This window comes from Streptomyces sp. NPDC040410 (assembly GCF_055595715.1).
In genome coordinates this window covers 1-56856 of sequence record NZ_JBVIVK010000026.1, presented here as the reverse complement: position 1 = coordinate 56856, position 56856 = coordinate 1, and the positions used below count along the sequence as shown (strand labels likewise).

Genomic DNA, 56856 nt, shown 5'->3' with positions numbered 1-56856 from the left:
CACCGGACGGACGGTTTCTTCAACCAGAGCTGAGGCAGGGCCGCTCGCCGGCCCTGCCTCCCGCGGGGTTGACTCGGATCACCGGAAGGCGTCGAGTCCGGTGAGCGCCTTGCCCAGCACGAGCTGGTGCATCTCGACGGTGCCCTCGTAGGTGAGCACCGACTCGAGGTTCGTCGCGTGCCGCATCACGGGGTATTCGAGCGAGATCCCGTTGGCACCGAGGATGGTCCGGGCCGTACGGCAGATGTCGATGGCCTCTCGTACGTTGTTGAGCTTGCCGAAGCTGACCTGCTCGGGACGCAGGCGGCCGGCGTCCATGCGGCGCCCCAGGTGGTGAGCGAGCAGGATCCCCTTGTGCAGTTCGAGGGCCATGTCGGCGAGTTTGGCCTGGGTGAGCTGGAAGCCGCCGATGGGCCGCCCGAACTGCTCCCGTGACTTCGCGTAGTCGACGGCGGCCTCGAAACAGGAACGCGCCGCCCCCATGGCTCCCCAGACGATGCCGTAGCGGGCGTGGGTGAGACAGCTGAGCGGGCCCTTGAGCCCGACGACGCCGGGCAGTACGGCATCGGCGGGCAGCCTGACGTCGTCGAGGACGAGCTCGCTGGTGACGGAGGCGCGCAGCGACCACTTGTGCTTGATCTCGGGCGCGGAGAACCCGGCGCTGTCGGTGGGCACCACGAACCCGCGGATCCCGTCGTCGCTCTGCGCCCAGACGACGGCCACGCCGGCGACGGACCCGTTGGTGATCCACATCTTGCGCCCGTTGAGGACCCAGTCGCCCCCGTCGCGCTTGGCGTACGTGCGCATGGCGGCGGGGTCGGAGCCGTGGTCGGGCTCGGTCAGCCCGAAGCATCCGATGACGTCACCGGTGGCCATGCGCGGCAGCCAGTGCTGTTTCTGCTCTGCGGAGCCGAACCGGTGGATGGCGTACATGGCGAGGGAGCCCTGCACGGAGACGAGGGAGCGGATCCCGGAGTCGGCGGCCTCGAGTTCCAGGCACGCAAGCCCGTACTGCACGGCGCTGGCTCCGGCGCACCCGTAGCCGCTGAGCGACATCCCGAGCGCACCGACGGCACCCAGCTCTCGGGCGAGTTCGCGAATGCCGGGCAGCTCGCCCTTCTCGTACCAGTCGGCGACGTAGGGCAGCACACGGTCCGCGGCCCAGGCCCGCACGGTGCCACGGATCGCGAGATCCTCCGGTTCCAGCAGCTCGTCGATGCCGAGCGGGTCGGCGGGGTCGAACGGGGGCAGTTTCGATGACGCGGACATGAAAACCCTCCGACACACGGAAAACTAGCACCGCTAGTTACGATTTCGAGCCGACGTTACCGCAGCCGTCAACAGCGCCGCACTCCCACAGGAAACGCCCACCCGTCAGCGCACCGCAAACGGCTGGTGCGTGGGTGGGAGAAACCGTCAAGCGGAGACGCGGGACTCCGCGACCTTCCTGGGCGCAGGAAGCTCCACCTCCGCCGAAGGCGCCTCGCACTGCATGAACCGCGGCAACCGCAGCGCCATCACCGCCCCCAGCAGCAACAACCCCGCGCTCACCAGCAGGGTCACATGCAGGCCGTGCACAAAACTGTCCCGCGCCGCCCGCCGCAGGGCCACCCCCGCCGACCCCCCGAGCCCTCCGGCAACCTCGTACGCCTCGCCCAGCGAGTGCCCCGCCGCCGTCGACGCCGACGCCGGAACCCCTGGCACGGACGTCAGCCCGGGCGCGTACGCCGCGTTCATCACACTCCCGAGGAGCGCGATCCCGATGCCCGCCCCCAGCTGGTACGAGGTCTCCCCGACCGCCGCCGCCCCGCCCGCCTGCTCCGGCGGAGCCTCGCTCAGCATCGACTCGTACGCGCCGAACAGCGTGGTCTCCAGCCCGAAGCCCAGCAGCACGAACCCGAACAGCAGCAGCCCGGCGTTGTCCTCGCCGCCCATCGCCGTGAGCAGCACGACCGCCGCCGCCGTCAGACAGAACCCGAAGGACACCATCCGCCGAGGCCCGAACCGCCGCAGCATCCGTGCCCCGGCCAGCCCCGACGCCATCGCCGCGACCGTCAGGGGCAGCAGCCGCAGCCCCGTCTCCAGCGGCGACAGCCCGAGCACGAGCTGCAGATACTGCGCCGCGATCAGCTCGAGCCCGACCAGCGCCAGCATCGCCAGCACTATGCATCCGACGGAGGTGCTGAACGCCGGCCGCGCGAACATCCGCAGGTCCACCAGCGGATGCGTACGACGCCGCTGCCGCCGTACGAAGAAGACCAGCAGCACCGCACCCACCACGAGCGGCACCATCGTGAAGCCGCCCGGCTCCCCGCCTCCGAGCCGCTTCACGCCCAGCACCACGCCGAACAGCCCGGCCGCCGCCAGCAGCGCGCCGACCACGTCCCAGGGGCCGTCGCCCCTGCCCCGCGACTCGGGCAGCAGCAGCCGCCCCACGGGCAGGCTGATCAGCATCAGCGGGATGTTGATCAGGAACACCGAGCCCCACCAGAAGTGCTCGAGCAGGAAACCGCCGAGCAGGGGTCCCACCGCCGCGCCCACCGCGGCCACCGCGCTCCAGATACCGATGGCGAGCGCCCGCTCACGCCGGTCCGGGAAGACCTGGCGGAGGATCGACAGCGTCGCCGGCATGATCATCGCGCCGCCGACGCCGAGCAGCGCCCGCGCCAGGATCAGCACGTGGGCGTCGTCGGCGAGGGCCGCCATCCCCGATGCGACGCCGAACAGGGCGTATCCGAGGAGCAGGACCCGTCTGCGGCCGACCCGGTCGCCGAGCGTGCCGAAGAGGATCAGCAGCGAGGCGCAGACGAGCGGATAGATGTCGACGATCCAGAGCAGTTCTATCGCGCCGGGCTTGAGGTCCTCGGTGACGGCGGGCACCGCCACGTGCAGCACGGTCGCGTCGAGGGCGACGAGAAGAAGGCTGGCACAGAGCACCACGAGGACGACCCAGCGGTTGGCACCGGCCCCGGCCGCCCGACGGCGCAGCGCAACGGCCGTGGTCGTCCCGGACATGTACGTACCTCCCAGATTTTCCCTCGCGTTCGGCGGGCTCACGGGTGGGGACTCCCCGTGACTCGGCCGGAGAGGAGCGGTGGTCTCCGGCCCGCGCAGCGATGGCGAGTGACACGCCAGGTTACGCGAGTTCGTGGCGCTGCCCAGTGTCAGACCTCTCAGAGGTGGACCCAGCCCGTGTGACGTGCGCCACTCCCCCTCCCCTGTGGGCACGCCCCCGGCGGGCCGCCCGGTTCCCTACGCCGTCGATAATCGAGCGCGTGACCGATCTTGAGACGCGCGCGGCTTCGCCCGGCGCCACGGCCCTGCGCCGCGCGGCACCGGCCCTCCTCGGGTACGCGGCCGTACGCGCCCTCGGCCTGCTCGCCCTGGCCCTGTGGAGCACGGCGCGCGACAAGAGCCCGTACACCCTGCTGACGGCCCGTTGGGACGCGCTCTGGTACACCCGGGTCGCCGAACTCGGCTACGGCTACGAGGTGCGCCTGCCGAACGGCGACGTGCACTCGAACCTGGCCTTCTTCCCGCTGCTGCCCTGGCTGGAGCGGCTGCTGGCGGCCGTGACCCCGCTGTCGTACGCCGACGCGGGCTTCGTCGTCGCGCTGCTCGCCTCGCTCGCCGCGGCCTGGGGGATCTTCGCGGTCGCGGACCACGTGTACGGGAGCCGGGCGGGGGTCTGCGCCGTGCTGCTGTGGGCCGTCCTGCCCGTCGGGATCGTGCAGTCGATGGCGTACAGCGAGTCGCTGTTCACCGCGCTCGCCGCCTGGTCGCTGTACGCGGTCCTGACCGGACGCTGGCTGACGGCGGGCACGCTGGCCCTGCTCGCGGGCCTGACCCGCCCGGTGGGGCTCGCCGTCGTCGCGGCGGTGTGGACCGCCGGCATTGCCTCGTTCGTGCGGGAGCGAGGCAAGGCGCGAGCGGACGGCGCGCAGAACGCACCGCGCGCCCCTGCAGGCGGCGCCCGGCGCGCCCTCGGTCTGCTCCTCGCGCCCCTGGGCGCCGCCGCGTACGTCCTGTGGGTCGGCCACCGCACCGGCAAGGGCCCGCTCGGCTACCTCGATGTCCAGGCGGGCTGGCGCAACGGATTCGACGGCGGCTACGCGTTCGCCCGCTTCGTCGCCGACAGGTTCGCGTCGTTTCCGTCGGCCCTGGCGGGCGTGGGGCTGATCGTCGGGGTCGGTCTGGTGGTCTGGCTGTATGCCGTCTGCGTACGGCAGCGCCAGCCGCTCCCGCTCCTGGTGTACGCGGGTGTCGTCACCGCGCTCGCCCTGTGCGCGTCGAGCTACTTCGGCTCGAAGCCGCGCCTGCTGCTGCCCGCCTTTCCGCTGCTGCTGCCCCTCGCACTGGGCCTCGCCCGGCTGCGTACGCCCAGGTCGGCACTGGTGGTGGGCACCGTCGCCGTCGTCTCGGCCGTGTACGGGGCGTTCTGGCTGAACGGCTCCGGTCCCCCGTGATCGACTCCGGGCCGTGCGTGAGCGCCCGGAGAATTCCGCCCCATGATTCGGTGAACGAATTATTAAGCCCCATAAAACCTCGACGCAGGATGATCAAAGGAATTGAAGGGTCCCCCCGGCGGGGATTGCGGAATCCGTGGGAATAGGCCTCTCTCTGAGAGGAATCCCACATCACATCGTCATCACAAAGCCGCGCAATCGCCCGGGAGCCGAGCTCACTCGCTGTAACGTCGATTGGGTGCGTACCGATTGCAACCTCACCCGTCTGGACCGGGTGTTCGCCCGGCTGGACCGTGAGCCGGAGCGACCGGCCCACATCGATGTGCCGAAGATGAGCCGGCACCGGGTCGTGCTGCTGTCCGCGACCCTGGCCTTCTACCTGGCGATCGTGTGGGCCGTGTTGATCACCTCGTGGCTGGTCCGCCTCGACTGGCAGGTCATGTTCTTCCGGCCGTACCAACAGTGGTCGGAGATCCACTGGTTCGTCGACTACTACGTCGTCCTCGGCCAGCGCGGCCCGACCGCGGTGATGATCGCGGCCTGGCTGGGCTGGCGTTCCTGGCGGCAGCACACCCTGCGCCCGCTGCTGGCCCTCGCGACGTCGCTGCTGCTGCTGAACATCACCGTCGGCGCCGCCAAGCTCGGCATGGGCCGTCTGGGACCGCACTACGCGACCGCCATCGGCTCCAACGAGATGGGCCTGGGCGGCGATATATTTCCCAGCGGCCACACCGCCAACGCCGTTGTGACCTGGGGCATCCTGGCCTATCTGGCCTCCACTCCAAGAGCCCGCCGCTGGCTGTCCGCGGTGTCCGCGGTGACCTCGCTCGGCGTCGGGATGGCCACCGTCTACCTCGGTACGCACTGGCTGAGCGACGTCATCCTCGGCTGGGTCGCCGGCCTGCTGATCCTGCTCGCGCTCCCGTGGTTCGAGCCACTGATCGCCCGCGCCGAGACCGGCATCTTCGACCTGCGCGACCGCCGGCGCGCCCGCCGCGCCGGCCCGGCACCGGCCCTCCCCGTCGAGGCGCCCGTACTCGTCACGCCGACCGCGACGCCTCAGGAAGACACCGCGACGCCCGAGCCGGTCGCCATGGCCCACTCACCACGGATGCCCGTCCACCGGACCCCGGCACCGCACGCGGCCCGGTCGGAGCGCACCCCGGTCACCCCGGTCGGCAGCCGCCGCCCGCCGCACCCGGAACGTGTCACGCGCGGCACGACGGCCCGCCCCCTGACGGGCGGCTGACACACCACCAGGCGGCGAGGCCGACACGCACGACGCCCTCCCCGCAACGACGACGGCCCCGGTTCCTCATCGAGGAGCCGGGGCCGTCGTCCGTCCTGCGGTCAGCCCTTCCAGGCCCGTGCCACGCGGCCGTCCTTCACCTCGAAGTTCAGCCGCCCCGCCCGGTACTCCATGGTGATGATCGCGCCCGGCGGCAGCGAGCGCACCGTCGACCACCCACGCTCTCGGGCGAGCCGCTCGGCACGGTCGGCGTCTAGGCCGAGATACGTCTCCGGGCTGTCGTGGGGTTCGGCCGGCGGTTTCGGAATCGGTGCCATGCGGCCACGCTAGGGCCTGCCCCGCGGCCGGGGAACCCCGGGCCCGCCGCCGCGTCACTCTTCCCCCTCCTGTCACGCTTCTGTCACAGGATCACGACACGCGTTCCACTCGAACCGAGTCACACGTTCGGGCGGTTCCGTAGCCCTTCCGCAGGTATTCGAACCGAATTCCCGCGTGTCGCGACGGCTTCCCGAATAGCCCGGCGGAAAGTTCCGGGAGAACCCGGCCCGGCCCCCTTTTTTTCCTCCGATTCCGCGCCGGCCCGTTTAGGCCGACACACCAGAGGAAACACACGGTTCCAGCACAAAACACCCGTACGCCCCCTGTTGGAGCGCGCGGTGGCGTGAGCATCATGGCGTGAGCTCGCGGGCAGGCGCGGCGCGGGCTCGAGCGGACCCGGGACGCGAACGAGCGAAGGGGCGAGCGAGCGATGGGGACCCAGACCGTGCGGGCGACGGCACAGCCCTTGCGCACCAAGCGGCACGGCCGGCTGGTCGTCGACTGGCTGACCACCACCGACCACAAGAAGATCGGTCACCTCTACCTGATCACGTCGTTCGCTTTCTTCCTGATCGGCGGTGTGATGGCGCTGCTGATGCGCGCCGAGCTCGCCCGCCCCGGACTGCAGATCATCGACAACCAGCAGTTCAACCAGTTGTTCACGCTGCACGGCACGATCATGCTGCTGCTCTTCGCGACCCCGAGCTTCGCCGGCTTCGCCAACGAACTGATGCCCCTGCAGATCGGCGCCCCCGACGTCGCCTTCCCCCGGCTGAACATGCTGTCGTACTGGCTGTTCCTCTTCGGCGGCCTGATCGTGCTCGGCTCGCTCCTGGTGCCGTCCGGACCCGCCGCCTTCGGCTGGTTCGCCTATGCGCCGCTCAACAGCGCGGAACGTTCGCCCGGTGTCGGCCCCGATCTGTGGATCATGGGGCTCGCGCTGGCCGGCTTCGGCACGATCCTCGGTGCGGTCAACTTCATCACCACCATCATCGGCATGCGAGCGCCCGGCATGACGATGTTCCGGATGCCGATCTTCGTGTGGAACACGCTGTTCACATCGATCCTGATCCTGATGGCGTTCCCGGTGCTCGCGGCGGCCCTGCTGGTCCTGGAGGCGGACCGGCGGTTCGGCTCGCAGGTCTTCGACGCGGCCAACGGCGGGGCGCTGCTGTGGCAGCACCTGTTCTGGTTCTTCGGGCATCCCGAGGTCTACATCATCGCGCTGCCGTTCTTCGGCATCATCACGGAGATCATCCCGGTCTTCAGCCGCAAGCCGATCTTCGGCTATCTCACCCTGGTCGCCGCGACCATGGCGATCACCGGCCTGTCGGTGGTCGTGTGGGCGCACCACATGTTCGCCACCGGCGCGGTCCTGCTGCCGTTCTTCTCCTTCATGAGCTTCCTGATCGCGGTGCCGACGGGGGTGAAGTTCTTCAACTGGACCGGGACCATGCTCAAGGGCTCGCTGTCGTTCGAGACGCCGATGCTGTGGGCGGTCGGCTTCCTGGTGTCGTTCCTGTTCGGCGGCCTGACCGGGGTGATCCTGGCCTCGCCGCCGATGGACTTCCACGTCACGGACTCGTATTTCGTCGTGGCGCACTTCCACTACGTCGTCTTCGGCACCGTCGTCTTCGCGACCTTCGCCGGCTTCTACTTCTGGTGGCCGAAGTTCACCGGGAAGATGCTCGACGAACGGCTCGGCAAGATCCAGTTCTGGACGCTGTTCGTCGGCTTCCACACCACGTTCCTGGTGCAGCACTGGCTGGGGGCGGAGGGCATGCCGCGCCGGTACGCCGACTATCTCGCCGCGGACGGCTTCACCGCGCTCAACACCATCTCCACGATCGGCGCGTTCCTGCTCGGCATCTCCACGCTGCCGTTCCTCTACAACGTCTGGAAGACCGCCAAGTACGGCAAGAAGGTCGAGGTCGACGACCCCTGGGGCTTCGGCCGCTCACTGGAGTGGGCGACCTCGTGCCCGCCGCCGCGGCACAACTTCACCGCGCTGCCGCGGATCCGTTCCGAGGCCCCGGCCTTCGACCTGCACCATCCGGAGTACGCGGCGCAGATTCCCCAGCCCGAGCCAAAGAGCGAGCAAGCCGGTCCCGAGCGGTCCTGATCGCCTCGGTCAGCTCGGCCGGCTCCAGCACCTCGAACTCGAAGCCCATCATCATCACGTGGATCACCATCACGTCGAGGCTCGCGGCCCCGGTGCGCAGGACACAGGCGTCCGGCCCGTCGGTCTCCAGCGTCCCGGCCGAGGGCGAGATCCGCTCGGCGGCCTCCTCCAGGGGCACCAGCAGCCGGATGACGGCGTGCGAGGGGTACGCGCGCGTGGAGACCCCTTTGGAGACGTACGCGGCGAGGTCGTCGGCGGGCGGCGTGCGCGGGACGAAGCGCGGGCCGTGCGGCGGCTTCGGCCTGATGCGGTCCACGCGGAACGTACGCCAGTCGGCGCGGTCGAGGTCCCACGCGACCAGGTACCAGCGGCGCTCGGTGCACACCAGGCGGTGCGGTTCGACGGTGCGGCGGGTGGGGGCGCCACCGTGGTCGTGGTACTCGAAGCGCAGCCGCTCCGCGTCCCGGCACAGGCTGGCGAGCTCGGTCAGCACGGCCGGGTCGACGGCGGAGGGCCGGGGGCCGCGCAGCATCGGCACGGTGAAGGCGTTGAGGGTGCCCACCCGGCGGCGCAGCCGGTCGGGCAGGACCTGCTCCAGCTTGGCGAGGGCCCGTACGGAGCTCTCGCCGATGCCCTCGATGCCCTGCCCGGCAGCAGTGCGCAGCCCGACGGCCACGGCCACCGCCTCGTCGTCGTCCAGGAGGAGCGGGGGCAGCTCGGCGCCCGCGCCCAGCTGGTAGCCGCCGCCGGTGCCGGGGCTGGCGTTGACGGGGTAGCCCAGCTCGCGCAGCCGGTCCACGTCCCGGCGCACCGTGCGCGGGGTGACGCCGAGGCGTTCGGCCAGGTCGGCACCGGACCATTCGCGGTGGGCCTGGAGCAGCGAGAGCAGACGCAGCAGTCGTGCCGAGGTCTCCAACATGGGTCCGAGTCTGCCAGCGATCGCGGACAGCTGCTGTCCGCATGGTCGGAGTCGACCTGCGCGTCTTGTCGCCTGTCACGGCTGGTACGGCAGCTGCGGCACGTCGAAACACGTGGTGTTCATGTCTCCTTGGGACACCCAGCCCCTGCCGTCCTCCCAGCGGGCCACCGAAAGACAGGTCCTGCGGGTCTTCGGCGGCTCGGCCAGCCGCTCGAACGCGACCGGCAGCAGCAGCCCGCCCGCGGTGTAGTCCTCGCTGCGGTTCATGTGGTCGTCCACGCACGCGCGCGTGATGCCCGGTTCCGCGCAGGCCTTCGCCGCGTCCGTGAACCACCTCGCCGCCGCCCAGCCCTCCAGCTGCCACTGGGAGTGCGTCTTCAGTCCCTTGGTGGCGTCCCGGAACTCCCGTACGGCCTGGTGGTCCGTGTCCTCGTAGTCGCGGCTGGATCCGGTAGCCCAGAGCGCGTTGCGGCAGCGCGGGGAGTCCTTGTAGTCCTCGGGGACGGTGGACGTCCAGTTCTGCACGTTCGTGACCTTGGCGATGATCTTGGCCCCGACCTCGTCCATCGCCTTGCACAGCCGAGCGTTGCCGTGGGTGTCCAGGGCGTCGAAGACCAGGTCCGTGCCCTGCTGCTTCAGGTCGGCCGCGACGGCGCTGAAGTTGGGCAGCGCGAAGTCGACCTGCTCGGTGACGACCTCGTACCCCTCGGCCTTCAGGCCCCGCTCGACGAGCCGGGCGTAGGCGGCGGACGCCGCCTGGTTGTACGAGACGACGGCGGCCGTACGGGCGCCGTGCTCGCGCTTGAAGTAGCGGTAGACCTCCGTGCCGCCGTACAGCGTGCCGTCCCAGCCGGGTGTGCCGTCGCGGGGCGCGAGGCTGCCGTAGATGCCGTACAGGTGCGGGTACGTGTCGTAGGCGGCCCCGATGGGCTGCCCGCCGATGTCGGGCACGCGCGCGCGGGAGACACGGGAGGCACCCGCGTAGTCCAGGGCCGTGGTGGCGACCAGGGCGACGACCCGGTCCTCGTCGATCAGCCGGTGCACGCAGGTGTTGTTGCCGACGCCGCTGCCGCCGTCGTCGCACAGGCGCACCTCGACCCGGCGGCCGTCGATGCCCCCGCGCGCGTTGAGCCGGTCGAAGTAGGCCTGGGCGCCGTCGCGCGGGCCGGTGAAGGTGTTGCCGCCGACGGGGCTGGTGGCGCTGGTGATGATGCCGACGCGGAGGGGCGCACCGCTGCTCGGCGCGGGTGTGGCCGTGCGGCCCCCGTGCTCGAAGTCGCTCTCGGGCAGACGACTGCCGCAGGCCGTGCCCAGGAGGAGCAACAGCGCTGCGGTGGCGGTCTCAGCAGCCCGGCGCGGGCGACTGCGACCCATCGCCGCTCAGCTGGACCAGCGCGCACAGCGTGTTGACGGAGACCTTCCAGATGCCCGCCTGCTCGACCGCTGCTCCGGAGGCGTTCGGCAGGGCGGTGGCTCCGTTCAGGAGGAGCGTGTACGTCACGGTCGCCTCGGTCGGCTTGGTGAACTCGACCTTGATGACCTTCGCCTGTACCTGCCCGCCCCTCTTGTCACCGCTGAAGGCCTGGAGTACGGGGCCCATCTGCTCGCCGTTCTCCAGGACGGCCTGCTTGTCCTTCGTGGAGGTCTTCGGATCGAAGAACTTCTGCCAGTTCTGCCTGATCTCCCGCTCGGCCGCCGCCGGGTCGGCCGGCGCGGTGGCCGGCGCGCTGGTCGTCGTCTCCGGCGTCGGAGTGGGCGGCGTGCTCTCGCCCCCGCCGCCGTTGTCGTCGCTGCAGGCCGCGAGGGGCGGTGCGAGGAAGAGGACCAGGGCGGCCGCCACGGCCGTACCCCGTCCTGCCGCCCCGGGGCCGCGTCCCCGTCGTGCCATCCCCCGCCTGAGGTCGCTCCCGAGAACCATCTGGCTCACCACCGGGTGTCGGTCCGGGCCAAGCGCGCCCGGTGCTTTCAGGGTCAGCTTCCAGAAGGCATAGTGCAAGTCCATTGGCGGACTTGGAAGGTAGCCGGACACACCACGTGTGGGAGCCAGAGATGCGGACAGCCCGACTGCGGACCGTGCACCCCGTCCTGTGGGCCGGCTGGGCCGCGCTCGCCGCGGGCGCGGTGCTGTGCGTGATCGGCTGGTACGGCATCTCGGGCGAGCGCTACGCCGAGCGGCAGCTGCCCTACCTCGCGTCGTGCACGGTCCCCGGCGCCGCGCTGATCATCGCGGGGGCGGTGCTGCTGGCCCATGGCCGAGGCGCCGTCGCCACCGCGCGCATGGAGGAGCTGTACGGCCTCCTGGTGGCCGCGGGGCCCGCCGACACGGCGGAGCCCGGGCAGGCGGCCGCCGCGCCCCTGGCGGTCAGCGGGGACCTCCGGATGGTGCCCGGCGGCACCCTGTACCACCGCGCGGACTGCCCGCTGGTCTCCGGCAAGGCGGAAGCGGTACCGGTGGACGCGAAACTGGTGGCGAGCGGTGAGCTGGGCCCCTGCCCGATCTGCGAGCCCGATGAAGAAACCGACTGATGTCCTCGCTGACGTACGACCTCACCCTGGCCGGCCTGTCGGTCGGCAGCGCCGCCGCGCTGACCGGGATCGGCCTGATCGTGACGTACCGCTCGACGGGCGTGCTCAACTTCGCGCACGGGGCGATCGCGATGGTGTGCGCCTACGTGCTGCGGCAGTGCGTGGCCGAGTGGGGCTGGCCGCTGTGGGCGGGGGCCGCGCTGACGCTGCTGGTCCTGGCGCCGGGCCTCGGCATGCTGCTGGAACGGTTCGTCTTCCGTCCGCTCTCCGTCCTGGGCGGCGATCCGGCGCAGACGCTGGTCGCCTCGATCGGCGCGTTCGTGCTGCTCGTCGGCGGGGCCGCGCTGGTGTGGGGACAGGGCGCTCGGGACGACGCGCCGGAGCTGGTGTCGGCGGACCCGTGGGGCCAGCTGGCGGTGGTGCTGGTGCTGGCCGTGGGCGTCGGGGCCGTGATCCGCTGGACGCGTTTCGGACGGGAGCTGCGGGCCGTCGTCGACGACCGGCAGCTCGCCGTGCTCGGCGGCATCGACGCGGACCGGGTGGCCGCCGCGGGCTGGGCGTTCGGCTCGTTCACGGCGGGGCTGACGGGCGTGCTGCTGGCGCCTTACGTGCGGCTGGACCCGTACGGCCTGCCACTGCTCGTCATGGAGGTGGTCGCGGTCGCGGTGGCCGCGCGGATGCGCAGCCTGACCGTGGCCGTGGTGGTGGCGCTGGGCATCGGCGTCGCGCAGAGCCAGCTGACGCGGCTGCATCCGTCGGGCTGGGGCGAGCCGCTGCTGCAGGCGGTCGGCGCGAACCTCTTCGTGGTCGCCCTGCTGGTCGCGGCCCTCGTCCTGCCCGGAATCGGCACGCGTGACGCGCTGCCGCGCACGGCCACCGCGCGCGTGCCCACCCCGCCGGGCGCCTGGATCGTGGCCGTGGTGCTCTTCCTGCTGCCCCTCGGCTTCGCGGGCTCGGACCTGCACACGTCGGTCCAGGTGCCCGCCCTGGGAGTGGTGCTGCTGTCCCTGGTCGTGGTCACCGGCCGCGGTGGCCAGATCTCGCTCGGGCAGGCGGCGTACGCGGGTCTCGGCGCCCTTTTCACCGCACTGCTGGCGGCCGGACGCTTCCCGGGCCTGCCCCGGCTGCCCGAGCTCGCGGCGCTCGCGGTGGCGGTGGTCCTGGTCGCTCCCCTTGGCCTGCTCACCGGCTGGCCGGCGATCAGCCGCCACGGCCTGGCGCTGGCGCTGGCGACCTTCGCGGTGGGCGTCGGGGTGAGCCGGTTCGTCTTCGCACAGCCCTACGCCACGTCTGGGCTGACGCTGGGCCGCCCGGCGGGCTTCGACGGGGACCGCGCCTACTACGTCCTGGAACTGGTGGTGCTGGCGGGCGCCCTGCTGACAACGCGGATGCTGCGCCGGGGCCGTACCGGCCGGGCCCTGGCGGCCATGCGGGACCACGAGCCGGGGGCGTCGGCGGCCGGCGTCCAGGTGCCGTCGCTCAAGCTGCTCGCGTTCGTCTCGGGCGCGGCGCTGGCCGCGCTCGGCGGTGGACTGCTCGGCATGGGGCTGCGGGCCTTCGACCCCGCTGCGTACGACCCCGTCCGCGGTCTGCTGTGGTTCGCCGCGGTGGTCGTGCTGGGCGCCGACAGCACGCTGGGCGCGCTGGCCGCCGCGGCACTCCTGGTGGGCCTGGACGCGGGGGCGCGGGGCGGTGTCGCGGCGGCGCTGTTCGGCGTGCTGGCAGTGCTCGTCGGCCGCTTTCCCGGGGGGCCCTACGAGGCACTGCGGGCGGCGGCGGAGAGACTGCGGCTGCGCCGGCGCCCGACACTCACGGCGCTCGGGGCCCGGGTGCGCGGGAGGCTGCGGCCGGTGCCGGAACCGGGGGCCGCGCCCAGGTCCGCGGTGGGCGCGACGGCGGCCGGTGCCGGGCCCCGCACCGCCGCACCGCCGCCACGGCCCCTGCCGGACACCGCTCGCCCGGCGTTCCCCGCCTCCCCCGGCCTCTCCGCCCGCGGCCTGCGCGCCCGCTACGGCGGCTTCACCGCACTCGACGGTGTCGACCTCGACGTCCCGGCCAGCCGGGTCACCGCGATCGTCGGCCCCAACGGCGCCGGAAAGAGCACCCTGTTCCACTGCCTGGCCGGGACGCTGCGTCCCGCTCGCGGGTCGGTCCGTCTCGGCGGCCGGGACATCACGCGCCTCGCCGCCCATGCCCGCACCCGGCTGGGCATCGCCCGCACCTTCCAGCAACTGGCCGTCTTCCCGTCGTTGACCGTGACCGAGAACGTTCGCGTCGGCGCCGAGCAGGGGCGTGTCACCGATCCGGGCGCGGTGGAGCGCGCCCTCAGACTGCTCGGGCTCGACGGGCCGGTCCGGGCACTGCCGGCGGCCGGCCTGCCCACCGGCACACTGCGCCGTGTCGAGCTGGCCCGGGCCCTTGCGGGCAGCCCGCGGGTACTGCTGCTCGACGAGCCGGCCGCCGGCCTCGACACGGCCGAAGTCGCCGCGCTGGCCCGGGTGCTGGGAGCTCTGGCCGCCGACGGCACCGCTCTCCTCGTCGTCGAGCACGACCTCGACCTGGTCGCCGGCCTCGCCGACGTCGTGCACGTCATGACCGCGGGCCGCGTCGTCGCGTCCGGTCCGCCCGACCGTGTCCTCGACGCCCTGGGCGAACGGGAGACGACCGCATGACCATCTCCCTGCGCCACGCGCGCGTGCGCTACGGCCCGCTGGAAGCCCTGCACGGCGTCACACTCGCCGCGCCCGGCCCCGGCCTGACCGTCCTGCTGGGCCGTAACGGCAGCGGCCGTACGACCGTCCTGCGTGCCCTGGCCGGAACCGTGCCGCTGTCCGGCGGGGCGGTGGTGTGGGACGGCGCCGACGTGACCCGGGTGCCCGCCTACGAGCGCGCTCGCCGCGGGCTGTGCCTGGTCCCCGAGCGGCAGGCGGTGTTCGGGTCCCTCACCGTGCGGGAGAACCTGGAACTGGCGGCCACGGAACCGGAGCCCGCCCTCGACGCCTATCCGCAGCTGGGCCCTTTGCTCGCCCGTCGGGCCGGCACGCTCTCCGGCGGCGAGCAGCGCATGCTCGCCCTCTCCCGCGCCCTGCTGGCACGCGCGCGCGTGGTGCTCGTCGACGAACCCGCGCAGGGCATGTCTCCGGCCGTCGCGGCCCGCACGTACGAGCTGCTCCGCTCGCTCGACGCGTGCGTGGTGGTCGCCGAGCAGCGGCTGCCGGCCGCGCTGCGCGGCCGGCCGGCACTGGTGTACGAACTGCGGCGCGGCGCCGTCGTGTTCGGCGGAGAGGCGGCCGAGCGGGAGCGGCGGGCAGCGGGGGGCCGGACACGGCACGGGCCGGACGCTCCCGGATCCCCGCGCGGGCCGGGCCCTTCGGGATGACCGGGCCACCGGTTGACGGCTCGCGCTGCCGAGGGCCCCACCCGGCCGGCCGGGTGGGGCCCCGTACCCGGGACAGGGGGGAGCACTCAGAGTTCGAGGCGCTGCCCGGGCACGATCAGGTCGGGATCACCGCCGATGACGGCCTTGTTGACGGAGTAGAGCTGGTGCCAGGTGGTCCCGTGCCGGGCGGCGATCAGGCTCAGCGTGTCGCCCTGACGGACGGTGTAGTCGCCGCGGGACGCGCCGCGGTTCGAGTGGCTCGTCGAACGGGCCGGTGACTTCGAGGGGGCTGCCTTGGACGGGGCTGCCTTCGACGAGGACTTCGTCGTGGCCGAGCCGGCGGGGGCCGCCGGCGCGCTGCCGTAGGCCCCGGCCCGCGCCGAACAGGTCGGCCAGGCGCCCCACCCCTGGGCCCGCTGGACCTTGGTGGCCACGGCGATCTGCTGGGACTTGGAGGCCCGGTCGGCGGTCGGCGCGTAGGCCGTGCCGCCGTACGCGCGCCAGGTGCCTGCGGAGAACTGGAGTCCTCCGTAGTAGCCGTTTCCGGTGTTGATGTGCCAGTTGCCGCCGCTCTCGCACTGGGCGATGCGGTCCCACACTCCGCCGTCCGCCGCTGCGGCGTTGCCGGTCGCGGCCAGCAGTCCCAGAGGGGCGAGCAGTGCCGCCCCGGCGAGGACCGCCGTCGTACGAACCTGAGTCTTACGAGCGTTGTCGTGAGTGGTATCGGCACATTCGGACATGAAGTTCCCTCTCGAAGGACCCGGGGTCCCCCAAAACGGTGCGCCACGCCCGGCGTGTCGTACGCGGTCGTCGCGCTCCGTCCCGTCCGCCGGTGATGGTGCTGCGAGCTGGCTGGCTTGGTGCGGTCGGCGGACGTACCCGAGCGGTGCTCGTTGCACACGGCCGAGGAATCTAGGGAGCCCGGACGGCGGATATCAACCAACTGCTTGTCGTTCCAGGCCAGTTCGCCATTACCTCGGGTATCGGCGATTTCCGGCCACCCACTTCATTCGCCGATATCCTGATTTGTCGACCAGCCGCCCCGGCGATCTGTGACCCACTTCACCGATCCAACTTCTTTTGGTTTCCGAGGACTTGACTGGGAGTGCCGGATTCCGCACCCGGCGTGACCCTGTGCGGTGGATGGTTCGATTCCGTTCGCCCTGGAGCGTGACTCCGGCCACAGATCAGCCGTTGTCATCTTCATGAGCCCGGGACCCACGGGTTCACGGGCTGGGAGCCACCCGGCCCTGCCACGCACCACATCCCGAGGGAGCCCCCGTGCCGCGCATGCTCGACGTCAGCGACGAGGTACGCGCCGAGATCGGCGACGAAGAAGCCGACCGGCTGCTCGCCGGACACAACGCCCCCGGCAGTTACGACTGCACGTCCTGCCGCACCCCGGGCGACTCCGAACAGGAGCGCACCAGCACCGTCCTGTTCATCGGCGACGAGACGGCCGTCCTCGCCTTCGCCCACGCCACCTGCCTGCCCTCACAGGTCGTCCAGGTCACCGAGGAACAGCTCCAGGGAGCGGTGAAGTCCATCACCGGCGACTCCGTCGACCTGGAGCCCCACAAGGTCATGCCCGAGCAGGCCGTGCTCGGCGTGACCAGCGGACTCGTCCTGCTCGCGGGGGAACTGCACCCCGCCCTGGTCGTCGAGCCGACCGCCCCCGTCGTGCGCCCCGGATCGACCGGCCTCGGGGACGACTTCCTGCCGCTGCTCATCGAGCAGGGCTTCATGCCGCTGACCGTGATCGAGTCCGTGCCGCCCGTCCTGCACGGCTGGTCCGTCCTGCTCGCGATGGGCCAGCTCCACGCGGTGCTCCAGCCGGGCACGGGCGGCGGCTCACCGGTCGCCTGGTGGCAGGCGCACCAGCCACTCCAGGTCACCGAGAGCTGGCGGGCCGCCGCGAACAAGCACCAGCAGGTGCTGATGTTCGCCGCGCCGGTGGGATCCATCGGGCGTCAGCCCCGGGAGGACCTGCTGCGGGACGCGCTGGACAAGGCGGCGGCCAACGGGAAGCTGGTCGCTGCGGCGTTGCCGCTGGCGGGGGTCTGAGCGCGGACTCGCCGAGGGGCTGCGGGTTGTTCGGCGGCCGCGGGTCGTCTGTGGCCTGTCGCGCGCACGCGGCGGACCGGCATGCCGTCACCGCCCCGCGGCCCTTTTGGGGCGCTGTTCAGCCGCATCCCATGAGGCTTGGGGTCGTTTGGACATACGTGCACGCATACGACGTTCCCCGCCGCAATTCCTTCCATATCCCGTCCGCGCGACCGTCTCAGGACCACCAGGGCGGCCCATCGGCCACGCCGATCTACGACGCGCTCTACGCCGAGTACGTCGAGTCCTTCCGCTCGCTGCCGGGTGACCGCAGCGGCGAGGAGGATCTGGGCTTCACCGCCTTCGGGAACCTCCCGCACTCGTACGGCGGACACCGCCCGGGGTCGTTCAGCAGCTCGTACAGCGCCTACAGCGTGGGCGCGCACAGCACCCGCCACACCAGCGGGCAGCAGCCGGCATGGCAGCGCGTCGGGCAGATCGCGCAGCAGCAGGGCACCGGGATGCACCACGTCCCGGCGGCGCTGCCGCCAGGACCTCGCAGAGGTCTCTGAGAGCCGAGAAGGGCGGTCCCGACAGGGGCCGCCCTTCTGCTACTTCTTCTTGGCGCCGCGCTTCTCGCGCACCCGGACCGAGATATGGATCGGCGTCCCCTCGAAGCTGAACTCCTCACGCAGCCGGCGCTCGATGAAGCGCCGGTAGCCCGCCTCGATGAAGCCGGAGGCGAAGAGAACGAACCGCGGCGGCTTGGTGCCCGCCTGCGTGCCGAACAGGATGCGCGGCTGCTTGCCGCCGCGGATCGGGTGCGGATGGGCGGCGACGAGCTCGCCGAGGAAGGCGTTGAGGCGGCCGGTCGGGACGCGGGTCTCCCAGCCGGCCAGGGCGGTCTCGATCGCCGGGACCAGCTTCTCCATGTGCCGTCCGGTGCGCGCCGAGACGTTCACCCGCGGCGCCCACGCGACCTGGCCGAGCTCGGTCTCGATCTCCCGCTCCAGGTAGTAGCGGCGCTCCTCGTCAAGGGTGTCCCACTTGTTGAAGGCCAGGACGATCGCGCGGCCCGCTTCGACGGCCATGGTGACGATGCGCTGGTCCTGGACCGAGATGTTCTCGGAGGCGTCGATCAGGATGACGGCCAACTCCGCCTTCTCGACGGCGGCCGCAGTGCGCAGCGAGGCGTAGTAGTCGGCGCCCTGCTGGAGGTGGACGCGCTTGCGGATACCCGCCGTGTCGACGAACTTCCAGGTGACGCCGCCCAGTTCGATCAGCTCGTCCACCGGGTCGCGGGTGGTGCCCGCCAACTCGTTGACGACGACTCGCTCCTCGCCCGCCACCTTGTTCAGCAGCGACGACTTGCCGACGTTCGGGCGGCCGATGAGGGCGATGCGGCGCGGACCGCCGACCGCGGTGCCGAAGGTCTGCTCGGGCGCGTCCGGCAGCACGTCCAGGACGGCGTCCAGCATGTCGCCGGTGCCGCGGCCGTGCAGCGCGGAGACCGGGTGCGGTTCACCGAGCCCCAGGGACCACAGGTACGCCGCGTCGGCCTCGCCGCTCGGGCCGTCCACCTTGTTGGCGCACAGGACCACGGGCTTGCCGGCCTTGCGCAGCAGCCGTACGACCGCCTCGTCGGTGTCGGTGGCGCCGACCTTGGCGTCGACGACGAACACGACGGCGTCGGCGGCCTCGATCGCGTACTCGGCCTGCGCGGCCACCGAGGCGTCGATACCGAGGACGTCCTGCTCCCACCCGCCGGTGTCGACGACCTTGAAGCGGCGGCCCGCCCACTCCGCCTCGTACGTCACGCGGTCACGGGTGACACCGGGCTTGTCCTCGACGACCGCCTCGCGGCGGCCGATGATGCGGTTCACCAGGGTCGACTTGCCGACATTCGGGCGGCCGACGACGGCGAGGACGGGCAGCGGTCCGTGGCCGGCCGCCTCGATGGCACCCTCGACGTCCTCGAGGTCGAAGCCCTCAACCGCGGCGAGCTCCATGAACTCCGCGTACTCGGCGTCGCCGAGCGCCCCGTGATCGTGCTCGTGCGCGGCCGAGCCGTCGGGCTGGATGTGGTCGTTCATGAAGTCCGTACCTCGTCGTAATCGTGGTGATCGGTGGATGACGGCCCGCTGTCCACGGGCTGATCCACTACTTGAGTGTCGCTCAGCGCCCGGTGAGACGCCTGGCGTTTTCCAGGTGCGCGGAGAGCTGCTTCTGGATGCGTTCGGTCGCCTCGTCCAGCGCCTTGCGTGTGCGCCGTCCGCTGCCGTCGCCCGCCTCGAACGGGTCGCCGAAGACCACGTCGACGCGGCTGCGCAGCGGAGGCAGCCCCTTTATCAACCGTCCCGGCCGGTCGGAACTTCCCAGCACGGCGACCGGGACGACGGGGGCACCGCTGCGTACGGCGAAGTACGCGAGCCCGGCGCGCAGCGAGGCGAAGTCGCCCTCGCCGCGGGTGCCCTCCGGGAAGATGCCGAGTACGCCGCCGTTCTCCAGCACGCCGAGCGCCCGGGTGATCGCCGTGCGGTCGGTGGAGTCTCGGTCGACCTTCAGCTGGCCGATGCCGGTCAGGAACGGGTCGAGCGGCCCCACGAACACCTCCTTCTTGATCAGGAAGTGCGTCGGCCGGGGCGCCACGCCCATGACCATCGGGCCGTCGATGTTGTGGGAGTGGTTGACGGCGAAGATCACCGGGCCGGTCACGGGGACCCGCCAGGATCCCAGCACGCGCGGCTTCCACAGCCCGTACATCAGGCCGACGCCGATGCGCCGCCCGACCTCGGCTCCCCTCACCGACGGCAGCTCGGTCACTTCGCGGCCGCCCGCTTCTCCTCGACGAGGGTGACGACGCACTCTATGACCTGCGCGAGCGTGAGGTCGGTGGTGTCCACCTCGACCGCGTCGTCCGCCTTGGCGAGCGGCGAGGTCTTGCGGCTGGAGTCGGCCGCGTCCCGCTTGATCAGGGCCTCGCGGGTGGAGTGCACGTCGGCGCCCTTCAGCTCACCGCTGCGGCGGGCGGCACGCGCCTCCGGGGAGGCGGTGAGGAAGATCTTCAGGTCGGCGTCGGGCAGCACGGTCGTCCCGATGTCACGGCCCTCGACGACGATGCCCTTCTCGGCGGAGGAGGCCAGCGAGCGCTGCAGCTCCGTGATCCGGGCGCGCACCTCGGGCACCGCGCTGACCGCGCTGACCTTGGAGGTGACCTCCTGGGTGCGGATCGGGGCGGCCACGTCGGTGCCGTCGACCGTGATCGTCGGGTTCCCGGGATCGGTGCCCGAGACGATCTCCGGCTTGCCGGCCACGGCGGCGATCGCGGTCGGGTCGTCGATGTCGATCCCGTTGTTCACCATCCACCACGTGATGGCCCGGTACTGGGCGCCGGTGTCCAGGTAGCTCAGGCCGAGGTGCGCGGCCACGGCCTTCGACGTGCTCGACTTGCCTGTGCCGGAGGGGCCGTCGATGGCGACAATCACTGCGGCGCGTTCCACGTGGAGGCACCTTCCTGGTCCGGGGTGGTGGGTGGGGGCGGATGACGCCCTCGACAAGGTTACTGGGTACACGTCACTCGTCCGGCCGCCCGGGGGTTGCGGCCCCGGGCCATGCGCGCTCTACTGCCGGATCGCCCAGCCCCGCTCCCGCAGCGCCGCCGTGAGGACCGGCGCCGCCTTGGGCTCCACCACCAGCTGCACCAGGCCCGCCTGCTGCCCGGTGGCGTGCTCGATGCGTACGTCCTCGATGTTGACGCCGGCCATCCCCGCGTCCGCGAAGATGCGGGCCAGCTGGCCCGGCTGGTCGTCGATGAGGACGGCGACGATGTCGTAGGCCCGCGGAGCGGACCCGTGCTTGCCGGGGACGCGGACCTGGCCCGCGTTGCCGCGGCGCAGTACGGCCTCGATGCCGGTGACGCCGTCCCGGCGCTTGGCCTCGTCGGAGGACTGCAGGGCCCGCAGCGCCTGGACCGCCTCGTCGAGGTCCGCGGACACGTCCGCGAGGAGGTCGGCGACCGGCCCGGGATTGGCGGAGAGGATGTCGATCCACATCCGGGGGTCGGACGCGGCGATCCGGGTCACGTCCCGGATGCCCTGCCCGCACAGCCGTACCGCGGCCTCCTCGGCATGCTCCAGACGCGCGGCGACCATGCTGGAGACCAGGTGGGGCATGTGCGAGACCAGGGCGACGGCGCGGTCGTGGGCGTCGGCGTCCATGACGACCGGCACGGCACGGCAGTGCGAGACCAGCTCCAGGGCGAGGTTCAGCACCTCGGTGTCGGTGTCCCGGGTCGGCGTCAGCACCCAGGGACGGCCTTCGAACAGGTCGCCGGTGGCCGCCAGGGGACCGGACTTCTCGCGGCCGGACATGGGGTGCGTGCCGATGTAGAGCGACAGGTCCAGTCCCAGCGCCTCCAGCTCGCGGCGCGGGCCGCCCTTGACGCTGGCCACGTCGAGGTAGCCGCGCGCCACACCGCGGCGCATGGCGTCGGCGAGGACCGCGGCCACATGGGCGGGCGGGGCGGCGATGATCGCGAGGTCGACGGGCCCTTCGGGCGCCTCGTCCGTACCGGCGCCGAGCGCGGCCGCCGTACGGGCCTGCTCGGGGTCGTGGTCGGCGAGATGGACGACGACCCCCCGCTGGGCCAGGGCCAGGGCCGCGGACGTACCGATGAGCCCGGTTCCGATGACGAGTGCGGTCCTCATTGGGCGATGTCCTTGCGCAGGGCGCCCGCGGGGCCGAGGTAGACGTGGGCGATGTCGGCGCGCGGCCGGTCGGACTCGATGTGGGCGAGGACCCGGACGACGCGGGGCATGGCCCCCTTGATGTCCAGCTCCTGGGCGCAGATCAGCGGTACGTCAGCGAAGCCGATGCCGAGCTTGCGGGCCGCGGCCGCGGGGAAGTCGCTGTGCAGGTCGGGCGTGGCCGTGAACCAGATGCTGATCAGGTCGTCCGCGGTCAGGCCGTTCCGCTCCAGGATGGCGGTGAGCAGGGCCCCGACCTGTTCGTCCATGTGACCGGCCTCGTCCCGCTCCAGTTGGACGGCCCCCCGGACCGCTCTTACCGCCACGGCGCTGCTCCTTGCTGACGTACGGCTTCTTGGCACATCCAGCCTAGTCAGCCCGCGTCGGTCGGGTGTGCCGCGCCCGCCCGCTGAGACGACGGGAGGGGACGAGCGAGCGTGCCGCCGATGTCACCCGAATCGCCCTATTCCACTACTCGGGGTGAGAACACCCCCGTGCGCCTCTGGACGCGGGGGCCGCCGGTCCGCTCTGATGGCAGGACACTCGCCTCGGGGGAGGCCCGTCATGAAGCGTTCCGGACCGCTGTTCACCCTTCTCGCGGGACTGCTGCTCGGCCTGTTCATGCTGTCGCTCAACGCGACGACAGGCACGAAGACGGCGTCCTCCACCTACCAGGACGAGCCGTCGCCGAGCCCGGCACCCAAGAAGACCGTCAGCACTCCCACTCCCACTCCCGCGCCCACACCCACGCCCGCACCCACTCCGCCGAGGACGGCGATCCCGGACGCCGACTACGCCGGCCGCACCGACGACGACTCCTCCGCGGTCGCCGTCACCATGCGGGACGGCAAGGCGATCGCGTACTTCTGCGACGGCCGCGACAAGGAGTCGTGGCTGAAGGGCGACGTGCGGGACGACGGCAGTATGCGGCTGACCGGCAAGAACGGCGCCCGGCTGAACGGCGCACTCGAGGCCGGCAAGCGGATCCGCGGCACCGTCGACATCGGGGGCGGGCACTACGCCTTCACCGCCGACAGGGCGAAGAAGCCGTCGGGGCTGTACCGGGCGACCGCCACCGTGAGAGAGGCGAAGATCGACGGCGGCTGGATCGTCCTGAAGGACGGCACGCAGGTCGGCATCCTCACCCGGGACGGAGAGCCCTCGTCCGCACCGAGGATCGACCCGGAGACCGGCGCGGTGACGGTCGACGGACAGCAGCTCACGGCACGTCCCGTCACCCCTTGACCCATCGGGAGCCGCTCATGACCGTCGACCCGAACTCCGCCACCCAGGGCTTCCCCTCCCCGCCCCCCGCCCGTGGCGGTCCGCACCCCGCCCGCTATCTGGTCCCGGCGCTCGTGGCCGCCGCGGTCGCCGTCGGACTCGGCGTGTACGGGAAGGTCCACGACCCCGCGGGCACCGCCTTCAACCTCGCCGGTTTCAGCAGCACGGGAGCGGTGAAGTCGTGGCTGGCGACGACCGCGCTCTTCTTCGCGCTGGTGCAGCTGGTGTCCGCGCTGATGCTGTACGGGAAGCTGCCTGGCCCCCGCTGGGCGTCGACGCTGCATCGCTGGTCGGGCCGGGTGGCGTTCCTCGTGGCCGTGCCGGTGGCGGTGCACTGTCTGTACGCTCTGGGCTATCAGACGTATGAATCGCGCGTTTTGTGGCACTCCCTCCTGGGTTGCTTCTTCTTCGGCGCGTTCAGTGCCAAGATGCTGCTGCTCCGCTGGGAGCGCCTGCCCGGCTGGCTGCTGCCGCTCATCGGCGGGCTGGTCTTCACCACGCTCACCCTCATCTGGCTGACCTCCGCCCTCTGGTTCTTCCGCACGTTCGGAGTGACGACATGACCGACCGCCCGACGCGACGCACGATCCTTCTAGCGGCGGGCGCGGCGGCGCTGGCCGCGGGCTGCAGCGAGTACGGCGACAACAACGACGGCGGCGGCGACAGCTCGGCGAACGCCGCCGCCGGCCAGAAGCTGGCCGGGACGGCCGACATCCCGGTCGGCGGGGGCAAGATCTTCGCGGCCGAGAAGGTCGTCGTCACCCAGCCGACCGAGGGTGAGTTCAAGGCCTTCTCGAACATCTGCACCCATCAGGACTGCCCGGTGGCGAACGTCTCGGACGGCACCATCAACTGCACCTGCCACGGCAGCAAGTTCAGCATCACGGACGGCTCGGTGGAACACCCCCCGGCGACCCGGCCGCTGCCCGAGAAGAAGATCACCGTGCAGGGCGATTCGATCGAACTGGCCTGACCGGCGCCCGCCCGTCAGGCGTCCCAGAGCGCGCCGAGCGTCACCAGCTCGCCCCGGTACTCGATGCGGTCCGCCCACTCGGCCGGCCATGCCTGAGCACCCAGGTGCGCGCCCGCGAAGGCGCCCGCCAGACAGGCGATCGAGTCCGAGTCGCCGGAGGTGCAGGCGGCGCGGCGCAGGACGGTCAGCGGCTCGTCCGCGAAGAGCAGGAAGCACAGCAGGCCGGTCGCCAGGGCCTCCTCGGCGATCCAGCCCGCCCCGGTGGCCAGGCACGGGTCGGTCTCCGGCGAGACGCCGCGCACGGCGTCCTGCAGCAGGCCAAGGATCTCCAGGCACTCGTCCCAGCCGCGCGCGATGAAGTGCTCGGGCGTGGGGTCCTGGCTGCGGGTCCACAGGTCGCCGAGCCAGCGGTGGTGGTAGCTGGTGCGGTTCTCGCCGGCGTACGAGCGCAGCAGTTCGATGAGTGCGGCCGGTTCGGCGCCCTGCGCCAGGAGGCGTACGGCGTGGGCGGTGAGGTCGGACGCGGCCAGCGCCGTCGGATGCCCGTGGGTGAGCGCGGACTGCAACTGGGCGGCACCCGCCCGCTGTTCGTCGCTCAGCCCGGGCACCAGCCCGAGGGGCGCGACGCGCATGTTGGCACCGCACCCCTTGGAGTCGATTTGGCTGGCTTCCTGCCACGGGCGGTCCGGACGTTCCAGCAGATCGCAGGCCGTCAGGCAGGTGTTGCCCGGGGCACGGTTGTTCTCAGGGGAGCGATTCCAGGCAATGAACTCCTGCCGTACGGACTCGGCCAACTCACGCGGCCCGAGCAATCCCCGGTCCATGGCGGATCGCAGCCCCCGGCCCAGCGCCAGCGTCATCTGCGTGTCGTCGGTGACGATCGCCGGGGTCGGCAGCTCCATCTCCCGCCACGGTCCGCACTTGGCGAGGATCGACGGCACGTCGTTGAACTCGGTCGGGAAGCCGAGCGCGTCCCCGAGGGCGAGGCCCAGCAGGGAGCCGGTGGCGGCGTGCTTGGTGAGGGTCGTGGAGGTCATACGGGGGGTCCTTTCCGGGGCGGCCTGAGCAGGGGCGGGTGCAGGCTTGTGGCGGTGCCCGCGCGGTACAGCGCGGCCGGTTTGCCGCGGCCGCCGGTCAGCCGGGCGGCACCCGGGACCTGTTCGACGAAGCCGGGTGAGGCGAGCACTTTGCGCCGGAAATTGGGCCGGTCGAGGCCGGTGCCCCACACGGTCTCGTAGACCTGCTGCAGCTCGCCGAGGGTGAACTCGGGCGGGCAGAAGGCGGTGGCGAGGCAGGTGTACTCGAGCTTCGCGCCGACGCGGTCGTGGGCGTCGGCCAGGATCCGGTCGTGGTCGAAGGCGAGCGGCCCGGCCGAGTCGTACGGCAGCCAGCGGGCCTGTGCCGCGTCGCTGCCCGCCTGCGGTTCGGGCGGGTCCGGCAGCAGCGCGGCGAACGCGACCGAGACGACTCTCATCCGGGGGTCGCGGTCGGGCTCGCTGTAGGTGCGCAACTGCTCCAGATGCAGCCCGGAGACGTCCGACAGGCCTGTCTCCTCGGCCAGTTCGCGCCGGGCCGCCGTCTCGGCGGACTCGTCCGGCTGCACGAACCCTCCGGGCAGCGCCCAGTGGCCCGCGTACGGTTCCTGGCCGCGCTCGACCAGCAGCACGTGCAGCGCGCCCGCGCGCAGGGTGAGGACGGCGAGGTCGACGGTGACCGCGAAGGGTTCGTAGGCGTACTTGTCGTAGCCCTGCATGCCACCACCCCCTTTTATAGTCGCCTCGACTATAAAAGGGGGTGGTGGCCCGTCACAAGCCTTCGGATGCCGCTTAGAGGTCGACTTCCTTCATCAGCATGCCGACCTCGGTGTTGGACAGGCGGCGCAGCCAGCCCGACTTCTGGTCGCCCAGAGTGATCGGCCCGAAGGCGGTGCGCACCAGCTTCTCGACCGGGAAGCCGGCCTCGGCCAGCATGCGGCGCACGATGTGCTTGCGGCCCTCGTGCAGGGTCACTTCGACCAGGTAGTTCTTGCCCGTCTGCTCGACGACCCGGAAGTGGTCCGCGCGCGCGTAACCGTCCTCCAGCTGGATGCCGTCCTTGAGGCGCTTGCCCAGGTCGCGCGGGATCGGGCCCACGATGGCGGCGAGGTAGGTCTTCTTCACGCCGTACTTGGGGTGGGTCAGCCGGTGCGCCAGCTCGCCGTGGTTGGTGAGCAGGATGACGCCCTCGGTCTCGGTGTCGAGCCGGCCGACGTGAAAGAGGCGCGTCTCGCGGTTGGTGACGTAGTCACCGAGGCACTGACGGCCCTCCGGGTCCTCCATCGTCGAGACGACACCGGCGGGCTTGTTCAGCGAGAAGAACTGGTACGACTGCGTCGCCACCGTCAGGCCGTCGACCTTGACCTCGTCGTTCTCCGGGTCGACCCGCTTGCCCTGCTCCAGGACGATCTCGCCGTTGACCTCGACCCTGGCCTGCTCGATCAGCTCCTCGCAGGCACGCCGGGAGCCGTAGCCCGCGCGCGCGAGGACCTTCTGCAGCCGCTCGCCCTCCTGCTCGGCGCCCGGGAAGGTCTTGGGCAGCTTGATGTCCTTCTTGCCGGCGTACCGCTCGCGGTTCCGCTCCTCGGCCCGGGCGTCGTACTCGCGGGAGCTCGCCGGGGCCGAGCGGCCGCGCCCGGTGCCCTGGCCCTGCTTGGGCCCGCCCTTGGCGCCACCGCGCGCGGAGGAACCGCGTCCGGACTTGGGGCCGTCCTGCGTGGCGCCGGGGCCCACGTCGTAGCGGCGCTCCTCGGGGCGGGGCTTGCGGGGGCGGCCCTGGTCCTGCCCCTGCTTCTGGTCCCTGCTGTTGCCGGCACCGCGGTAGTTACCGCGCCCGCCACTCTTGCCGCTGCCGCTGCTTCGCATCAAAGTTCCGTCTAGTCGTCTGCGTCGTCTGCACCCGGGGCATCGGGTGCGTCCGGGTCGAACGACGGAACGCCTTCCTGTGTCTCGGCCTCGATCGCCTCCGCCTCCGGGAGGAAGGGCGCGAGCTCCGGGAGCTCGTCCAGACCGCGCAGGCCCATTCGCTCCAGGAAGTAGTTCGTCGTCGTGTACAGGATCGCACCTGTTTCGGGTTCCGTGCCCGCCTCCTCGACCAGACCGCGCTGCAGGAGGGTGCGCATCACACCGTCGCAGTTGACTCCGCGGACCGCGGAGACCCGGCTGCGGCTGACCGGCTGGCGGTACGCCACGACCGCGAGCGTCTCCAGCGCGGCCTGGGTGAGCCGGGCCTGCTGGCCGTCCAGGACGAAACCCTCGACGGCCGCCGCGTACTGGGGCCGGGAGTAGAAACGCCAGCCGCCGGCGATCAGCCGCAGCTCGAACCCCCGCCCCTGGACGGCGTACTCGTCGGCCAGCTCTCGCAGGGCATCCCCGATCTGCCGCTTCGGCCGCTGGAGGATCTTCGCGAGATGCTCCTCGGTCGCCGGCTCGTCCACGACCATGAGGACGGCCTCCAGGGCGGGCTTCAGGTCGAGATCGGCGACGGTGTGCAGCCCCGCCGGTGCTTCGGTGCTCTCCTCGCTCACGCCTTCTTCTCCTCCTTGGGCTCCTCGGGGGGCCGGTCGAACTCGTCGGTCACCATGGGCTCGGCTCCCCCGTCCCCGCCCGTCCAGCGCACGATCAGATCCCCCAGCGCGGTCTCCTGGTCGAGCGCGACGGCCTTCTCCCGGTAGAGCTCCAGCAGGGCCAGGAACCGTGCCACGACGGTCAGTGTGTCGTCGGTGTCCTCGACGAGCGCCCGGAAGCTGGCCTCTCCGAGTTCCCTCAGGCGTGCGACGACGATCCCGGCCTGCTCCTGCACGCTGACCAGCGGCGCGTGGATGTGGTCGACGTACACCTGCGGCCTGGGCTTCGGCTGCATCGCCTTGACGGCGAGCTTCGCGAAGCCCTCCGCGCCGATGCTGATGACGACCTCGGGCAGCAGCTCGGCGTGGTGCGGTTCGAGGCCGACGGTACGGGGGTGGCGGCGTGCCTCCTCGTCGAGTCGGCGGTTGAAGATGTCGGCGATCTGTTTGTACGCGCGGTACTGCAGGAGCCGTGCGAACAGCAGGTCCCGGGCCTCCAAGAGCGCGAGGTCGGCCTCGTCCTCCACCTCGGCGGCGGGCAGCAGCCGGGCCGCCTTCAGGTCCAGCAGCGTTGCCGCCACGACCAGGAACTCCGTCGTCTGGTCCAGGTCCCAGTCCGGGCCCATCGCCCTGATGTGCGCCATGAACTCGTCGGTCACCTTGGACAGGGCGACCTCGGTGACGTCGAGCTTGTGCTTCGAGATCAGCTGGAGGAGGAGGTCGAAGGGGCCTTCGAAGTTGGAGAGCCGGACCTTGAAGACGCCGTCGCCGGGTTCGGCGGGCTCCGGCACCCCGGGAGGTACCGCGGGCACGGGAAGGGGCTCGGGAGCCGGTTCTGGCTCCGGAGCGGGCTCGGGCTCCGGAGGCGCATGTTCGGGCTCGGGTACGACTGCCTCCGGCTCCGGCTCCGGCTCCGGCACGAGGACCTCAGGGATCTCCGGTACGACGGCCTCGGGTCCCGGAACCGCGCCCGGTCCCCTCCCCAGCGCACGCCGACGGCTGGCGGATGCGCCGGGGGCGGGAACGTCGTTCGAGGTCATGGCCCCCGCAGGCTACCGCTACCGCCCGCGCAGTCGGCGTACGAGGATGCTTGCGTCTCCCCGGGACTCCAGATCGGCCAGCACCACGGCGACGGCCTCGCGGACGATCCGCCCGCGGTCGACGGCCAGTCCGTGCTCGCCCCGGAGCACCAGCCGCGCGTGCTCCAGATCCATGAGCTCCTCGGCGGACACGTACACCGTGATCTTCTCGTCGTGGCGCTCGCGCCCGCTGGGACGGCGCGCGGACGACCGCCCGCGCTTGCGCGGCTGGGCGGTACCGGAGGCCGCGGCAGAACCTTCCTGCGGCCCCTGACGTCGCCCGGAGCGCTCCGGGGCCGCGCCCCGGCTGCGGGACTCGCCGGCCTCGGACGGCTCGGCGTCGGCCGCGACATGCTCCGCGCCCTCACCGTCACCGCCCTGCGCGGGCACGGACTGCGGTGCGTCCTCCGCGGCCGCCGCCCCGTCGCTCTCCCCCGCGGGAGCGGGCACCCGGGCCTCGCCGTTGGCCCCCCGCCGGGGAGTGGACGCCTGGAGCGCCATTCCCCCTGTCGTACGGAACAGTTCGTCGGCCCCCGGCAGACTCACTCGGCGTGACACCGGGCGAGCACCTCCCTGGCGAGCTGGCGGTAGGCGGCGGCGCCGACGGAGTTGGAGGCGTACGTGGTGATCGGCTCGCCGGCGACCGTGGTCTCCGGGAAGCGCACCGTGCGCCCGATGACCGTGTGGTAGACGTGGTCGTCGAACGCCTCGACGACACGCGCGAGCACCTCACGGCTGTGCACGGTGCGCGAGTCGTACATGGTGGCGAGGATCCCGTCGAGCTCCAGGTCCGGGTTGAGCCGTTCCTGGACCTTCTCGATGGTCTCGGTCAGCAGTGCCACACCGCGCAGCGCGAAGAACTCGCACTCGAGCGGCACGATCACCTTGTGCGCGGCCGTCAGGGCGTTGACGGTGAGCAGGCCGAGCGAGGGCTGGCAGTCGATCACGATGTAGTCGTAGTCGGCCATGAGCGGCTTCAGGGCGCGCTGGAGCGTCGACTCGCGCGCCACCTCCGAGACCAGCTGGACCTCTGCGGCGGACAGGTCGATGTTGCTGGGCAGCAGGTCCATGTTCGGGACCGCCGTCTTGAGGAGCACCTCGTCGGCCGACATCCCCCGCTCCATGAGCAGGTTGTAGACGGTGAGGTCGAGCTCCATCGGATTGACGCCGAGACCGACCGACAGCGCGCCCTGCGGGTCGAAGTCCACGAGCAGCACGCGACGGCCGTACTCCGCGAGCGCGGCACCCAGGTTGATGGTCGACGTCGTCTTGCCCACGCCGCCCTTCTGGTTGCACATCGCGATGATCTTCGCGGGTCCGTGATCGGTCAGCGGGCCCGGGATCGGGAAGTACGGCAGCGGCCGTCCGGTCGGGCCGACGCGCTCGCGGCGCTGGCGGGCAGCGTCGGGCGCGAGCGTGGCCGCGTACTCGGGATCGGGCTCGTACTCGGCGTCGGGGTCGTAGAAGTGCCCGTCGGGCAGTTCGTCGTAGTCGGCGAAATGGTTGTGGGGCGCGCCACTTCCGTCGCCGGCCATGGCGTTCACGTGATGTCCATCCATGCTCTGGTGTGCTGTCGGAGTCGCATGCGGACTCTGGCGGGCTGCGAAGGTGCGCACAGCAACGGAGCCGACAGCCTCGATCCCCGCGGGGCCATGGCCCCGCGCAGGCATTCCTGGTTGACCACCCCCGGGAGAAAATGTCGACTCATTCACAAGTCGTCTTACCTCCTTGGTGACCAGGAAACTTCTAGACAGGTCAGCGTGGCACCATGCCGACGATTGGCGACTCTATGGCGTGTCGGGCGTTCGCAGCAACACAATCCGCCGGACCCGGCAGGATGTGTCGGCAATGAAACATCCCTCTGTCAAGGGCGTACGGCCGTCGCACGGCAGGTTTCGCCGGTGTGCGAATCGGTTCAAGGGTTACGTTCGAGGCGAGTTGACCGAGAGTCGCAAAGTGACCATACACACACCCGGCCGGACCTTGGCGGGCAAGGTCCGGCCGGGTGCGTGGTGTTGACGACCTGAGTTGACGTATCGCCTTATACCCGATGAAGACTTAGCGCTCCGGCTCAGCCGAGCAGGGACTCCAGCTCGACGTGCTCGAGACCGTGCGCCTCCGCGACCTCGCGATAAACGACCTTGCCGTCATGGGTGTTGAGGCCCTTGGCCAGCGCCGGGTCACGGCGCAGCGCCTCGACCCAGCCGCGGTCGGCGAGCTCGACGATGTACGGAAGCGTGGCGTTGGTCAGGGCGTAGGTGGAGGTGTTGGGCACCGCGCCCGGCATGTTGGCGACACAGTAGAAGACCGAGTCGTGGACCGGGAAGGTCGGCTCGGCGTGCGTGGTCGGACGGGAGTCCTCGAAGCAGCCGCCCTGGTCGATCGCGATGTCGACAAGGACACTCCCCGGCTTCATGCGCGACACGAGCTCGTTGGTGACCAGCTTCGGGGCCTTGGCACCCGGGATGAGGACCGCACCGATGACGAGGTCGGCCTCCAGGCAGGCCTTCTCCAGCTCGAAGGCGTTGGAGACGACGGTCTGGATCTTCGTACCGAAGATCTTGTCGGCCTCCTTGAGCTTGTTGATGTCGCGGTCGAGCAGGGTCACGTGGAAGCCCATGCCGATGGCGATCTGCGCGGCGTTCCAGCCGGAGACGCCACCGCCGATGACGACGGCCCTGGCGGCCAGCACGCCGGGGACACCGCCGGGCAGCACACCGCGGCCGCCGTTGGCGCGCATCAGGTGGTAGGCGCCGACCTGCGGGGCCAGCCGGCCCGCGACCTCGGACATGGGGGCGAGCAGCGGGAGCGCACGGCTCGGCAGCTCGACCGTCTCGTACGCGATCGCCGTGGTGCCGGACTCCAGGAGCGCGTCCGTGCACTCCTTGGAGGCGGCCAGGTGCAGGTAGGTGAAGAGCGTCTGGTCCTTGCGGAGGCGGTGATACTCCTCGGCGATGGGCTCCTTGACCTTGAGCAGCAGGTCGGCGGTGGCCCACACCTCGTCGGCGGTCTCCAGGATCTGCGCGCCGGCGCCGATGTACTCGGCGTCCGTGATCGAGGAGCCGACGCCGGCATTGCGCTCGACGACGACCTGGTGGCCGTGGCGCACGAGCTCGTGCACACCGGCGGGGGTGATGGCCACCCGGAACTCGTTGTTCTTGACCTCGCGGGGGATGCCGACCTTCACGTCGATCACGGTCCTTGGCTCAGAGGATGTGGGGCAATACAACACATACCCAGGCATGCACGAGCACACCGGGAGACACCGCGGGAGAAGGTGCGGCAGAGCCAGTCTAATGAAGGTGTTCTCGCTGTCTAGCCTTTCAATGCATCAATCTTCAGTCGATGGACTACGGATTTCGCAGGCGCCGGCTCCTTCTTCCGCCTGCGGACCCTGCGGTTCCGGCCCCGGCTCGCCCTTCGGCAGCTCCGCTCCCAGCATCCGCTCGGCGGCTCCCCGGTGCAGCCGGGCCGCAGCAGGGTCGCCGAGATGCTCCAGGGTGTCGGCCAGCCGCAGCTGCAGCGCGGCCTGCAGCCGGAAGTCGTCGGCACGGCGCGCCCACTCCACCGCCTCCTCGCAGGTGCGCAGCGACTCCTCGGGCCGCCCCGCGTACTCCTGGACCCGGGCCAGCTCGCTCAACGCCCGTGCCTGCGCCGCCACATCGCCGCTCTTGCGGTACCCGGCCGCGGCGGCGCGCCAGCCCCGCAGAGCCTCGCCGTAGCGGCCGGCGTAGGTGTGCGCGGCGGCGATCCGGCCGTACAGCCGGGCGGCCTCCGCGCGCTCGTCCCGGGCCAGCCGCTGGGCCAGGGCCCGGCCGTACCAGTCGGCGGCCCGGTCGTAGTCGCCGAGCTCCAGGTGGGCGCCCGCTACGGATTCCATCGCGCGGGCGGTCGCGTACGGGTCGTTCGCCTCGCGTCCGGCGTCCAGGGCGGCCCGATAGCGTGCCAGCGCCTCCGTCGTGCGGCCGGTGCGGGCATCCAGGTCGCCGAGGTTCAGCAGGGCCGCGGCCTTCTCGCGGGGCAGCCCGCGGCGCTCGGCCACGTCCAGGACGAGCCGGTGGACGCCCCACAGGTCGGGCGCGGCCGCCTGGGTGCCGAAGTGGGCGGCCATCGCCCGGACGAGCTGCGACATCAGGCGTCTGGCCAGGGTGTCCAGCTCCCCGTCGGCGACGGCGAGGCGCGCGGAGGCCAGCAGGGCCGGTCTGCGGACGGTGAGCCACTCGGCGGCCGCCCGGGGGTTCGGGAAGCGCAGGGCGCGGGGCAGACCCTGGAGCTTCTCGCGTGCCTCGGGGTTGTCGGTCTCGGTGATCGCCCGGCAGGACTGCAGCAGCCGCACCGTCCGCTCCAGCATGCGGGCGCGGGCCAGCTGCACCTCCGCCGGGCGGTCCTGGCTCTCGGTCAGGGCCCGCAGGAGGGGCTGAAGGCAGCCCGGGACCTCGTACTGCGGCAGCGGCGAGTCCACGGCCCGCAGCAGGCCGAGGGCGACGAAGTCGTCCAGGGTGGTGCGGGCGGCGTCGACCGAGCAGCCGGCGAGCGCGGAGGCGGTGTGCGGGTCGGCCAGGCCCGCCGGGGCGAGTGAGAGGAGCCGCAGCATCCGGGCGGCGCGGTCGGGCAGGGACGAGTGGGCGAGCCGGAAGACGCGGCTCAGCGGCGTCCCTTCGTCGCCCTCGGCGTGCAGCTGTTTGGCCAGGTCGGCGACGGCCGCCTTGGGACGGGCGGCAAGCCAGCCGCCCGCCAGCACCAGCGCGGCGGGCTGGGCCTGGCACGCCTCCACGAGGCCCTCGGCGGCGCGGGGATCGACGGTGATGCGGACGGAGCCGGTGAGCCGGGTCAGCAGCTCGAGGGCCGATTTGGTGTCGAGGCCGCCCAGGGTGCAGGGGCGGACGTCCGCGATCCCGGTGAGGGGACCCTCGGAAACGGCGACGACCAGGCATTCCGGGGTGTCCGGGAGCAGGGCGTCGACCTGCTCGGCATCCGCCGCGTCGTCGAGCTGCAGCAGGACCCGGCGGTCGGCGAGGGCCTCGCGGAACGCCGCCGTGAGGTCGTCCTCGGCGGCTCCGGCCGGGGTGGGCAGCTCCAGGGCGGTGAGCAGCTCGCGGGCGGTGCGCTCGGTCGGCACGGGGGTGCCGTCGGGTTCGCGGAGGCGGGCGCGCAGCACTCCGTCCGGGTAGCGGTCCGCGACCTGCCGTACGAGTTCCTCGGCGAGCGCCGTGCGGCCGGAGCCGGGCCTGCCGGCGATGAGCAGCACGCGCGCACGGGGAGCTTTGCGGCCGGAGAGGGTGTCCAGGCCGGCGCGCTCGATGTCGGCGCCGAGTTCCTTCAACTCCCTTGTACGGCCCAGGAACCGGGTCTCCGCAGCAGCGTGTCCCGTGGGCCGCCCACCGCCGGTGTCCACCGCCTGATCCGTCACGGGCCACACTCCCGTCCCACCGCACGCGCAAGCCCGCCGGGACTCCGGTTCGGGCCTTGCGCACGCTTTCTGGCTCGCTCGCCTCCAAGGCGTCACGGCCCCTTCGGCTCACTCGCGATGAGCCTAGTTCACCCTCTGCTACGTTCCGGGCGGAGCGCGGCGGGCACATCCCCCGATCGGATCAACCGACGGTCACACCGGTCGGTGGAGTCGGGTGTCAGGACTCGAAGGGGCGCGCCGGCCACGGCGCCTCCGCCGGCCGCAGCGCGTCGAGCCCGTCGCCGCGCTGCGCGGCGACCAGCGAAAGCACCCCCACCACCAGGCAGTTGTTGTGGAGCTCGCCCGCGAGGACGCCGCGTACGAGCTCCTCGACGGGCACGCGCGACAGCTCCATGTCGATCTCCTCGTGCTCGGCCTCGAAGCGCTCGCCCTCGGCCTCGGACAGATCGCGGGCCAGGAAGATCCGCACGGCCTCGTCGCAGCCGCCGGGGGTGGTGTAGACGTCGGTCAGCACACGCCAGTCCTCCGCCTTGACGTGCGCCTCCTCGTACAGCTCGCGCTGGGCGGCGTGCAGCGGGTTCTCGCCGGGGACGTCGAGAAGACCGGCCGGGATCTCCCACAGCCTGTGCCGCACGGGGTGCCGGTACTGGCGGATGACCAGGGCGCGGCCGGCGTTGTCGAGGGCGAGGACGGCCACGGAGCCCGGGTGGACCTGGTAGTCGCGGTGGACCACGGTGCCGTCGGACATGACCACGTCGTCGGTGCGGACGGAGGTCTTGTTGCCCACGAAGGGGGTCTCCGTCGCCCGGATCTCCCACTCCTCGGGAGTGTCCTTGATCGTCATGCCTGTCCTTCCAGACCTACAGAAGCCACGCAGCCGCACGGGAAAAAGCAGCCGGGGTGCTCACCTTTGAAGGAATGCACCCCGGCCACCGTACAACTGGTGTGTTACTTCGAATTCTTCCGATCGACCGAGGCCTTGACGAGCCCGGCGAACAGCGGGTGCGGACGCGTCGGACGCGAACGCAGCTCGGGGTGCGCCTGGGTCGCGACCAGGTACGGGTGGACGTCGCGCGGGTACTCGACGTACTCGACGAGCTTGCCGTCCGGCGAGGTGCCCGAGAAGAGGATGCCGGCGTTCTTCTCCAGCTCCGCGCGGTAGGTGTTGTTCACCTCGTAGCGGTGGCGGTGACGCTCCTCGACGTACTCCTTGCCGTCGTACACCTCGCGCACGATCGAGCCCTCGGCCAGCTTGGCCGGGTACATGCCCAGGCGCATCGTTCCGCCCATGTCGCCTTCACCGGCGACGATGTCGAGCTGCTCGGCCATGGTGGAGATGACCGGGTGGGAGGTCGCCGAGTCGAACTCGGTGGAGTTGGCGTCGGGGATGTCGGCCAGGTTGCGCGCGGCCTCGATGACGATGCACTGCAGGCCCAGGCACAGCCCGAGCAGCGGGATCCTGTTCTCGCGGGCGTAGCGGATGGCGCCGACCTTGCCGAGCACACCGCGGTCGCCGAAGCCGCCCGGGATGCAGATGCCGTCGACGTCGCCGAGCTGCTCGGCCGCGCCCGCCGGGGTCTTGCAGTCGTCCGAGGTGACCCACTTGATCTTCACGCGGGCCTTGTTGGCGAAACCGCCCGCGCGCAGCGCCTCGGTGACCGAGAGGTAGGCGTCGGGCAGGTCGATGTACTTGCCGACCAGGGCGAGGGTGATCTCGTGGTCGGGGTTGTGGACGCGGTCGAGCAGGTCGTCCCAGGTCGTCCAGTCCACATCACGGAACGGAAGGTCCAGCTTGCGGACGACGTAGGCGTCCAGGCCCTCGCCGTGCACGGTCTTCGGGATGTCGTAGATCGAGCGCGCGTCGGGGCAGGCGACGACGGCGGCCTCGTCGACGTCGCACATCAGCGAGATCTTGCGCTTGATCGCGGTGGGGACCTCACGGTCGCAGCGCAGGACGATCGCGTCCGGCTGGATACCGATGTTCCTGAGGGCCGCAACCGAGTGCTGGGTCGGCTTCGTCTTCAGCTCTCCCGACGGGCCGATGTACGGCAGGAGCGAGATGTGGACGACGAAGACGTTGTCACGGCCGACCTCGTGACGGACCTGGCGGACGGTCTCCAGGAACGGCAGCGACTCGATGTCGCCGACGGTGCCGCCGACCTCCGTGATCACGACGTCCACCTCGTCCGTCGCCATGCGGCGGATGCGGTGCTTGATCTCGTTGGTGATGTGCGGGATGACCTGGACCGTGTCGCCGAGATACTCGCCGCGCCGCTCCTTGGCGATCACCGTCGAGTAGACCTGGCCGGTGGTGACGTTCGCGGAGCCGTCCAGGTCGCGGTCGAGGAAGCGCTCGTAGTGGCCGATGTCCAGGTCGGTCTCGGCCCCGTCGTTGGTGACGAACACCTCACCGTGCTGGAAGGGGTTCATCGTGCCCGGGTCGACGTTCAGGTACGGGTCGAGCTTCTGCATCACGACGCGCAGACCCCGCGCCTTGAGCAACATGCCGAGGCTGGAGGCGGTGAGGCCCTTGCCGAGCGAGGAGGCGACACCCCCGGTGACGAAGATGTGCTTGGTCGTCGTGGCTGTGCTGTTTCGGAAAGCAGCGGGCGGCATGGCCAAGAGGGGGCTCCCGTGGTCGCGGTATGGGGTGCGGTGCGGCTGCCGGCCCGGAAACTCCGGGGGTGCCGTCGCTGCGGTTCGGGGGTTTCGTGCCCACCGGTCCACGGGCTACCAGGGTATCAGCGCCTGGGCGGGATGGCGTCCGGCCACGCTCCGCACACGCCTCGCCACGGAGCCGTGAGGAGTCGCGTCTTTCCCACCCGTTGCTCACCCGTTCGGCTGAGCCGGGTTGCCCGGAGCAGCACGCAGATCATCTACGTGCGTCGTATCCTGCTCGGACACTCGCTGCCGAGCCCGGCCGGCAACACGGCACCACCCCCGCCCGTAAGCACCGGAACAACGAGAGCTCGTCAGATCGTTGAGCAGAGATTGTCGTTTTGCCACACGGCAGGAGCGGCTGCTTTGCTTCACCGCTCAACGACGCATAACAACGACCCCTTGACCGCACTAGCGACAGCCCCCTGCTGGGGGTGACGTGGCCGTTCGACTGGAGTTGCACGTGGCCGGGCGCATCGAAGACTACGCACTCATCGGAGACATGCAGACCGCCGCTCTGGTCTGCCGGGACGGCACAGTGGACTGGCTGTGCCTGCCCCGCTTCGACTCGCATGCCATCTTCGCCGGTCTGCTGGGCACCGAGGAACACGGCTTCTGGCGGCTCGGGCCGGCCCACGCCGCCGACGCGGAGCCGCCCACCGCGGCCCGGCGCAACTACCGCGGCGACTCGCTGATCCTCGAGTCCGAGTGGGACACCCCGCGCGGCACGGTCCGCGTGATCGACTTCATGCCCCCGCGTGACGGCGCCCCGCAGCTCATCCGGATCGTGGAGGGCGTCTCGGGCCGGGTCCCGATGCGCTCGGCACTGCGGATGCGTTTCTCGTACGGCCGGGTCGTCCCGTGGGTGCACCGGCACGAGGGGCGCACGGTCGCCGTCGCGGGCCCCGACTCCGTGTGGTTCGACACATCCGCCGAGACCTACGGCAAGTCGCTGACCACGTACTCGGACTTCACGGTCGCGCCGGGTGACCGGATCGCCTTCACCATCTCTTGGGAGCCCTCGCACCGGCAGCCACCACCGCTGCCGGAGCCGGAGCAGTCGCTGGAGGCGACGGAGGACTTCTGGCGCGAGTGGGTGGAGCACTGTACGTACCACGGTCCGTACCGCGAGGCGGTGGTCCGCTCGCTCATCACGCTGAAGGCCCTGACGTACGCCCCGACGGGCGGCATCGTCGCCGCCCCCACGACCTCCCTGCCGGAGGAGATCGGCGGCGTGCGCAACTGGGACTACCGCTACACCTGGCTGCGCGACGCGGCCATCACCCTGACCTCGCTGCTGCGCACCGGCTACCGCGAGGAGGCCCGCGCCTGGCGCGAGTGGCTGCTTCGCGCGGTCGCCGGCGACCCCGAGAACCTGCAGATCATGTACGGCATCGCGGGCGAGCGCGAGCTGGGCGAGGCGGAGCTGGACTGGCTGCCCGGATACGAGAACTCCGCTCCCGTCCGGGTCGGCAACGGCGCGGCGCACCAGCTCCAGCTGGACGTGTACGGCGAGGTCACCGAGGCCCTGCACCTGGCCCACATGACGGGCCTGGCCCGCAACGACTACGCCTCCCTGCTCCAGCTCAAGCTCATCCGGTACCTGGAGGACCACTGGGACGAGCCGGACGAGGGCATCTGGGAGGTGCGCGGCCCGCGCCGTCACTTCGTGCACTCCAAGGTGATGGCCTGGGTGGCGGTGGACCGCACGATCAAGCTGATCGAGTCGGGCGACGCGGACGGCCCGCTGGACCGGTGGCGCGAACTGCGCGACGACATCCACCGGGACGTGTGCGAGAAGGGCTACGACAAGGAGCGCAACACCTTCACGCAGTCGTACGGCTCGAAGGAGCTGGACGCCTCACTGCTGCTGATCCCGCAGATGGGCTTCCTGCCGCCGGACGACAAGCGCGTGATCGGAACCATCGAGGCGATCCAGCGCGAGCTGTCCACGCCGGACGGGTTCATCCTGCGCTACCCGACCTCGGGCGAGGACGAGGGCGTCGACGGCCTGCCCGGCGACGAGGGCGCCTTCCTCGCCTGCTCGTTCTGGATGGCGGACGACCTCGCGATGATCGGCCGCGTGGACGAGGCCCGCACGCTGTTCGAGAAGCTGCTGTCCCTGCGCAACGACCTCGGTCTGCTGGCGGAGGAGTGGGACCCGCGTCTGCAGCGCCAGGTCGGCAACTTCCCGCAGGCCTTCAGCCACGTTCCGCTCATCGACACGGCACTGCGCCTGACGGCGTCCGGCGCCTACGGCGGCTGACCGGGGCGGACGGCCCTAGGCTGGGAGAGTCAGCTGCCCCTGCACGGAAGGGGGCGCCTCATGGCTTCCCCGTCGAAGGCGGGCGCGGCCCTCGCCGCGCTGCGTGAGGATCTTGTCGGCGACATGTTCGCCCCGGGGGATCCGGGTTACGACGAGGCCCGGACCGTGTTCAACGCGATGATCGACCGGCGTCCGGCCGCGATCGCGCAGTGCGTGGACGAGGCCGACGTCGTGCGCTCCGTGCGCTTCGCCCGTGACCTCGACCTGCCGATCGCGGTGCGCGGCGGCGGGCACAGCGTGGCGGGCATGGCGCTGAGCGACGGCGGGCTGGTCGTCGATCTGCGTCACATGCGCGCGGTCACCGTCCATTCCGCGGCCGAGGCGGTACGGGTGGCGGGCGGCGCCACGATGAGCGACCTGGACCGCGCCACCCAGCCGTACGGGCTCGCCACGACCGGCGGGCGGGCCTCCACCACCGGCGTCGGCGGCTTCGTCCTCGGCGGCGGCACCGGCTGGCTGGACCGCTGCTGCGGACTCGCCGTCGACAACCTGCTCGGCGTGGAACTGGTCACCGCCGACGGCGAGCCGACCCACGCGAGCGCCGACGAGAACCCCGACCTGTTCTGGGCCCTGCACGGCGGCGGCGGCAACTTCGGCATCGCCACCGCGCTCACGCTGAAGCTGTACGAGCTGCCCGAGTTCTCCATCGCGCTGGTGCTGTACCTGCCGGAGTTCGGCCCGGAGGCCGTGCGCACCTTCCGCGACCTGATCACCGCCGGCCCGGACGAGGCGAGCGGCGCGATCATCTACTTCACCGGCCCGCCCGAGGAGTTCGTACCGCCGCACCTGGTCGGCACGCTGCTGTGCGGTGCGCTGCTGACGTACGCCGGCGCGGAGGCGGACATGCGCAAGCTCGCCGAGCCGCTGCTGGCGCTGCCGCACGAGGCGGAGATCGTCGGAGCGATGCCGTACGCGGATGTCCAGTGCATGATCGACGACCCGCCCGGGTTGCGGAACTACTGGTCCGCCGAATACCTGACGGGGGCACCCGACGACTTCGTGGACGTCTTCTGCGCCCGCGCACACTCCATGCCGGTGCCCACCGGCACCCAGCACGCGCTGTTCCCGCAGGGCGGCGCGATCGCCGCAGGCCCGCACGAGTACCCGGTGCCCTATCGGGACGCGCCGTGGGCCGTGCACCCCTTCGGCATCTGGGAGGACCCGGCCGACGACGAGCGGGGCGTGCAGTGGGTCCGGGACGTGCGCGCCGACGTCCGGCCGTGGAGCACCGGCGCGGTCTACCTCAACTTCATCGGCGACGAGGGACCGGAGCGCGTGGTGGCCGGCCTGGGCGCGGAGAACACCCGTCGGCTGGCCGAGCTGAAGCGGCGCTACGACCCCGACAACGTGTTCCGCTTCAACCACAACATCACGCCGGCCTGAACGCCTCCAGCAGGGCGGCCCGTGACGGCCGCGGCGACGCGGCACCGCGGGCGAAGGCGAGCGGGTCGCCCACGGACAGGCGCCGGCCCGGCCGTCACCGCGATCAGTCCGGTGTCCCGTCCGATCGCCGTGGCAGGACGAAGATGTCCCGGGCCGGCCCCTCCCCGGCCCACACCTCGCGGCATCCGAGCCGGTCGGAGAGCCTGCGACCCGCAGCGGCTCGTCGACCGGACCGTCGTCCTCCCGTGCCACGGCAACTGAAGTCCATGGTCCCGCCGCTGCCCCGCCTCCAACGCCCCGACCCGGTGCGGCCCATCGGCCCGGTGATCGTCGCGGCGCGCCCGGGGATGTCCCGGGGGCACACGCACGGGTAGCGTCCGACTCATGGACAGCGGTACGGACAGCGGTACGGGCAGTAGAACCGGCAGTAGTACGGGCAGTAGTACGGGCGGCAGACTCGACACCCAGGGCGCGGGGATCACCGTTCAGCGGGCACTGGAGCTGCCCGGTCTGCGCAGCGGGCTGCCCGAGATCCTCGCGGGCGCCGACCGGCTGCAGCGCACCGTGCGCTGGGTACACGCGGGCGAGGTCCCCAACATCGCCTCCCTGCTCAAGGGCGGCGAGCTGCTGCTGACCACGGGCTACGGTCTCGGCACCCGTCCGGCCGACCAGCGCGCGTTCGTGCGCACCCTGGCCGAGCGGGGCATCGCGGCCCTCGTCGTGGAGCTCGGGCCGCGCTTCGCCCGCCTGCCCGCCGCCCTCGTCGACACGGCACGGAATGCCGGGCTGCCCCTGGTCCAGCTGCACCGCGAGGTGCCGTTCGTGGCGGTCACGGAGGAGATCCACACCGAGATCGTCAACGGCCACTATGCGCTCCTCCAGCGGGCCGAGGAGGTGCACCGCCGATGTACCGAGGCCCTGCTCGGCGGCGGCGGGGTGCCCCAGGTGCTCGGCATCCTGGCCGACTTCAGCGACAATCCGGTCTTCCTGGAGACGACGGACGGCCGGCTCCTGTATGCCGCCGGTGCCGGGCCCGAGGGCGCGGACCCGCTCCAGGTGTGGGAGGGGCTGCGCGGCCAGCACAGGGACGCACCGCCACCTGCCGGTTCGGTTCTCGTGGACGTGCCGGGCGGCGGGCCGGGGCCGGGCTCGGTCCGCGCGCGTCTCGTCCTGCTGCCCGTACGGGCTCCCCTGGCACCGGTGCACCGGATCGCCGCGGAGCGGGCCGCGGGCCTTCTGGCCGTGGTGCTGATGCAGGCACGGCAGGAGGAGGAGCTGGCCGCCCGGGGGCGCGGTGACTTCCTCACGGACCTGGCCGAGGGCCGTGTCGCGGCGGAGGACGCGCCCGCGCAGGCCCGCGTCCTGGGTTTCAAACCGGGCGACGGCCCCCTGCTGCCGGCGGTGATGCGGCTGGGCGACGCCCTCTCCCCGGGCGGGGGCACCGCCCGCTCCGGCGGAGCCGAGAGCGGGGGAGGCTGGGCGGTCCTGGCGCGCGCGGTGGGAGAGGAGCTGGCCTCGGTGGGTGTTCCCGTCCTGTTCGGAGTGCGGCCTGTCGAGGGCCGTGTCCCGCTGCTGCTGGGCCTGCGTGCGGAGTCGGAGCGGCCGACGGTCGCGGACCGGATCGCGGCGGCGCTGCGGGCCGGTGTGGAACGGGCCGGAATGCAGCGGCCGGGGGCCCTGCCGCCCGTAGTGGTCGTCGGGGTGGCCGGAGGCTGGGCGGCGGCCTCGGCGGGGCTGCGGCACGCGGCGGAGACGGCGACGGCGGCACAGGGCCTGTCGGACCGGCCGTGGTACGACGCCCGCCGCCTGGACATCGACCTGCTGCTGTGGCGGCTGCGCGACCACCCCGATCTGGCGGCCTTCGTGGACCGCGCGATCGGACCGGTCAGGGACCACGACAACCGCTCCAGGCCGCCCCTGTTGCCAACCCTGCAGACGTACTTGGCGCATGCGGGCCGCAAGGCGGAGACGGCCCGCGAAATGCACCTCAACCGGCAGACGCTCTACAACCGCCTCGCGAGGATCGGGGAGTTGCTCGGCACCGACCTCGACGACCCGCAGACGGTACTGGCGTTGAGCCTGGCCCTGCGGGCGCGGCGGCACGTTCCGTAGAGCGGGCCGGCGGACAGGACTCAGACCAGGGGCTGCGGTTGCGTCAACTCGTCGTAGACACTGAGTACTTGGGCGACGGTCTCATCCTCGGTGGGCCAGGTGGCCGCCTGCCGGACGCCCTTCTCCCTCAGCAGCTCGCGTCGCCCGGGATCGCCGAGGAGCTGAACGACGGTGTCGGCGAGCGCCTCCGCGTCCGCGTACGGGACCAGTTCGGCGGCGTCGCCGACGAGTTCGGGGACACCGCCGACGGCCGTCGCGACGAGCGGCACGCGCGCGTGGAGGGCCTCCTGGGCGAGCACGGACCGCGATTCCCAACGGCTCGGCAGCAGCGCGAGGTCGGCGGCGGCGATCAGCTCGCTCACGTCGTCGCGCCGCCCGATGAGCCGGACCGGCAGCCCCTCGCTCTCGATCCGCCGCTGGAGGGCGCCGCGCAACGGCCCCTCCCCCGCGATCGCGACCAGCGGCAGCGGGTCGAGACGGCGCCACGCGCGCGCGGCGTCCAGCAGGGTGTCGTAGCCCCGGTGCCGGTCGAGGGAGCCGACGGCCATCAGCAACGGGCGCCCGATGGCACCGAGTTCTGCCCGGATCTTGGGCCGCAGCCGGTCGGGGTCCTCCTGCTCCGCGTGCCTGCGGGGCGCCGGGATCGCCACGGCGGCGAGCCGCGCGTCCCGCGCTCCCGTCCTGCGCGCCCGGTCCACCAGGTCCGAGGTGGTCCCGAGCACCACGGAGGCGGCCTTCACGACCCGACGCTCCAGCAGGCTCAGCAGATGGGCCCGCGCGCCCTCGGCGTACGCCCGGTCGTGCCAGGTGACGACGAGCGGGGTGCGGCGGCCGCCGAGCGCGAGCACGGCGCGGAAGGAGGCGTGCAGTCCGTGGGCGTGCACCAGGTCGGCGTCCGCGCAGGCCGCCCGCAGCGCGGCCACGGAGGCCGGATCGCTGCTGCGCGGCACGTGCACGTGGTCGGCGCCGGCTCCGCTGAAGTCGTAGGAGTGATCCGCCTCGACGGGAGCGCACACCGTGACCCGCACGCCCCGTGCGACGAGCCCCGCGGCCAGGGAACGCACGTGCGCGCAGCTGCGGGCGTTGCCGCCGCCCAGCACCTGCACGGTGCGCAGCGGCGACTGGCCGTGCGGTGAGTGGCTGCTCACGGGGGTCACGTGGCCGGGGCTCCTGGTTCGGCGTCGGGCGGTCACGAGGAAACGTACAGAAGGTATCGAGCGGAGGGGTGTACCGCGCGCTTCCTGCGCGTACTGCGTTCTACGTCAAGGATGCCAGGCCGTACGGGTGTTCCGGGTACGCCGGGAGCCCGGCAGCCTGACGGCGCGGCACGGTGGGTCACTCACACGAGTGAGGGCAGGGCCGCCTCCGGATGCCTGCGCCGCAACGGCCCGAACACGCCCGCTCCGGCCGCCCGAACACGCCCGTTCCGCCCGGCACTTCACCTCCCGCCGAGAGAACGCGCGGCCTCACTCACCTTGTCCCCGTACGCCGCCGCGGCCACGAGTGCGGACGCGTGCGCGAGCAGCCCGGCCCTGCCGTCGCCCAGGACGACCGCGGCGCCCAGAGCCGCGCCCAGGGCGTGTGCACCCGTGCCGCCGATCATCGTGCGTTCCCCGAGGTCGTCGGGCAGCACGGCCGCTGCGGCTCCCACCGCGGCAGCGGCGAGCCCGGCGCCCGGCCCCTTGCGCAGCAGTCCCGGCGCCCCGAAGGCGAGCACGGCACCGGCGGCCGCCCGGGCCGTACGTCCACGAGGTTCACGAAGTGCGCCGCCCGGCGATCACCACGCCCGCCAGCAGCCTGTCGAGGGGCCGCTCTTCGAGCGCCGCCCCCGCGAGCAGCCCGGCGCCGGCGACACCGGACAGCTTGACCGCCCCGCTGGTGACCTCGCCGTCGCGGAGCGCAAGGAGGTGCGCCTTGAACCCACGCCGGGGATCGCCGGCACCGACGACGTCGTCATAAGCCCCACAGGCACCGGCGGCGAGCACGGCCAGCCCGGCTGCCGGACGGATCCGCCCGGTCCCGGCCGCGAGGGCGACGGCGGACGCGGGACCCGCGTACAGCTCGACCGTGCGACCCGCGTGGTTCTTGCGCTCCCAACGTCCCTTGCCGCCGGGGGCCTTGGCCCGCAGGGTGGTCATGCCGGCTCGGGTGAGAGCGGCGGCGAGTGCGAACGAGGTGGTCCGTGGAGCGCGGTTGGGCATCCCGCCACCCCAAGTCGCCCGCTGTGCGTCGAGGTCCGCTCATCCGTCGGCACGGGCCGTGGCCAGCAGCTCCTCCGCGTGCGCCCGCGCGGTCTCCGAGTCCTCCTGCCCGGCCAGCATCCGGGACAGCTCCCGAACCCGCTCTTCCCCTTCGAGCACCTTCACCCCGGACCGCGTCACAGACCCGTCGTCGGTCTTCTCCACCAGCAGCTGCCGGTCGGCGAAGGCCGCCACCTGCGGCAGATGCGTCACCACCACGACCTGCGCGGTCTTCGCGAGGCGGGCCAGCCGTCGGCCGATCTCCACCGCGGCCTTGCCGCCCACACCGGCGTCGACCTCGTCGAAGAGATACGTCGGCACCGGATCCGTGCCCGCGAACACGACCTCGACGGCCAGCATCACACGCGAGAGCTCACCACCGGACGCGCCCTTGGCGATCGGCCGCGGCGGCGCCCCCGGATGCGGGGCCAGCAGCAGTTCGACCTCGTCGGCACCCGACGGCCCGTACGCCACCGCGCGCCCGCCGACCTCGACGCCCTCGGGGTCGGCGGTCTGCCGGATGTCGAACGACACCCGCGCGTGCGGCATGGCCAGCGAGGCCAGCTCGGCGGTCACGGCGGCCGCGAACCGCTGCGCCGCGTCCGTCCGCGCATCGGTCAGCGCCTGCGCCAGCCCGCCCAGTTCGGCTCGCAGCCCGTCCCGCTCGGCGGTCAGCTCGTCGATCCGCTCGTCGTCGCCGTCGAGTTCGATCAAGCGCGCGGCGCCCTGCTCGGCCCATGCCAGCACGGTGGCGACGTCCTCCCCGTACTTCCGCGTGAGCGCCCCCAGCGCGGCCCTCCGCTCCTCCACGGCGGCCAGCCGCAGCGGATCCGCGTCGAGGTCGTCGGCGTACCCCGCCAACTCCCCCGCCACATCGCCCAGCAGGATCCCGATCTCCCCGATCCTGTCGGCGAGCGCGGCCAGCGCCGGATCGTGCGAGCGCACGGCGTCCAGGGCCCGCTGCGCGCCCGCGACGAGCGTCGAGGCGTCGACGCCCTCCGGGTCCTCCGGGTTGCCCGCCAGGGCGGCGTGCGCGGCCGTCGCGGCGGACGCCAGCGCCTCCGCGTGCCCCAGCCGTTCCGCTTCCTCCGCCAGCTCGACGTCCTCGCCGGCGCGCGGCTCGGCACCGGCGATCTCGTCGAGCCCGTAACGGAGCATGTCGGCTTCCTGAGCCCGCTCACGCGCGCGCGTGGTGATCTCGTCGAGCTCGACGGAGACGGCCCTGAGCCGCCGGTAGGCCTCGGTGTACTTGGCCAGCGGTACGGCGACGGCGTCCCCGGCGTACCGGTCGAGCGCCTGCCGCTGCCGGGACAGCTTCAGCAGCCCCTGCTGGTCGGTCTGGCCGTGCACGGCCACCAGGTCGTCGGCCAGCTCGGAGAGCAGCCCCACGGGCACGGAACGCCCGCCCAGGTGCGCCCGCGAACGCCCCTCGGCGGAAACGGTACGGCTGATCAGCAGCACCCCGTCGTCGAGCTCCGCGCCCGCCTCCTCGGCCCGCACGACGGCCGAGGCGCCGGAGGGCACGGCGATCCGCCCCTCCACGACCGCCTTCCCGGCACCGATTCGCACGAGCGCCGGGTCCGCACGCCCGCCCAGCAGCAGTCCCAGGCTGGTGACCACCATGGTCTTGCCCGCACCCGTCTCACCCGTCACGGCGGTGAAGCCGGGCGACAGCTCGACGACCGCGTCGTCGATGACTCCGAGCGACCGTATCCGCATCTCCTCCAACACGGACACGACCTTACGAGGTCAGGGAGGGGAAGTGCGAGGTGCCCTGTCACCCTGGCGAGTGCACCCGCCTGAAAGGGGCGCGAGGAACTGCGCGAGAAGCCACAAAGCGCCCGCGCCCGCCCTCATCGACAAGCCACGCCCTGCGGACGGCTAATGCGGCGCGCCCCGCCACCCGGAAACCGGCAACGCGAACTTGGCCACCAGCCGGTCGGTGAACGACGCATGGTGCAACCGAGCGAGCCGCACCGGCACAGCCCCCCGCCGCACCTCGACCCTGGCGCCGGGCGGCAACTCCACGGTCCTCCGCCCGTCACACCACAGAACACCCGGCGGAATGTGAGGCAGCACCTCCACCGCGAGCACAGAATTCGGCGAAGTGACCAACGGCTTCGCGAACAGCGCATGCGCACTGATCGGCACCATCAGCAGTGCCTCGACCTCCGGCCACACCACGGGCCCACCAGCGGAGAAGGCATAAGCCGTGGAACCGGTCGGAGTCGACAGGACGATCCCGTCACACCCGAACCCCGTCACCGGCCGCCCGTCGATCTCCAGCACGACTTCCAGCAGCTTCTCCGCACCGGCCTTCTGCACGGCCGCCTCGTTCAGCGCCCAGTCCGTGTGCACGATGTCCCCGTTCTTGTGAACGACGACGTCGACGGTCATCCGCTCCTCGACCTCGTACGACTTGGTCACCACCCGGTCGACGACCTTGTCGAGGTCGTCCCGCTCGGCCTCGGCGAGGAACCCGACCCGCCCGAGGTTGACGCCGAGCATCGGCACGCCGGAGGCACGGGCGAACTCGGCGCCGCGCAGCAGCGTGCCGTCACCCCCGAGCACGATGAGCAGCTCACACCCGTCGAGGCACTGGGGGGTGGCCTCCTTGACCAGCTTCACCTCCTCGGGCAGCGGCAGGTCGCGCGCCTCGTACTCCAGGACGCGCACGCCGATGCCCTCGCGCAGCAGGCCCTTCACCACGAGTTCGGCGCTGCGGATGGCGGCGGGCCGCCCGGTGTGGGCGAGAAGGAAGACTGTACGAGCTCGGTTCTCTGTCAACGCGGCCCCTCCGCCACTGCACGGTCAACATCGGCCGGGTCGAGTTCCGGTGCCCCGGCCCGCAGCCACAGAAAATATTCGACATTGCCCGACGGCCCGGGCAGCGGACTGGCGGTGACACCCTTCACCCCGAGTCCCAGTTCCCCGGCCCGCTCGGCCACTCCCCGCACGGCCTCGGCCCGCAGCTGCGGGCTCCGCACGACACCGCCGCTGCCCAGCCGTTCCTTCCCCACCTCGAACTGCGGCTTGACCATCATCACCAGGTCGGCGTCCGGCTTCACGCACCGCACCAGGGCGGGCAGCACCAGCCCGAGCGGGATGAAGGACAGATCACCCACGACAAGATCCACAGGCTCCCCATCGATCGCTTCAAGCGTCAACTCGCGTACGTTCGTACGGTCCTTGACGGTGACGCGTTCATCACTGCGGAGAGACCACGCGAGTTGCCCGTACCCGACGTCGACGGCGACCACGTGGGCGGCTCCCGCCCGCAGCAGCACATCGGTGAATCCCCCGGTGGACGCGCCCGCGTCCAGCGCCCGCCGGCCCCCGACCACGAGCCCCTGAGGAACGAACGCCGACAGCGCCCCCGCGAGCTTGTGGCCACCCCGCGACACGTAGTCGGGGTCCTTGTCGTCGGCCGCGACCACGATCGCGGCCGCGGTCTCGACCTGCGTGGCCGGCTTGGTCGCCACGGTCTTGCCGACGGTGACCCGCCCGGCGGCGATCAGCTGGCCGGCGTGCTCGCGCGAGCGCGCCAGCTTCCGGCGGACCAGCTCCGCGTCGAGACGGCGGCGTGCGACTCCTGCCACGTTCGGTTCAGCTCCTGCTCTCGTACGGCAATCAAAACGGTACGACCCGAGGGTCTCATTGAGGGGCGGCGGTCGGGTGACGGGTGGGAGTCGGAGGTCCCGGGCGGGCGTCGAGCGCGGTGAGCACGTCGCGCAGCCCCCGGTGTACATCCTCGTACACCTCGAGGTGTCCGTCCGTGGCGAGGTGGTCGGCGTCGGCCAGGCGCTCCAGCTGGGCGTCCACCTCGGCGTTGCCGGTGGGGATGCGGGGCACGTTCAGGGGGGCGGGGGCAGCGGGGTCGCACTCCGGTTCGACCGGAACATCCGGCTCCGGAACCACCGCATCCTCCCGGGCCTCGGCCTCGGGCACAGAGTCGCTCATGCCCCGACGCTACCCCGAAGCGCTGGGGTACCGTCGGTCGCGATGGCGACCATTGAGGAGTGCCGCGCCGCACTCGACAAGCTCTCGGACAACATGGCGAACGCCGAAGGCGACGTGGCTGCGGCCGCCGCCCTGGACCGCTCGCTCAGCTGTCGTATCACCGACCTGGACATCACCTTCGTCGGCCGGCTCACCGGCGGGCGGATCCAGGTGACCAGCACGCTCAAGGGGCCGCCGCGCGAGAAGGCCCAGATCGGACTGACCATGACCGGCGACGACCTCGTGGCCATGGTCGACGGCGAGCTCAACTTCGCGAAGGCATGGGGCTCGGGCCGGGTGAAGCTGGAGGCGAGCCTGCGCGACGTGTTCCGCCTCCGGAAACTCCTGTGAGGTTTCAGGAGGCTCCCGCAGCGGCGGCCTTAGCCGCCGTGCGGGCCCTGCGCGCCGCCGGCACCACCAGCGGTGTGCCCGTCTCCGGGTCGTCGATGACCTGGCAGCGCAGCCCGAAGACCTCCTCGACCAGCCCGGCCGTGACGATGTCCTTCGGCGCGCCCTCGGCGATGATCCGCCCGCCGCGCAGCGCGATGAGATGCGTGGCGTACCGGGCCGCGTGATTGAGGTCGTGCAGGACGGCGACCAGGGTGCGGCCCTGCTCCTCGTGCAGTTCGGCGCACAGGTCGAGGACGTCGATCTGGTGCTGGATGTCGAGGTAGGTGGTCGGCTCGTCCAGGAGCAGCAGCGGCGTCTGCTGGGCGAGCGCCATCGCGATCCACACGCGCTGCCGCTGACCGCCCGACAGCTCGTCGACATGGCGGTCGGCGAGTTCGGCGACGCCGGTCCGCGCCATCGACTCCTGTACGACCCGCTCGTCCTCGGCCGACCACTGGCGCAGGATCCCCTGGTGCGGGTAGCGGCCGCGGCCGACCAGGTCACCGACGGTGATGCCGTCCGGCGCGATCGACGACTGCGGCAGCAGCCCCAGGGTCCGCGCGGCCTTCTTCGCCGGCATGGACTGGATGACCTGTCCGTCGAGCAGCACCCGGCCCCGGCTCGGCTTGAGCATCCGCGACAGCGCCCGCAGGAGCGTGGACTTGCCGCACGCGTTCGGGCCGACGATCACGGTGAAGGAGTTGTCGGGTATCTCCACCGACAGCTGCTCGGCGATGACGCGCTGGTCGTAGGCGAGGGTGACGTTGTCGGCGGACAGGCGGTTCACGGTGCTCCTTCGGTTGTTCAGCCCGCTGCGGGTGCTGCTGCCGGCGCTCATATCCGGCCCGCCCTGCGCTCGGTGACCAGCAGCCACAACAGGTAGACGCCGCCGAGCACGCCGGTGACCACGCCCACCGGCAGCTGGTCGGCGCCGAAGACCCACTGCGAGACCCAGTCGGCGGTGACCAGCAGCGCCGCGCCCATGCACAGGGACGGCAGCAGGTTCGGCCCGGGCGAGCGGGTCAGCCGCCGGGCGAGCTGCGGTGCGGTGAGCGCCACGAAGCCGACGGGGCCGCAGGCGGCGGTGGCGGCCGCGGTGAGCAGCACGGCCGCGGTCATCAGCACCAGCCGTACGCGCTCGACGCGCACCCCGAGCGCGTGTGAGACGTCGTCGCCCATCTCCATCATCCGCAGCCCCCGCGCATGGGCGGGGACGAGGGGTACGAGCACTCCGCACAGGACGAGCAGCGGCCACACCTGGGTCCAGTCACGGCCGCTGAGGGAGCCGGTCATCCACACGACGGCACGGGACGCCTCGACGATGTCGGAGACGGTGAGCAGATAGCCGTTGACCGCCGTGACGACCGCGGACACACCGATGCCGACCAGCACCAGCCGATAGCCGTGCACACCCTGCTTCCAGGCGAGCAGATAGATCGCGAGCCCGGTCACCAGGCCGCCCACCAGCGCCCCGACGGTGACCTGTGCCGCGTTCCCGGACATCAGCACGATCACCACGAGCGCCCCGGCGGTCGCCCCCTGCCCGAGGCCGAGCACATCCGGACTGCCCAGCGGATTGCGGGATATGGACTGGAACAGCGCCCCGCCCAGTCCGAGCGAGGCACCGACCAGGAGCCCGACGATGACCCGCGGCAGCCGCAGCTCGTTGACGATGAACTCCTGCCCGGGGGTGCCGTCGCCGACGAGGGTCTTGAGTACGTCGGCGGCCGGTATCGGGAAGTCGCCGGTGCCGATCAGTACGACGCTCGCGGTGAGCGCGGCGAGCAGCAGCAGGACGACCACGGTGAATGCGCGGACGTCCAGGCGGACGGACAGCCCGCCCGGCGTCCTGAGGGCACGGTTGGCCCGGGTGGTGCTCACAGCTGCGCCGTCCTCCGCCGTCGTACGAGAAGTATGAAGACCGGTCCGCCGATGATCGCTGTGACGATGCCGACCTGCAGTTCCGAGGGCCGGGCGACGACCCGGCCGATGACGTCGGAGCCGAGCAGCAGCACGGGCGACAGGATGGTCGCGTACGGCAGGATCCAGCGCAGGTCGGGCCCGGTGAAGGACCGTACGACGTGCGGGACCATCAGGCCGACGAACACGATCGGCCCGCACGCGGCGGTCGCGGCACCGCACAGCACGGTGGCCGCGAGCATGGACAGCGCGCGGGTGCGGTTCAGGTTGGCGCCGAGGGCCTTCGCGGTGTCGTCGCCCATGGCCATGGCGTTCAGCGGCCGGGCGAGTCCGAGGGCGAGAAGGGTGCCGACCGCGAGGAAGGGCAGCACCTGCAGGATGGTCGAATCGGTCGCCGCGGACAGCGAACCGACCGTCCAGAAGCGCATCTTGCCGAGCGCTGCGTCGTCCGTGATCATCACGGCCTGGAGGTAGCCGTAGAGCGCGGCGCTGATCGCGGTGCCGGCGAGGGCGAGCCGGACCGGCGTGGCACCCCGGCTGCCGCCGAGGAACCAGACCAGCGCCCCGACAGCGGCCGCGCCGAAGAAGGCGAACCACACATAGCCGCTCAGCGAGGTGACGCCGAAGAAGGTGATGGCGGTGACGACCGCAGCGGACGCGCCCGCGTTGATGCCGAGCAGTCCGGGGTCGGCCAGCGGATTGCGGGTGAGTGCCTGCAGAACGGCCCCGGAGAGGCCGAGCGCCGCTCCGGCCAGCAGCCCGAGAACGGTCCGCGACAGGCGCTCGTCGACCACGACGTCGCCGTACGTCCCCGAGTCCTGGAACAGCCCGTGCCACACCTGCTCCAGGGACAGCTCCTTCGCACCGATCGCGACGCTCGCCGACGCGACGAGCACCAGGATCACGACGGCGACGAGCAGCCCAAAGGCACGTATCGCCCGGCGGGTTGGGGGCGCGGCCGCGGTTTCCGCACGTTTTTCTGGAGGACTGTCGACCAACACGCAGTTAGGTTAGCCTACCCTCGCAATGCATCGGCGAGGGAACTCACAAGCCCAGCCGCGCCAGCGCCTTCCCGGAATCCAGCTCGCACACACCCTCCCCGGCAGCCGTCCAGGCCGCCGCGCACAGCGCCCGCAGCCCGTCCAGCGCCTCGCCGTCGCCCTCCAGCTCCAGCCGGTCGGCCCCGGCCGTCGCCGTCCAGCCGCCGCACCGGAAGCCGTCGCCCTCCCCGGTGACCTCCGGCTGCCCCGTGAGCAGCCCCCGCAGATCCTGGTCGACATACGTCGGCCGGTGTTGCGGCGGCGCGGCGAGCAGCTGCGCGCCGTCGGTCACACCGGTCAGGACGAGCAGCGAGTCGACGGCCCCGTTGAACGCGCCCTCGATGTCCGTGTCCAGCCGGTCCCCGACCACCAGCGGCCGCTCGGCCCCGGTCCGCAGAATCGTCTCCCGGTGCATGGGCGGCAACGGCTTGCCCGCCACCTGCGGCTCTGCACCCGTGGCGATCCGTACCACCTCCACCGCCGCGCCGTTGCCCGGCGCGATCCCGCGCGCGCTCGGAATCGTCAGGTCGGTGTTGGAGGCGAACCACGGCACCCCGCGCGCGATGGCGTAGCACGCCTCCGCGAACCGGCCCCAGGGCAAGTCGGGTCCGCCGTACCCCTGCACCACGGCCGCAGGGCCGTCGTCCGCCGACTCGACCGGCTCGAGCCCGCGCTCGCGCAGCGCCACCCGCAGCCCCTCCCCGCCGATCACCAGCACCCGCGCCCCCGCCGGCACCTGCTCGGCGATCAGCCGGGCCACCGCCTGCGCGGACGTGATGACGTCGGACGCGCCCGTCGGTATGCCCAGCTCGGTGAGGTGACCGGCCACGGCGTCAGGCGTCCGCAGCGCGTTGTTCGTCACGTACGCGAGATGCATCCCGCCCGAACGGGCCGTGGCCAGCGAGCCGACCGCGTACGCGATCGCCTCACCGCCCGCGTACACCACTCCGTCCAGATCGAGCAGCGCCGTGTCGTACGCCTCGCTCAGGGCCTGGCCACTGCCCTCGGGCCTCGTCCTGACGCTCTGGCTCATTCCGCATCGCTCCTCGTTCGCTCGCTTCCCACCGATCATCCCGCATGCCACCGGCACACGTACGATGCCGGGATGAACACAGCAGGTCACTCGGAAGCAACGGCGCGCCGAGGCCTGGAACTGACCCCGTTCCGAGGCCTTCGCTACGACCCCGGCCGGGTCGGCAGCCTGGCCGCCGTGACGTCCCCTCCATACGACGTCGTCGTCCGCCCCGACGGCCTGCACCACCTCCAGTCCGCCGACCCGTACAACATCGTCCGGCTGATCCTCCCTCAGGCCACCACCCCGAGCGCCCGCAACGAACAGGCGGCGGACACCCTGCGGCGGTGGCTGTCCGAGGGAATCCTGACCGCGGACCCCGAACCGGGCCTGTACGTCTACGAACAGCGCGACGGCGACGGCATGCTCCAACGCGGGATCATCGGCATCCTGCGTCTTTCGGACCCGTCCGAGGGCGTGGTCCTGCCGCACGAGGACGTCATACCGCACGTGGTCGCCGACCGCGCTGCCCTCATGCGCGCCACCTACGCCAACCTCGAGCCCCTGCTCCTCACTTACCGGGGCGACGACTCCCCGGCGGCCACGGCCGAGGCGGTCGAGGACACCGTCGGCAGGCCGCCGCTCCTGGCGACCACCACCGAGGACGGCTTCCGCCACCGCCTCTGGTCGATCACCGACCCGGCCACGGTGGCCCGCATCCAGTCCGATCTGGCCCGGCACCAGGCCCTCATCGCCGACGGCCACCACCGCTGGGCCACGTACCGGCGGCTGTGCGCGGAGCACGCCTCCCCCGGTCCCTGGGACTACGGCCTGGTCCTCCTCGTCGACACGGCCCGCTACCCACTGCGCGTCCGCGCCATCCACCGCCTGCTGCACGGACTGCCGGTGACCGAGGCGCTGACCGCCCTCGACGGCCTGTTCCACGTCCGGCGACTGGACGTGCCCCTCCCAGCGGCACTGGAGGCCCTCGCGGACGCGGCGTGCGCGGGCAACGCGTTCCTCCTCGCCGGCGACGGCGCCTTCCACCTCGTGGACCGCCCGGACCCGGATCTCCTGGCCCGTACGATCCCGGCGGACCGCCCCGCGGCATGGCGCACCCTGGACGCGACCGTCCTGCATGCCACGCTCCTCGATCACGTCTGGCACATCCCCGAGGACTCGCCCGCCCACATCGCCTACATCCACGACACGGCCGCCACGGCCGAGAAGGCGAACCGCGACGGCGGTACGGCCGTCCTGATGCACCCGGTCCGTGAGGAGACGGTCCGCGACCTCGCGCGCCAGGGCGTCACGATGCCCCGCAAGTCGACGTCGTTCGGCCCGAAACCGGCCTCGGGACTGGTGCTGCGCGCACTGGACGTGTGACACGCGAAAGGGGCGGGACCCCGGCTCGGGATCCCGCCCCTTTCATTGACTGACGTCGTCAGTCCTTGTCGTCGTCCCCGGCGTCCTCCACGGACGCCTCGGGGGACTCACCGTCGTCCTCGGCGTCCTCGGCGTCCTCGGCGTCCTCGACGTCCTCGACGTCGTCGCTGTCGTCCTCGCTCTCGCTCTCGTCGAAGGCGTCGACGAACTCCACGCCGTCCAGCTCGGCGAGCCGGTCCGAGGCATCCGTGCTGCCGTCCTTGTCGGCCTCGATGGCCTTCGCGAACCACTCCCGCGCCTGGTCTTCCCGGCCGGCCGCGAGCAGGGCGTCGGCGTACGCGTACCGCAGCCGAGCGGTCCAGGGCTGGACGGAGCTGGAGGCAAGCTCGGGGCTCTGCAGTGTCACGATGGCAGCGTCGAGCTGCCCCATGTCACGCCGTGCGCCGGCCGCGACGAGCCGCATCTCCACCTGCCCGGCCTTGTCGAGCTTGTGCACCTCGGGCGCCCCGGCCATGTCCAGCGCCTTCTCCGGACGCCCGAGACCGCGCTCGCAGTCGGCCATGACGGGCCACAGCTCCGCGCTGCCGGTCATCCGCCGCGCGGCACGGAACTCGGCGAGGGCCTCGCTGTACTTCTGGTTCGCATACGCGGCGAACCCGGCCGCCTCACGCACGGCAGCGACGCGCGACGCCAGCCGCAGGGCCACCTTGGAGTAGCCGTACGCGCCCTCGGGGTCCTCGTCGATGAGCCGGGCGACCATCACCAGATTCTTGGCGACGTCCTCCGCGAGCCCCTTCGGCAGGCTCTGCAGCTCCTGCCGTACATCCTTGTCGATCTCGTCGCCGGTGACGTCCTCGGGGATCGGCAGCCGCTTGATCGGCTCGCGGTCCCGGTCACGGTCCCGCTCGTCACGGCCACGGAAGCCACCGCGCCGGTCGTCGCGACCTCCACGGTCGTCACGGCCACGGAAGCCGCCGGGACGGCCACCCCGGTCGTCGCGGCGGCCGTAGCCGCCACGGCCCCGGTCGTCACGGCCCCGGTCGTCCCGCCCACGGTCGTCCCGCCCACGGAACCCTCCGCGCTCGCCCCGGCTGTCATCACGCCGGAACCCGCCGCGGTCGCCGCGGTCGCGGTCATCGCCCCGACGGTCGTCACGGCGACCGAAACCACCACGGTCGTCGCGTCGGTCGTCACGGCGACCGAAACCACCACGGTCGTCGCGTCGGTCGTCACGACGGGCGTCATGCCGGTCGTCGCGATGCGCGTCGTGCCGGTCGTCGCGGCGGAACCCGCCTGGGCGGTCCTCACGACCACGGAAGCCGGAGCGCTCGCCGTCACGGCGGTCGTCGCGACGTCCGTAGCCGGCACGCTCTCCCCGGTGGTCGTCGCGCCGTTCATCACGGCGGAATCCACCCCGCTCAGGGCGGTCGCCCCGGTCGCCCCGGTCGTCCCGACGGAACCCACCGGCCCGGTCGTCACGGCCTCGGAAGCCGCCGCGGTCACCACGGTCATCGCCCCGACGGTCATCGCGACGGTCGTCACGGCGGCCGTACCCACCGCGGTCGCCACCGCGGTCATCGCGACCGCCACGGTCGTCACGGCCTCGGAAGCCGCCGCGGTCACCACGGTCGTCGCCGCGACGGTCATCACGGCGGAACGGGGGACGGTCTCCGTCGCGGCGGAACCCGCGGTCGCGGTCGTCACGACGCGGGCCGCCCGGACGGTCGTCGCGCCGGGCGTACCCGCCGCGGTCGCCACCGCGTTCATCGCGACCACCGCGTTCATCGCGACCACCGCGGTCGTCACGACCGCCACGGTCGTCGCGACCACCGCGGTCGTCACGGCCTCGGAAGCCGCCGCGGTCACCACGGTCATCGCCCCGACGGTCATCACGGCGGTCGTCGCGACGGCCATAGCCACCGCGGTCGTTGGTGCGGTCATTCCCGCGGTCGTTGCCACGACGCGGGCCCCCACGGAACCCGCCGCGATCACCACGGTCACCACTGTCCCGTCGCCGCTGGTCGCGCTCCGGTCGGTCGTCGGGAGAGTTGGTGGACATGGGTGACTCCTGTCTTCGGTACCGCAAGCCATTCTCGCGCAGCCGGGTACCCGGCGCGCCCTGCAAAAACAAAAAAGGACCCCTGGTCCCAGCTGCACGCTGGGACCAGGGGTCCTCCAAAGATTGTTCGGCGGTGTCCTACTCTCCCACAGGGTCCCCCCTGCAGTACCATCGGCGCTGTAAGGCTTAGCTTCCGGGTTCGGAATGTAACCGGGCG

Annotated in this window: 51 protein-coding genes, 1 rRNA gene and 2 pseudogenes (1 of these 54 only partly in view); 18 read left to right on the top strand and 36 right to left on the bottom strand. The window is 71.9% G+C overall.

Annotated elements, in window-relative coordinates; translation table 11 throughout:
- Positions 1–33, top strand: the 3' portion of a protein-coding gene (locus ACZ562_RS33755) for a cell division protein SepF (protein WP_471187246.1). Its footprint begins 405 nt before the window's first position; 33 of the gene's 438 nt are visible here — the last part of the coding sequence; its start codon lies beyond the left edge, outside the window; its stop codon occupies positions 31–33.
- Between the two features lie 45 nt (positions 34–78).
- Here ACZ562_RS33755 and ACZ562_RS33750 read toward each other — a convergent pair whose 3' ends face one another.
- Together ACZ562_RS33750 and ACZ562_RS33745 are read right to left on the bottom strand one after the other, a co-directional pair.
- Positions 79–1269 (bottom strand): acyl-CoA dehydrogenase family protein, encoded by a 1191-nt coding sequence (locus ACZ562_RS33750; protein WP_471187244.1) that lies wholly within the window; start codon positions 1267–1269, stop codon positions 79–81.
- A 147-nt stretch (positions 1270–1416) separates the two neighbouring features.
- Positions 1417–3015 carry an MFS transporter gene (locus tag ACZ562_RS33745; protein WP_471187241.1) on the bottom strand — a complete coding sequence of 533 codons (1599 nt, stop codon included), beginning with the start codon at positions 3013–3015 and terminating at the stop codon, positions 1417–1419.
- Positions 3016–3275: 260 nt separating this feature from the next.
- Between ACZ562_RS33745 and ACZ562_RS33740 the strand changes: the two genes are divergently transcribed.
- Together ACZ562_RS33740 and ACZ562_RS33735 are read left to right on the top strand one after the other, a co-directional pair.
- Positions 3276–4466: a hypothetical protein gene (locus tag ACZ562_RS33740; RefSeq protein ID WP_471187238.1), complete on the top strand. Its 1191-nt coding sequence runs from the start codon at positions 3276–3278 to the stop codon at positions 4464–4466.
- A gap of 238 nt (positions 4467–4704) precedes the next feature.
- Complete coding sequence (locus ACZ562_RS33735; protein ID WP_471187235.1) at positions 4705–5715, top strand: phosphatase PAP2 family protein; 1011 nt, start codon at positions 4705–4707, stop codon at positions 5713–5715.
- Positions 5716–5816: 101 nt separating this feature from the next.
- On the opposite strand, the gene ACZ562_RS33730 is transcribed toward ACZ562_RS33735, so the two are convergent.
- A complete protein-coding gene (locus ACZ562_RS33730) occupies positions 5817–6032 on the bottom strand; it encodes an I78 family peptidase inhibitor (RefSeq protein WP_471187232.1) in 216 nt (71 codons plus the stop codon).
- A gap of 431 nt (positions 6033–6463) precedes the next feature.
- Here ACZ562_RS33730 and ctaD point away from each other — a divergent pair.
- A pseudogene (gene ctaD, locus ACZ562_RS33725) lies at positions 6464–8146 on the top strand (aa3-type cytochrome oxidase subunit I); the annotation flags it as partial.
- Here the strand turns inward: ctaD and ACZ562_RS33720 are convergent.
- The 3 genes from ACZ562_RS33720 to ACZ562_RS33710 all read right to left on the bottom strand — a co-directional run bounded on the left by ACZ562_RS33720 (position 8034) and on the right by ACZ562_RS33710 (position 10992).
- Positions 8034–9074, bottom strand: a complete 1041-nt coding sequence (locus tag ACZ562_RS33720) for a helix-turn-helix transcriptional regulator (protein ID WP_471187229.1) — start codon at positions 9072–9074, stop codon at positions 8034–8036. The pseudogene ctaD and the gene ACZ562_RS33720 overlap by 113 nt on opposite strands.
- A gap of 75 nt (positions 9075–9149) precedes the next feature.
- The gene (locus tag ACZ562_RS33715; protein WP_471187226.1) at positions 9150–10448 is read right to left on the bottom strand and encodes an ABC transporter substrate-binding protein; all 1299 of its coding nucleotides are present in this window, start codon (positions 10446–10448) and stop codon (positions 9150–9152) included.
- A complete protein-coding gene (locus ACZ562_RS33710; protein ID WP_471187327.1) occupies positions 10417–10992 on the bottom strand; it encodes an MTB12 C-terminal domain-containing protein in 576 nt (191 codons plus the stop codon). Before ACZ562_RS33710 ends, ACZ562_RS33715 begins: the two co-directional genes overlap by 32 nt.
- A gap of 131 nt (positions 10993–11123) precedes the next feature.
- Here ACZ562_RS33710 and ACZ562_RS33705 point away from each other — a divergent pair, with 131 nt between their 5' ends.
- The 3 genes from ACZ562_RS33705 to ACZ562_RS33695 are packed head-to-tail and all read left to right on the top strand — an operon-like array spanning position 11124 to position 14979.
- A complete protein-coding gene (locus tag ACZ562_RS33705; protein ID WP_471187223.1) occupies positions 11124–11600 on the top strand; it encodes a hypothetical protein in 477 nt (158 codons plus the stop codon).
- Complete coding sequence (locus ACZ562_RS33700; protein WP_471187220.1) at positions 11600–14272, top strand: ABC transporter permease subunit; 2673 nt, start codon at positions 11600–11602, stop codon at positions 14270–14272. The genes ACZ562_RS33705 and ACZ562_RS33700 overlap by 1 nt, the downstream gene beginning before the upstream one ends.
- Positions 14269–14979: an ABC transporter ATP-binding protein gene (locus ACZ562_RS33695; protein ID WP_471187217.1), complete on the top strand. Its 711-nt coding sequence runs from the start codon at positions 14269–14271 to the stop codon at positions 14977–14979. Before ACZ562_RS33700 ends, ACZ562_RS33695 begins: the two co-directional genes overlap by 4 nt.
- Before the next feature lie 86 nt (positions 14980–15065).
- Here ACZ562_RS33695 and ACZ562_RS33690 read toward each other — a convergent pair whose 3' ends face one another.
- Entirely contained in the window at positions 15066–15719 is a 654-nt protein-coding gene (locus ACZ562_RS33690; RefSeq protein WP_471187214.1) for a transglycosylase family protein, read from the bottom strand.
- Positions 15720–16260: 541 nt separating this feature from the next.
- Here ACZ562_RS33690 and ACZ562_RS33685 point away from each other — a divergent pair.
- Positions 16261–17043, top strand: coding sequence for a hypothetical protein (locus ACZ562_RS33685; protein ID WP_471187211.1), 783 nt, complete (start codon positions 16261–16263; stop codon positions 17041–17043).
- Between the two features lie 158 nt (positions 17044–17201).
- Positions 17202–17594, top strand: a complete 393-nt coding sequence (locus tag ACZ562_RS33680; protein ID WP_471187208.1) for a hypothetical protein — start codon at positions 17202–17204, stop codon at positions 17592–17594.
- Between the two features lie 39 nt (positions 17595–17633).
- Here ACZ562_RS33680 and der read toward each other — a convergent pair whose 3' ends face one another.
- The 5 genes from der to aroH form a co-directional block, all read right to left on the bottom strand.
- The gene (gene der, locus ACZ562_RS33675; protein ID WP_471187205.1) at positions 17634–19115 is read right to left on the bottom strand and encodes a ribosome biogenesis GTPase Der; all 1482 of its coding nucleotides are present in this window, start codon (positions 19113–19115) and stop codon (positions 17634–17636) included.
- Between the two features lie 82 nt (positions 19116–19197).
- Complete coding sequence (locus tag ACZ562_RS33670; protein ID WP_471187202.1) at positions 19198–19845, bottom strand: lysophospholipid acyltransferase family protein; 648 nt, start codon at positions 19843–19845, stop codon at positions 19198–19200.
- On the bottom strand, positions 19842–20522 hold the full coding sequence (gene cmk / locus ACZ562_RS33665; protein ID WP_471187199.1) for a (d)CMP kinase: 681 nt from the start codon (positions 20520–20522) through the stop codon (positions 19842–19844). The genes ACZ562_RS33670 and cmk overlap by 4 nt, the downstream gene beginning before the upstream one ends.
- Positions 20523–20642: 120 nt before the next feature.
- Positions 20643–21728, bottom strand: coding sequence for a prephenate dehydrogenase (locus tag ACZ562_RS33660; RefSeq protein WP_471187196.1), 1086 nt, complete (start codon positions 21726–21728; stop codon positions 20643–20645).
- Complete coding sequence (gene aroH, locus ACZ562_RS33655; RefSeq protein WP_471187193.1) at positions 21725–22093, bottom strand: chorismate mutase; 369 nt, start codon at positions 22091–22093, stop codon at positions 21725–21727. Before aroH ends, ACZ562_RS33660 begins: the two co-directional genes overlap by 4 nt.
- A gap of 238 nt (positions 22094–22331) precedes the next feature.
- On the opposite strand from aroH, the gene ACZ562_RS33650 reads away from it, so the two are divergent.
- Genes ACZ562_RS33650 through ACZ562_RS33640 form a run of 3 tightly spaced genes read left to right on the top strand, consistent with a single transcriptional unit; the run spans position 22332 to position 24024 of the window.
- Positions 22332–23012, top strand: coding sequence for a hypothetical protein (locus ACZ562_RS33650; RefSeq protein ID WP_471187191.1), 681 nt, complete (start codon positions 22332–22334; stop codon positions 23010–23012).
- A 17-nt stretch (positions 23013–23029) separates the two neighbouring features.
- Positions 23030–23614 carry a DUF6529 family protein gene (locus ACZ562_RS33645; protein ID WP_471187188.1) on the top strand — a complete coding sequence of 195 codons (585 nt, stop codon included), beginning with the start codon at positions 23030–23032 and terminating at the stop codon, positions 23612–23614.
- Complete coding sequence (locus ACZ562_RS33640) at positions 23611–24024, top strand: Rieske (2Fe-2S) protein (RefSeq protein ID WP_471187185.1); 414 nt, start codon at positions 23611–23613, stop codon at positions 24022–24024. Before ACZ562_RS33645 ends, ACZ562_RS33640 begins: the two co-directional genes overlap by 4 nt.
- Positions 24025–24038: 14 nt before the next feature.
- Here the strand turns inward: ACZ562_RS33640 and ACZ562_RS33635 are convergent, their stop codons facing one another.
- From ACZ562_RS33635 to ACZ562_RS33585, 11 genes are all read right to left on the bottom strand, one after another.
- Entirely contained in the window at positions 24039–25061 is a 1023-nt protein-coding gene (locus ACZ562_RS33635) for an ADP-ribosylglycohydrolase family protein (RefSeq protein WP_471187182.1), read from the bottom strand.
- Positions 25058–25777, bottom strand: a complete 720-nt coding sequence (locus tag ACZ562_RS33630) for an NUDIX hydrolase (RefSeq protein WP_471187179.1) — start codon at positions 25775–25777, stop codon at positions 25058–25060. Before ACZ562_RS33630 ends, ACZ562_RS33635 begins: the two co-directional genes overlap by 4 nt.
- A 73-nt stretch (positions 25778–25850) precedes the next feature.
- The gene (locus ACZ562_RS33625) at positions 25851–26924 is read right to left on the bottom strand and encodes a pseudouridine synthase (RefSeq protein WP_471187176.1); all 1074 of its coding nucleotides are present in this window, start codon (positions 26922–26924) and stop codon (positions 25851–25853) included.
- Between the two features lie 11 nt (positions 26925–26935).
- Positions 26936–27586 carry an SMC-Scp complex subunit ScpB gene (gene scpB, locus ACZ562_RS33620; RefSeq protein ID WP_471187173.1) on the bottom strand — a complete coding sequence of 217 codons (651 nt, stop codon included), beginning with the start codon at positions 27584–27586 and terminating at the stop codon, positions 26936–26938.
- The gene (locus ACZ562_RS33615; protein WP_471187169.1) at positions 27583–28665 is read right to left on the bottom strand and encodes a segregation and condensation protein A; all 1083 of its coding nucleotides are present in this window, start codon (positions 28663–28665) and stop codon (positions 27583–27585) included. The genes scpB and ACZ562_RS33615 overlap by 4 nt, the downstream gene beginning before the upstream one ends.
- A gap of 18 nt (positions 28666–28683) precedes the next feature.
- On the bottom strand, positions 28684–29262 hold the full coding sequence (locus ACZ562_RS33610) for a hypothetical protein (protein WP_471187166.1): 579 nt from the start codon (positions 29260–29262) through the stop codon (positions 28684–28686).
- Positions 29247–30374 carry a ParA family protein gene (locus tag ACZ562_RS33605; RefSeq protein WP_471187163.1) on the bottom strand — a complete coding sequence of 376 codons (1128 nt, stop codon included), beginning with the start codon at positions 30372–30374 and terminating at the stop codon, positions 29247–29249. The genes ACZ562_RS33610 and ACZ562_RS33605 overlap by 16 nt, the downstream gene beginning before the upstream one ends.
- 401 nt (positions 30375–30775) lie before the next feature.
- Positions 30776–31900 (bottom strand): alanine dehydrogenase, encoded by a 1125-nt coding sequence (gene ald / locus ACZ562_RS33600; protein WP_471187160.1) that lies wholly within the window; start codon positions 31898–31900, stop codon positions 30776–30778.
- 135 nt (positions 31901–32035) lie between these two features.
- On the bottom strand, positions 32036–34114 hold the full coding sequence (locus ACZ562_RS33595; RefSeq protein WP_471187158.1) for a tetratricopeptide repeat protein: 2079 nt from the start codon (positions 34112–34114) through the stop codon (positions 32036–32038).
- Positions 34115–34331: 217 nt separating this feature from the next.
- Entirely contained in the window at positions 34332–34958 is a 627-nt protein-coding gene (locus ACZ562_RS33590) for an NUDIX domain-containing protein (protein ID WP_471187156.1), read from the bottom strand.
- Between the two features lie 104 nt (positions 34959–35062).
- The gene (locus ACZ562_RS33585; protein WP_471187324.1) at positions 35063–36730 is read right to left on the bottom strand and encodes a CTP synthase; all 1668 of its coding nucleotides are present in this window, start codon (positions 36728–36730) and stop codon (positions 35063–35065) included.
- Positions 36731–37235: 505 nt separating this feature from the next.
- On the opposite strand from ACZ562_RS33585, the gene ACZ562_RS33580 reads away from it, so the two are divergent.
- From ACZ562_RS33580 to ACZ562_RS33570, 3 genes are all read left to right on the top strand, one after another.
- The gene (locus ACZ562_RS33580) at positions 37236–39038 is read left to right on the top strand and encodes a glycoside hydrolase family 15 protein (protein WP_471187153.1); all 1803 of its coding nucleotides are present in this window, start codon (positions 37236–37238) and stop codon (positions 39036–39038) included.
- 60 nt (positions 39039–39098) lie between these two features.
- A complete protein-coding gene (locus tag ACZ562_RS33575; RefSeq protein ID WP_471187150.1) occupies positions 39099–40481 on the top strand; it encodes an FAD-binding oxidoreductase in 1383 nt (460 codons plus the stop codon).
- Positions 40482–40865: 384 nt separating this feature from the next.
- On the top strand, positions 40866–42593 hold the full coding sequence (locus tag ACZ562_RS33570; protein ID WP_471187147.1) for a PucR family transcriptional regulator: 1728 nt from the start codon (positions 40866–40868) through the stop codon (positions 42591–42593).
- Between the two features lie 20 nt (positions 42594–42613).
- Here ACZ562_RS33570 and ACZ562_RS33565 read toward each other — a convergent pair whose 3' ends face one another.
- The 6 genes and pseudogenes from ACZ562_RS33565 to ACZ562_RS33540 form a co-directional block, all read right to left on the bottom strand.
- Positions 42614–43750: a glycosyltransferase family 4 protein gene (locus tag ACZ562_RS33565; RefSeq protein ID WP_471187144.1), complete on the bottom strand. Its 1137-nt coding sequence runs from the start codon at positions 43748–43750 to the stop codon at positions 42614–42616.
- A 281-nt stretch (positions 43751–44031) separates the two neighbouring features.
- Positions 44032–44794: pseudogene (locus tag ACZ562_RS33560) on the bottom strand (hypothetical protein).
- 39 nt (positions 44795–44833) lie between these two features.
- A complete protein-coding gene (recN, locus tag ACZ562_RS33555) occupies positions 44834–46552 on the bottom strand; it encodes a DNA repair protein RecN (RefSeq protein ID WP_471187321.1) in 1719 nt (572 codons plus the stop codon).
- Between the two features lie 162 nt (positions 46553–46714).
- Complete coding sequence (locus ACZ562_RS33550) at positions 46715–47620, bottom strand: NAD kinase (protein ID WP_471187141.1); 906 nt, start codon at positions 47618–47620, stop codon at positions 46715–46717.
- Positions 47617–48432: a TlyA family RNA methyltransferase gene (locus tag ACZ562_RS33545; protein ID WP_471187138.1), complete on the bottom strand. Its 816-nt coding sequence runs from the start codon at positions 48430–48432 to the stop codon at positions 47617–47619. The genes ACZ562_RS33550 and ACZ562_RS33545 overlap by 4 nt, the downstream gene beginning before the upstream one ends.
- A 55-nt stretch (positions 48433–48487) precedes the next feature.
- Complete coding sequence (locus ACZ562_RS33540; RefSeq protein ID WP_471187135.1) at positions 48488–48793, bottom strand: hypothetical protein; 306 nt, start codon at positions 48791–48793, stop codon at positions 48488–48490.
- Positions 48794–48835: 42 nt separating this feature from the next.
- Between ACZ562_RS33540 and ACZ562_RS33535 the strand changes: the two genes are divergently transcribed.
- Positions 48836–49183, top strand: a complete 348-nt coding sequence (locus ACZ562_RS33535; RefSeq protein WP_471187132.1) for an SCP2 sterol-binding domain-containing protein — start codon at positions 48836–48838, stop codon at positions 49181–49183.
- Positions 49184–49187: 4 nt separating this feature from the next.
- Here ACZ562_RS33535 and ACZ562_RS33530 read toward each other — a convergent pair whose 3' ends face one another.
- The 4 genes from ACZ562_RS33530 to ACZ562_RS33515 are packed head-to-tail and all read right to left on the bottom strand — an operon-like array spanning position 49188 to position 53215.
- Entirely contained in the window at positions 49188–50060 is an 873-nt protein-coding gene (locus ACZ562_RS33530; protein ID WP_471187129.1) for an ABC transporter ATP-binding protein, read from the bottom strand.
- The gene (locus tag ACZ562_RS33525; protein WP_471187126.1) at positions 50057–51103 is read right to left on the bottom strand and encodes a FecCD family ABC transporter permease; all 1047 of its coding nucleotides are present in this window, start codon (positions 51101–51103) and stop codon (positions 50057–50059) included. The genes ACZ562_RS33530 and ACZ562_RS33525 overlap by 4 nt, the downstream gene beginning before the upstream one ends.
- Positions 51100–52143, bottom strand: coding sequence for a FecCD family ABC transporter permease (locus ACZ562_RS33520; protein WP_471187123.1), 1044 nt, complete (start codon positions 52141–52143; stop codon positions 51100–51102). The genes ACZ562_RS33525 and ACZ562_RS33520 overlap by 4 nt, the downstream gene beginning before the upstream one ends.
- A 43-nt stretch (positions 52144–52186) precedes the next feature.
- Entirely contained in the window at positions 52187–53215 is a 1029-nt protein-coding gene (locus tag ACZ562_RS33515) for an HAD hydrolase-like protein (RefSeq protein WP_471187120.1), read from the bottom strand.
- Between the two features lie 72 nt (positions 53216–53287).
- Here ACZ562_RS33515 and ACZ562_RS33510 point away from each other — a divergent pair, with 72 nt between their 5' ends.
- A complete protein-coding gene (locus tag ACZ562_RS33510; RefSeq protein ID WP_471187117.1) occupies positions 53288–54580 on the top strand; it encodes a DUF1015 domain-containing protein in 1293 nt (430 codons plus the stop codon).
- A gap of 58 nt (positions 54581–54638) precedes the next feature.
- Here ACZ562_RS33510 and ACZ562_RS33505 read toward each other — a convergent pair whose 3' ends face one another.
- The gene (locus tag ACZ562_RS33505; RefSeq protein ID WP_471187318.1) at positions 54639–55448 is read right to left on the bottom strand and encodes a tetratricopeptide repeat protein; all 810 of its coding nucleotides are present in this window, start codon (positions 55446–55448) and stop codon (positions 54639–54641) included.
- On the bottom strand, positions 55340–55813 hold the full coding sequence (locus ACZ562_RS33500; protein ID WP_471187333.1) for a hypothetical protein: 474 nt from the start codon (positions 55811–55813) through the stop codon (positions 55340–55342). Before ACZ562_RS33500 ends, ACZ562_RS33505 begins: the two co-directional genes overlap by 109 nt.
- 10 nt (positions 55814–55823) lie before the next feature.
- Here ACZ562_RS33500 and ACZ562_RS33495 point away from each other — a divergent pair, with 10 nt between their 5' ends.
- Complete coding sequence (locus tag ACZ562_RS33495; protein ID WP_471187330.1) at positions 55824–56645, top strand: hypothetical protein; 822 nt, start codon at positions 55824–55826, stop codon at positions 56643–56645.
- Between the two features lie 119 nt (positions 56646–56764).
- Here ACZ562_RS33495 and rrf read toward each other — a convergent pair.
- Positions 56765–56856: ribosomal RNA gene (gene rrf / locus ACZ562_RS33490) — 5S ribosomal RNA — on the bottom strand; the annotation flags it as partial.

Coding starts and splice junctions, on each gene's coding strand:
- ACZ562_RS33750 (WP_471187244.1), bottom strand. CDS start 1,269: ATGTCCGCGTCATCGAAACTGCCCCCGTTCGACCCCGCCGACCCGCTC.
- ACZ562_RS33745 (WP_471187241.1), bottom strand. CDS start 3,015: ATGTCCGGGACGACCACGGCCGTTGCGCTGCGCCGTCGGGCGGCCGGG.
- ACZ562_RS33730 (WP_471187232.1), bottom strand. CDS start 6,032: ATGGCACCGATTCCGAAACCGCCGGCCGAACCCCACGACAGCCCGGAG.
- ACZ562_RS33720 (WP_471187229.1), bottom strand. CDS start 9,074: ATGTTGGAGACCTCGGCACGACTGCTGCGTCTGCTCTCGCTGCTCCAG.
- ACZ562_RS33715 (WP_471187226.1), bottom strand. CDS start 10,448: ATGGGTCGCAGTCGCCCGCGCCGGGCTGCTGAGACCGCCACCGCAGCG.
- ACZ562_RS33710 (WP_471187327.1), bottom strand. CDS start 10,992: ATGGTTCTCGGGAGCGACCTCAGGCGGGGGATGGCACGACGGGGACGC.
- ACZ562_RS33705 (WP_471187223.1), top strand. CDS start 11,124: ATGCGGACAGCCCGACTGCGGACCGTGCACCCCGTCCTGTGGGCCGGC.
- ACZ562_RS33700 (WP_471187220.1), top strand. CDS start 11,600: ATGTCCTCGCTGACGTACGACCTCACCCTGGCCGGCCTGTCGGTCGGC.
- ACZ562_RS33695 (WP_471187217.1), top strand. CDS start 14,269: ATGACCATCTCCCTGCGCCACGCGCGCGTGCGCTACGGCCCGCTGGAA.
- ACZ562_RS33690 (WP_471187214.1), bottom strand. CDS start 15,719: ATGTCCGAATGTGCCGATACCACTCACGACAACGCTCGTAAGACTCAG.
- der (WP_471187205.1), bottom strand. CDS start 19,115: ATGAACGACCACATCCAGCCCGACGGCTCGGCCGCGCACGAGCACGAT.
- ACZ562_RS33660 (WP_471187196.1), bottom strand. CDS start 21,728: ATGAGGACCGCACTCGTCATCGGAACCGGGCTCATCGGTACGTCCGCG.
- ACZ562_RS33650 (WP_471187191.1), top strand. CDS start 22,332: ATGAAGCGTTCCGGACCGCTGTTCACCCTTCTCGCGGGACTGCTGCTC.
- ACZ562_RS33645 (WP_471187188.1), top strand. CDS start 23,030: ATGACCGTCGACCCGAACTCCGCCACCCAGGGCTTCCCCTCCCCGCCC.
- ACZ562_RS33640 (WP_471187185.1), top strand. CDS start 23,611: ATGACCGACCGCCCGACGCGACGCACGATCCTTCTAGCGGCGGGCGCG.
- ACZ562_RS33635 (WP_471187182.1), bottom strand. CDS start 25,061: ATGACCTCCACGACCCTCACCAAGCACGCCGCCACCGGCTCCCTGCTG.
- ACZ562_RS33630 (WP_471187179.1), bottom strand. CDS start 25,777: ATGCAGGGCTACGACAAGTACGCCTACGAACCCTTCGCGGTCACCGTC.
- ACZ562_RS33625 (WP_471187176.1), bottom strand. CDS start 26,924: ATGCGAAGCAGCGGCAGCGGCAAGAGTGGCGGGCGCGGTAACTACCGC.
- ACZ562_RS33615 (WP_471187169.1), bottom strand. CDS start 28,665: ATGACCTCGAACGACGTTCCCGCCCCCGGCGCATCCGCCAGCCGTCGG.
- ACZ562_RS33605 (WP_471187163.1), bottom strand. CDS start 30,374: ATGCCTGCGCGGGGCCATGGCCCCGCGGGGATCGAGGCTGTCGGCTCC.
- ACZ562_RS33590 (WP_471187156.1), bottom strand. CDS start 34,958: ATGACGATCAAGGACACTCCCGAGGAGTGGGAGATCCGGGCGACGGAG.
- ACZ562_RS33585 (WP_471187324.1), bottom strand. CDS start 36,730: ATGCCGCCCGCTGCTTTCCGAAACAGCACAGCCACGACGACCAAGCAC.
- ACZ562_RS33575 (WP_471187150.1), top strand. CDS start 39,099: ATGGCTTCCCCGTCGAAGGCGGGCGCGGCCCTCGCCGCGCTGCGTGAG.
- ACZ562_RS33570 (WP_471187147.1), top strand. CDS start 40,866: ATGGACAGCGGTACGGACAGCGGTACGGGCAGTAGAACCGGCAGTAGT.
- recN (WP_471187321.1), bottom strand. CDS start 46,552: ATGCGGATACGGTCGCTCGGAGTCATCGACGACGCGGTCGTCGAGCTG.
- ACZ562_RS33540 (WP_471187135.1), bottom strand. CDS start 48,793: ATGAGCGACTCTGTGCCCGAGGCCGAGGCCCGGGAGGATGCGGTGGTT.
- ACZ562_RS33535 (WP_471187132.1), top strand. CDS start 48,836: ATGGCGACCATTGAGGAGTGCCGCGCCGCACTCGACAAGCTCTCGGAC.
- ACZ562_RS33530 (WP_471187129.1), bottom strand. CDS start 50,060: ATGAGCGCCGGCAGCAGCACCCGCAGCGGGCTGAACAACCGAAGGAGC.
- ACZ562_RS33515 (WP_471187120.1), bottom strand. CDS start 53,215: ATGAGCCAGAGCGTCAGGACGAGGCCCGAGGGCAGTGGCCAGGCCCTG.
- ACZ562_RS33510 (WP_471187117.1), top strand. CDS start 53,288: ATGAACACAGCAGGTCACTCGGAAGCAACGGCGCGCCGAGGCCTGGAA.
- ACZ562_RS33495 (WP_471187330.1), top strand. CDS start 55,824: ATGCCGGTCGTCGCGATGCGCGTCGTGCCGGTCGTCGCGGCGGAACCC.